Genomic DNA, 47,129 nt, shown 5'->3' with positions numbered 1-47,129 from the left:
AATAGGTTGTGAATTGCTTTCAAAATTGTACTTTTATCTATTGTTCGCAACTTAGTTAACGAAGAGGCAATCAAGAGAGATGTTGTGAATTGCTTTCAAAATTGTACTTTTATCTATTGTTCGCAACATTGTAAGCGTGTATCTGAAACTGATCTAAGTTGTGAATTGCTTTCAAAATTGTACTTTTATCTATTGTTCGCAACCTTTTATTGATGAAGCATCTCAATGCGTTGTTGTGAATTGCTTTCAAAATTGTACTTTTATCTATTGTTCGCAACTTGGCTTCAATGATAACATTGTGCAATCCTGTTGTGAATTGCTTTCAAAATTGTACTTTTATCTATTGTTCGCAACGATAAAAGATGGTGCACCAATTATCTACACGTTGTGAATTGCTTTCAAAATTGTACTTTTATCTATTGTTCGCAACAAACGACAGGTTTGATTCACAACCATTAACGTTGTGAATTGCTTTCAAAATTGTACTTTTATCTATTGTTCGCAACAAGTAGATAACACACCTTTTCTGATTATAAGTTGTGAATTGCTTTCAAAATTGTACTTTTATCTATTGTTCGCAACCTATTGGCTTATAATAGCCTGATAGGTTGCGAGTTAGATAAAGGTATAGAAATTTAAAAAAAAGGAGTTTTATTTATGAATTAATCCTAAACGAGTAAAATTTAAATTCTATTTTATTTAAAATAATTCCAATTGTTGAGAAGGTTTTTCAGGTTCGACCGGTTTTTTTCCATAAAAAAGTTCCATCATGCCAAATTGTTTATCCGTAATTTGCATGACACCAATTTTTCCGAGCTCCGGAAGATTGTTTTTGATTCTTTTTGTATGTACTTCTGCATTTTCACGGCTTGCACAAAACCGCATGTAAATTGAAAATTGAAACATACTAAAACCATCGTCCAATAATTTCTTACGAAATCCACTGGCCATTTTTCGCTCTTTTCGCGTTTCTGTGGGCAAATCAAAAAATACAAGTATCCACAAACTTCTGTACTGATTTAAGCGGGTATAGTGTTGATCATACATAAACCGGGTATAAGATTTTTCGAGAACTTCCCTCAAAACACTCATAAAGGGAATTAGTCGTTCTGCTCATGGCCACCATCAATGGGCTACTTTTCCCATCCAATTGCACATCGATACTGGCCACACTCAATAACTGCTTCTTTAAATCAACCGTCAATTCATCATAGTTATCTTCTGTCTCTACTATATGACTTACAATCAAATCCACATAAGGCCTATAGGGTTCCATAATGTCATCCGCCAAACAATAAGCATTGTACTTATTGCGATGAAAAATACCTAACGTGGGCAACATACCCGAACTTACCAAGGCTCGTGCAGTGATGCCACGCAAAATTGCATATCCATAATTCAATAAATTATTCGGTGCTTTTCCTTTTTGACTTCGGTTAAAATTTTCATCTCCAAAAAGTTTTGACCAATAATAAACTGCAGCTCTCGACTCATGATTTAAACTATCCCCAGAAGTAACCTCTTTTGACCATAGCTCCATCTTTCGGGCAGGAATTCCTTTTTCTTTCAGTAGACCTGCTTGATTCATTATTTTGGCACATATTGTTTGTTGCCATAAGTTTTTTTTGAGTGGGAGAGAAGCATTAATTTGATGTTTGAATCGTTCGGTTTGCTCACTGTGCCCACTCAAAGGCATTAATAATCCTACAGGCATATGCTGTTGATCACAATTAATTACTGCCACATTATTGTGGATCAGTTTTTCTAATAATCCAATGGTAATCGTTATTTGTTGGTTTTCTAAAACAATCACCCCGATATCTTCTATAGCCACCGTTTTGGATTCCAGTTCCTTTTGTGGATAGGAAACCAACAATTGCTCATTTTTAGTACTTAAATAAGCGGGGTTACCGAAGAAAAGGGTGCGTTTGATCATGATTTGGCTTTTGAAATATTTCCTAAACGGTCTGAAATAATCTTGAAACAAAACTCTTTAATAGATTTACCATTAAGACTTTGATAACAATCTTGGGACCCAAATTCTATTTTTTTTACAATGGTATCAGCAATAGTATGCTTTAGAAAATAAATTTCTTTACCACTAAATTTTTGAACCACATAAATATTCTTACTTCTTTCTGATATATTTTTCCAATACTCTATAAACAAAGGACTTGATTCATCCAAAATAACTTCTTCATCGTCATCTGGGAGATATACAAAATCTCCTTGTTTTAAAGAAAAAAGTAATTTTGCTTTATTTCTTTCTTCAAAATAATTTTTAAATAAAACTTCAGTATTAAAATTTTTCTTGTCTTCTGAACCATTGAAATTAGATTTTAAAAGTTTGGCTGCGTCGAAAAAAGTAATCAAGTCGTAATGACGTTCAGTTTTATTCTCTTTTAATTTTTTGTTAAATACTTCTTTCTCCATCACTGCAAATAGATAATTATCTCCCGTTTTAACATAAAGAGAATTATTAAATGATTTTTGTCTGTCTAACTTTTGCAATGAAATATCATCTTCATCATTAGTTTTCTTCTTTTTGGATTTTGACGGATCTTTATAATAAATTTTTATCGTTGAAATTGGTGGATGTGGTTTTGGATTTCCTTGTTCGTCTTTTCGTTCAGCAAGTTTTTTATTTAAATCTAATATTCCTTCGGCTGAAAACGCTTCTTCTTTTTTACCATAAAATTTTAGATGTTCCTCTATTATTTTCTTTAAAAATGGATTTACAATTTTTTCTATTGTTTTTTCTGTAGCAAATTGCTTTCCTGCAAGTTTATTAATTGGAATCCTATATATTTCCTTTCCATTCGAGAGACCATACAAAGTTCCTTCGTGTAATTGTCCTCTTAACTTTATTTGTCTATTTCCTTGAATATCATATTGCAACAAAAGTTTATCTTTAGGCTTATGTGAAACAATAATTTCTTTAAGTTTTTGCTCTGCTTCTTCGGGGAAACCATTCCATGGCATTTCTATAGCTCTGAATTTCTCCAGCTGATTAAATATTTCTCTTCTTTTTTCTTCTTCTGAATTCAGTACTTCGTCAAGCAATTCTGTTTTAGTACCACTAAAGCTAGGAAAGAATTTTTCTTTGTTTTTATCTAACCATTCTTTCAGAACTTGATTGAGATCATTTAGTCTTTTGATATGCGCAGCTTGCGTACAAGCTATAACAAGGGCGTCCATTGCGTGATGTCTATGATCTATTCTTTTACTCCAGCCTTTTATTATTAGTTTATTGTTTTTCTTTCTAATAAACTCGTTTTTGAATTTCTTAATAAAAGTTTCTTCATCTAAAATAGGTTCATTAAATTCAACACCAGCTTTTTCATATTCTTTAACCTTGTTTTCAATTTCTTTCTTATAATTATCATATTCTAATTGAGCAAGTTTAGGTACTATAACTTCATATCTTTCTTTAAGTAAAACTTTAAATTTATCTGTTAACCCCCAATGATTTCTAAGATAGTCTGTAACTCCTCCAGTTGTAGTTTTTACATTTTCGTTCCCAACAATTTTGTTCAATTCTTCACGGATACGGATGGAAATATATTGAGTGTCTTTTATCTGTCTTTGTATAGGATCTTCTGGTATGGAAGTTGCCAAAAGGTTTCTTCTTTTTTTTCCTGAAAAATATTTGTTTGCGTGATCTATAAACTGATCTTTTGTAAAAATTTGGTAATTTACTGAACCTACCTCGAAATATTCCATAGAAGTTCTGTTTCCCTTTTCATTATTGATGGATTTTTCACAAATCACTTTATTGGAAAGGGAATCATCAAAATATCTTGATTGTGGGATGATGTGATCAACATCATATCTTTCACGATTAAACAGTTCAGAAAGCGGAATTGGCTGTCCTGTATATGGTGATATATGACCTTGAGATTCCCAAAGTTTTAACTTTTCTATTTCAGATTTGGACGGATCATTATAGTTTTTAAGATATGCTTCCTGCAAGTTTTCTTGAGAGACCCACAATTTATATTTTTCAATATTTGCAATTGAAATCTCCTGTTTAAGTTCAATCAATTTATTTCTGATTTCCGCATTATGTTTCTGACTTCTTAAATTTGCAGAATAAATTTTACCACGTTCAACCGCATTATTTTTAAGCTCCCTCGCCAGCTCTACTCTTATTTCATCCGGCTTAAAACCATATTTTTTCCAAATATCTCTTACAATAATTAATGCCTCATTAATTATTTGTTCCGCTAAAGGATTTCTTAGTTCTCCTTGTTTTAATCTTGAAATCTGTGTATATTCTTTAATTAACTCATCTTTAGAATATTCTTTAGCAGTATGCTTATCATAAACCAATATGGTTGCAATAGCATTTACTATGCCTCCACCAGTTAAAACATCCTGATTTTTGTCTAAAAATTCCTGAGCAGACTTTTCAAATGGATCTTCAACATTTTCATTCAGAAGTTTAATGATTTTATCTTTTAATGTATCAGAAAAATTTTGATCAAAATACTTTCCCGCTCTTACCAATGGTAAAATATTTTCAATTGCTTTAAGGCTAAGGTTAGAATAATTTCTACTGAACTTTATTTTAGACATCTTAATCGCAATTGCATCCTTATTTTCCAAGTCTTGTGAATATTTTTCGATAAAAGCTAATATTCTAGAAGTTCTATCACTTGTCAAATCATATTCATTCCCCTTCCCATTATAAAGTATTTCCCAAAGTTCCACTTGCTTTTTAAAATCATCCAAAAGAAATACATTCCACAGTTCTCCTAAAGTTTTTTGCAGAATTGCTTTTGTATCATTTCCTTTTAACTTGTCTTTGACATTCATTCCGTTAAGAAAATCTACATTCTCTCTCAGATTAAATTCTTTTTTGAGTTTATTAAGTATTGGACTAAAAGAAACCTCTTTTTTGCTTTGCAGTTCTTCATATAACCACTCTTTTAGAGCTGTTGGAATTGGTCTGTCAATATACTTGTATCTGATTTCACCTTTTCGATTTACCCCATTTTCAATTTTTGTATTAATGACTAGTTTATTTATCTGCTCCCAAATTTTATATTCCTGAAAAACAGGATGACTTTTAGCTACTACTTTTTCAGTCGGTTCAAAACGACAGTTAGAAATTAAATCCGATTGATCTTTTAATTCTCTTTGATAAAATACAACCTGATTTTTAATAACATACTTTAGACCTTTTTCTAATCCTGTTTTTCGTAGCTTTTCCTGACTTTCTTTTTGTCCTGGAAATATGAATTCCACTATTTTTTGTAATCTATCCATTTCTAAATTGTTTAGAAATGGATAATATTTCGATTGTTCTTTCCAAACTGCTTCAAACTCCGATTCATAGCGAGAACGCAAAATCACATTGTTGCGGATTTTTGACCATTTATTTTCTTTTAGAATATCGAACAACAGTTCTGAGATAAAATATTCTCGACCGAGTTCCTTTGATTTATCAGCTAATTGTTTCTCGATATTTTCCATTTTCTTTCTCCAACTTGTTTTGTTGGGAAGTTTTATGGTAATAGTATCTCCTGACTTAGCACGACGAATATTAACCTGAAGCTCTAAAGAATCATCTTCTTTTAAACTGTCCAAAAAAGTTTCACCCTCAATGATTCCGTCTTCCGTTTCAATCGAAATTTTTCTTTTATTTAGTTTTTTCTTATTTATGATAACTTCTTCCAGCAATCCTAATGAGAGAACTTTGGAAAAAACCACCAAACTCTCATTTCTTTTTTCTTTTTCTTCGCTTTCATCATCATTATTATCTTCTTTTTCTGGTTCTGAATTACCTCCAGAATAACCTCTTAATTGATTGTATTTATAAATAATTTTACCTAGTTCTTTCAATTCAATTTTTTCAGTCAATGCTTTTACACGCAATTCTAGTAAATCAAAAGCCGTTAACTGATGTTGATTTTTAGAAATTGGAAGTATTGAAATTTTATCTAATTTATTTGGATTTGAAAAGTCATTTACCAGCTTAATTTGATCAGGTAGCATTCCAAGTTCTTGCAAAATATAAATCAGTTTATTTCTTCTCTGTTTATATCTTTTATTGAGTTTCCTCGTTCCTCTTGCTATTCTTCTGTTAGCATTTTTAGTTTGAGCTTGTCCTTGTTCAAACTTACTTAATTCTGCTCCCATCGGGATAACACGACTACCCATTCCAAGAATTTTACCTTGTTTGTTTTCAAAATCTTGTTCTATTAAAGCCCATCCAATGCTGTTTGTTCCTAAATCTAATCCTAATATTTTTTTCATAAAAATGGTTTATTTTGCAATGTATATAAAAGAAAAAAATGTGTTTTACGGAAATCCGTAATGTATATTTAAAAATTAATTTGTATTATTGTACTACAATTTTGAAGCAATTCACAATAAGGATTATTCCGTTGTGAAAACATTCAAAGCGGCCTCTCAAGGGTCGCTTTTTTTTATAGGCAAAAAGAGTACTTTTAGTAACTAAAATTTTGTGGTGTTCGATTTTTAATTACTAATGTTGTTTTTGGAATTACTAAAATATAAAAAAACTTTACATTATCTTTTTTTGACCATTGGAAATTTTAGAAATTGGAAGCTTTGAGAGTTTTTGTTTTAAAATAAGCATATCCTCACTCACTTTTCTATCCAAAACTTTTGCATAGTGTTGTGTGGTTCTCAAGTTTTTATGCCCAAGCATTTTACTTACACTTTCAATAGGGACTCCGTTTGTAAGGGTTACAGTTGTTGCAAAGGTATGTCGAGCAATATGAAAGGTTAGCTCTTTTTCGATTTCACATATTGCTGCTATTTCTTTCAAATAGGCATTCATTTTTTGATTGGATAGGATAGGGAGGAGGCGACCATTATTTAAGCATTGTGGATGATTCTCGTATTTCTCGATTATCATTTGAGTTACCGGAAGAATTGGAATCTTAGAGGCACTTTCCGTTTTTTGTCTGTGTGTGAAAATCCATTTTTCACCATCAATTCCATAGCTTATATGTGATTTTGTTAAGTTTTTGACATCTATGTATGCTAAACCGGTAAAGCAGCTAAATAGAAAAATATCTCTGACTAAAGACAGCCTTTCTGTTTTGAAATCTTTTTCGATTATGGATTGTAATTCGTTCTCAGTTAAAAAAACTCGTTCAACCTCTTTGACTTTGGATTTATAATTTGCGAAAGGATTTTTATCGAGCCAATCATTATTTAAACAGATTTTGATTATTTTATAAAAATTTTTGATGTACTTTACTGTAGTGTTATTTGAACAGTTCCTAACGCTTCTCAACCAAAACTCGTAATCGGTTATGAAGGCATGATCAATCTTCTTAATATCAATATCGGATATCTTGTATTTCCATTGCATAAATTCGATAGTATGCTTGAGTGAAGTAGTGTAGCGTTCTAATGTTCCTGGTGCGTATTCTTTACCAACCAATTCTTTTATTTTGTTGTTGTGATCTTGGAAGATGGGAACGAGCATTCTTGGACGCTCATCTTTTCCAGATAGTTTGCTTTTAAAACTTTCTGTTGTTATCAATATTTTTCTATGGATAAATTCCATCTCAATTTCCCTAATTTGACCTCTAAGTAAATCAAGATGTCTATTTATTGAACTTGCTTCAACTGAAGTTCCTTTCATTTTACCCGCTTCTGAAGACCATTTGGAGATTTCTACAAATCGATTGGTGCTTAATTCGATTCGTTTGCCATCAATTGTAATTCGTGTGTAGATTGGAACTAATCCGTTTGCATTGGCTTTTGCTCTCTTAGCGTAAAAGAGAATAGAAACTTTTGTTTTCATGGTGGTGACCTTTTTTAGTTGTTATTAAATTTAACTTCGTAAGGACTAATCTACAAGATGTACAACTTCTAAACGGGTTGTTGAACTAGCTGTAAAACCCTGTAAATACTAGTCTGAAACAAAATTCGGTTACCCTGATTAGAGTTTGTTTAGGGTAACCTATTTTATCCCTTTAGGTTCACGTATGAATGAATGATTTGATAAGAATTAAAAAGAAAAAACCCTTAAAATCATACGATTTTAAGGGTTTTAATTCAATTTGTATTTCTACTGGCGGAGAAAGAGGGATTCGAACCCCCGGACCTGTTACAGTCAACAGTTTTCAAGACTGCCGCAATCGACCACTCTGCCATTTCTCCAATAAACCGCAATCATTTTGCGATTGCGAGTGCAAATATAGCATGTTTTTTTGTTTATGCAAGCGTTTCTCTTTTAAAAAAGTATTGAAAAACAATCTTTTTTTATAACGGTTTCATATTCTTTTACTTAGTGTAAAATAGGTAATCAAAAAAAATTAAAAAGGAACGTATTCTGTAATTTCCAGTCCGTATCCAATCATACCTACTCTTTTTGTTTGTTCAGAATTTGAAAGTAAACGAATTTTTGAAATATCTAAATCATGTAAAATTTGAGCTCCAATTCCAAAATCTTTTGAATCCATTTTGATAGGAGGTGCTTTCATTTGGCCATCTTCCTGAAGTTCTTTGAGTTCACCTATACGTTTTAGTAATTCAATTGAAGGGATCTCTTGGTTGATAAAAAGTATTGCACCTTTACCTTCATCGGAAATACGAGCAAACATGGCTTCCAATCTTCTGTCGGAATTATTAGTCAAAGTTTCTAAAATATCATTGTTTACTTGCTTAGAATTGATTCGAGTTAAAACGGGATCACCTTGATTCCAACTTCCTTTTGTTAAAGCAATATGAACCTGTTTGTTGGTAGTTTGAAGGTAGGCTCTCAATCTGAATTTTCCAAAACGGGTAACCATTTCAAAATCTTCTTTTTTCTGTATCAAACTATCGTGTTGCATTCTATAGGCTACCAAATCTTCAATTGATACTAGTTTTAAATCAAATTTTTTGGCTACCTCAATTAATTCAGGAAGTCGCGACATAGTACCGTCTTCATTCATAATTTCACAAATAACACCAGCCGGATTAAATCCGGCTAATCGAGCAAAATCAATTGCGGCCTCGGTATGTCCTGTTCTTCTTAAAACGCCTCCTTGCTTGGCAATTAATGGAAAAATATGACCTGGACGTGCTAAATCATAAGGTTTGCAATCCGGATTTACAAGTGCTTGAATGGTTTTGGCTCTATCTCCAGCAGAAATTCCGGTTGTAACACCATGACCTTTGAGATCTACAGATACTGTAAATGCCGTTTCCATATGATCGGTATTATTGGTTACCATTGCATGTAACTCTAATTCTTTACATCTGCTTTCGGTTAAGGGTACACAAATGAGACCACGGCCATGCATTGCCATGAAATTTATCATCTCAGGAGTAACTTTATCGGCTGCAGCTAAAAAATCGCCTTCATTTTCTCGATCTTCGTCATCTACAACAATAATAACTTTCCCTTGACGTATATCTTCAATTGCCTCTTCTATAGTATTGAGCTGAATTTTCTCTGACATGATGTATTTATTTTCGGTATTGTGATATGAATGCTTTTACTTGATTTCGGTTGTAATAATATAGGAATATAAAAAAGGGAAATCCCACTAAAAAGGTTATCCAGATTGAAATATCTAGGGGTTTTCCGGATATTCGACTCATACTTTCCAAAGTTTGATGGATTTTGTATAAGAAAATATAGAAAACAATTAGATTAACAATACCAAAAACAATCAATATAGGCACCATTGTTCCGCTCAAAATCATTGCAAGCAAATAACATATAAAAGTGATTTGATTTTGGGATTTAAATTGACTGTAAAGTGAAGTTAGTTTTTCATATTCTTCATTTCTTAAATCTCCACTCTTGGCCAAATCTTGTTGTGTGATACCTCTAGTTTCTAATATTTTTAAAGCTTTTAATCGAAACGTTTCAGTATAGTCAAATTGTTTGGCATTTTTTACAGTTTGAACTAGGGATTCATCTGATAAACTGTTTAGTTTTTCCCAATCTTCATCCGGTGTAAGGGTAACTGAATTTAAATCGACTATTTGAGTTTTTCCTTTTTCTTCTTTTGTTGCAAACCATTTTTGAAAGGGAGCTGTAATCCAATCAAAGTTTAACATTAACCCGATATCGTTCGTAGCTCTGTAGGTTAGTAATAATGCAAAAGGTGTTAAAAGTAAGGATGACATCCACGCCCCTAAAAAAGGAGTGATGCCGTCTTCTTGAGCTACTTTTTTTCCAAAAACATTGATAAAATGATACACTATAAATATTACCATAGCAAAAACTATAGGCAATCCCAGTCCGCCTTTGCGAATGATGGCCCCAATAGGTGCTCCAATAAAAAACATCAAAATGCAAGCATAGGCAATCACAAATTTATCATACAATGCAAGCCAGTGATTGTTAATGTTTTTAGTTTTTGAGGCAAATTCAAATTGAGATCCTTCAATACTGTATTTAGTGTTGGCCACATTCGATTTGGCAATTTCAAGCAATTGAACTTTTTGATAATTTTCTAATATTGAGGTAACATCCGAAATTAAAGTATCTTTTACTTTTGGTTTGTTATGTACGTCTGAATTGATAACAGAAAAGCGTTGATGTAAATTTTCAGAAAACGAAATTATATCCTTCTTTTTATTGGTTTCTAGTGAATCAAGTGTGTATTTCAACTCATTCACATTGAGCATTGTATTGGTATTGGTAATTTGATCTTCCGGTAAATCCGATTTTTGCAAGGGAGCCAAATCAAAATTGATGATGTATTTTTCAAACGAACTCTTGGCAAAAGGAACTTTATTGCGTTCTTCAAAGTTCTTTGGAGTGACATCTTGGTAAAAATTCCCATCGTAAAGTACCAGTTGTAAAAAGTTGGAGTTCTCATTACTAATTAATTCTCCTCTCTTTGATTTTATCACCTCGGTTGTTCCAACACCTAAGTTTGAAATTTTATGTATGGTTACATCTTGAAGTAGATTTTTATTTTCACCATATTTCTTTTCCACTTTTATGGTATAACTGCCTACGGTGCTAAATTGTCCTTCTGCAATTGCCATAGAAGGTTTTTGTTGTATGATGGTTTTTCTTAAGTTTACAAATTTGAATTCGGCTTGAGGAATAACATTATTTGCAAAAAAGAAAGCGGTAAGACTCAATATTAGAATAAAAACGGTTAGCGATTTCATGGCTCGCTTTAGTGAAATTCCGGAAGATTTCATTGCTGCAAATTCATAATTTTCAGCAAAATTCCCAAAGGTCATAATAGATGCCAATAAGACCGATAAGGGCAATACTAGGGGTACAACTTTGGGTGAGTAGAAAAGTAAAAACTTTACGATCAAAAAGCTATCTAAATCTTTACCTGTTAAATCTGCTATAAACAACCAAATTCCTTGTAAAATAAAAATAAAAAAAAGGATAACAAATACCGTAGCAAATGTATTAAGAAAGGAAGTCAGTATATAGCGATCAAGAATTTTCACCTCAGAATTAGTCTATTCTATTGATGTAGTAATTTTTGTATTTACTCTGGTCAAAGATAAACTGATTTTTTGAAATGGGTTGATTGGTTTTGAAAGAATTAACAACGAGGGTAGTTTTTGTTCCTTTTTTTCCAATTTCTATTAAGTTGTATATGTGTTTCGTTTGAATGTCTATACCCAGCAATATTTCTTTTCGCTCGTCTTTAGAACTGATGGGAACCAGTTTGATGTACTGAATTTTTCTGCCTTTAACATCTTGAACAATATCCATATAATATTTATATCCGGAGTTAAAGAAAGTCAACATTTTAGATGGAGTGATGGCATTTTCATCTTTTTCATCTACTTTAGAAATGGTAATTTCTTCATCTTCGGGTACAATAGTATAGGTTTTTTTTCCGTCAAAAATTTTTGTAACCCCCATAAAGTTTAGGTAATAGAGGTTTCCTTTTAAAGTTACACTGCCTTTGCTTTCTTGGTTGATGTTTTCCTTTGTATTTTGGAGTGTGTATTTAAAATCGATAACAATATTATCATATGATTTTACTTTGGCAGTTACTTCATCCAAGAGTTCTTTTGCTTTTTTATCTTGAGAAAAACTTAAAGAAGAAACAAATAAAAAAATTACAATCCAGAGGTTTGGTTTCATTTTAGGCATTATTATTTTCATTATTAAAAAATTCGTTTAGCGAATTCAAATCAGGGATATTTACAGAACGGGCTTTACTACCTTCAAAAGGTCCTACAATACCGGCCGCTTCGAGTTGATCTATAAGTCTCCCGGCTCTGTTGTAACCTAGTTTTAATTTACGTTGGAGTAGGGAAGCAGACCCTTGTTGTGCTGTAACAATAATTTCTGCAGCTTCTCTAAACATTGAATCGCGTTCTGAAATATCTATATCAAGCACTGTGCCATTTTCTTCTCCAACATACTCCGGAAGTAAATAAGCATTGGGATAGGCTTTTTGGGAACCTATATATTCGGTAATTTTTTCTACTTCGGGCGTATCAACAAAAGCACATTGAACACGAACCAAGTCGTTCCCGTTTGTGTAAAGCATATCTCCACGACCAATTAACTGATCGGCACCTTGAGTGTCTAATATGGTTCTAGAGTCAATCTTTGAAGTAACCCGAAATGCAATACGTGCCGGAAAGTTGGCTTTAATTAAACCGGTTATTACATTAACTGATGGTCTTTGAGTTGCAATAATTAAGTGAATACCAATGGCACGGGCTAATTGAGCTAAACGGGCAATGGGCGTTTCTACCTCTTTTCCGGCAGTCATAATTAAATCGGCAAACTCATCTACTACCAAAACGATATAGGGTAAAAAACGATGTCCCTCATTAGGATTAAGTTTACGTAATTTAAATTTCTCATTGTACTCCTTAATATTTCGGACCATAGCATCTTTGAGCAATGAATATCTATTGTCCATTTCAATACAAAGTGAGTTTAAAGTATTGATTACTTTGGTGTTGTCAGTTATAATTGCATCAGATGTATCGGGCAATTTGGCCAGATAATGACGTTCAATTTTATTAAAAAGGGTAAGTTCAACCTTTTTAGGGTCAACCAAAACAAATTTAACTTCTGCCGGATGTTTTTTATATAAAAGTGAAGTGAGAACTGCATTTAAACCCACAGATTTTCCTTGTCCGGTAGCACCCGCCATTAAAAGGTGAGGCATTTTGGCTAAATCGACTACAAAAGTTTCATTAGAAATGGTTTTACCTAATGCAATTGGAAGTTCCATTTCTGCTTCTTGAAAACGTTGAGAAGACAAAACCGATTTCATAGGAACCATGGTAGGGTTTTTATTGGGTACTTCAATACCAATTGTACCTTTTCCGGGTATTGGAGCTATAATTCGAATTCCGAGTGCCGATAAAGATAATGCGATATCATCTTCCAAACTTTTAATTTTTGAAATTCGTATTCCGGCTTCCGGAACAATTTCATATAAAGTCACAGACGGACCAACGGTTGCTTTAATTTGAGCAATATCAATTTTATAATTTCGTAGCGTATCTACAATTCGATTTTTATTTTCCTCGAGTTCTTCTTGGTTTATTGTAATACCTGCAGAACCGTATTCTTTTAATAAATCAAGAGTGGGATATTTGTAATTGGAAAGTTCTAAAGTTGGATCAAATTCGCCAAAATCTGCAACCAATCTGGCAGCCAAATTTTCTTCAATTTGTTCTTCTTCCGGAGCTTTTTCTATGACAAATTGTTCATCATCTGTCTGAATTATTTCGGGTTCCTTAGTAATTGGAGAAGGTTGAGAAGGAATCTCTTTTTTGATTTGGGGTTCCAAATTTATTTCGGATGCATTTTCAATGGTAGGTTTTAAGGCTTCTTTATTTATTTCAAAAGAAAATGGTTTTTGGGGTTCATCTTCTTGAGTAAAATCTTTAGCACTTTCGGTTGAAGTTTTATCAAAAGCCTTTTCTGATTCCGCTTCTACAATATAATCATCACCTGAAACAACGGCTTTGGGCTTCAAAAACTCTTGAATAGAATCAATCGAAATATTTACTTTGAAAAGTAAGTAAATAATTAAACTAAAAATTAGAACAAGGATAATCCCGGGTCTTCCCATGAAATCTTCGATGTATAAATTCATTTCATACCCAACAACTCCGCCAAGTTCAGGGATGTAATTGTGAAAAAATCCGAAAAGAAGAGAAAAATTTAGCAAAGCAAAAAGATCCCAAAACCATATGTTTTTTAGTTTTTTGAATTGTAAATTCAAAATTAGATACCACCCGCTAACAAAGAAAAGTTTGACAAATAAAAACGAAGCAATCCCAAAACCTTTATAAAGAAATAAATGAGCCAAGTAAGCTCCTAATTTGCCCAACCAATTATTGACTCCTACGGTTCTATCAGAAAGAATGGATACAGCACTTTGGTCTTGTTTCCAATAAATAAAAAAGGAAACCATTGATAAGAACAAGGCAACAGAAAATAAAATAAAAACAATCCCCAGCAAAAATTTTTGTTGTTGGGTTGGTTTTCCAATTTTGGAATTTATTTTAGAATTATCTGTATTCTCTTTTTTGTTGCTTGTTGATTTGGTCATACCGACAAAATTAGTGCAATTTGATTTGACGATTAATTAAAACATTGCGAAATGTAAGGAACATAAATTATACATCCAATTACTATAGCCGTAACAGCTGCAAAAAACACGGCACCTGCAGCAATATCTTTTATAAAACCGATTCGTTCATGATAATCCGGATGAACAAAATCAGCTATTTTTTCTACAGCGGTATTTAATCCTTCAATAGAAAGAACTAAACCTATGCAAAAAATTTGAATTATCCATTCCACGGTTGTAATATCAAAATAAAATCCGGCCCAAATCACTAAAATTCCGATAAAAAATTGAATTTTAATGCTAGGCTCAGTAAAAATTAGTTTTTTAGCTCCATTTAAAGCAAATAAAACACTTTTTAATCTACCTTGCACAAAGCGAGACTCTTTTTTGAATTCCATCACGAAGTTACAAAACGCTTAAGGCGGCTTCGTAATTAGGCTCGGTTGCTATTTCTGGAACTTGTTCGGCATGTGTTATGATACCGTTTTCATCAAGGACAATAACCACTCGAGAGTGAAGTCCGGCTAATGGTCCATCTGTAATGGTTAAGCCATAATTATCGCCAAAACTTCCGGTTTTGAAATCAGACAAATTTTCAACATTTTCAATGCCTTCAGCTCCACAAAAACGTTTTTGAGCAAAAGGTAAATCTCTGGAAATGCACAATACTTTTGTGTTTTCTAATGTAGATGCTTTTTGATTAAAAGTCCGAACTGAAGTTGCACATACACCGGTGTCTATACTAGGAAAAATGTTTAATACTAATTTGCTTCCTGCATAATCCTGTAATGAAGCTACGGATAAATCGGTTTTTACCAATTGAAAATCAGGTGCTTTTGTACCTACTTTTGGTAATTCACCAGCAGTGTGAATAGGATTTCCTCCTAAAGTTATTGTTGCCATCTGTTGTTTTTTTTTAAGAATTCAAAAATAGGAATTATTTGCCAAAGTTTAACGCATTCTACAAACAAAAAAACGCTTCAAATTTGAAGCGTTTTAATTGGGTTTTGTTTGGAAATTATTGGTCTATAGAACCTAATACACGTTGCATAAAACCGTTTAGGGCTTCTTTTTTATCCATACCGTTTCGAATAGATTTGTGTACTTCTAAAGCCCCATACATATTGGAAATCAATTCGCCAATGACATCCAATTCTTCATCTTTTAAAGAAGAAACTTCTGTTAAAGCCTCCAAAACTTCGATGGTTTCAACCAAATAATCGGGGTCATTGTCTTCAATAAATTGAGTCAAATGTTTGATTACGGGTAATTTCATTAGTTTGCTGAGATTTCGGAAACCAATTCAGCCAAAACTTCTGCTTTATTGGTTTGAGTTTGATTTACTAATTTGCCATTAACAAAAGTGGCAAAGGTTGGTAAGTTGGAAACATTAGCCAGCTTTCTTGATTCCGGAGCATTTTCCGCATCTACCAAGATAAATGTAATACCGTCGTTTTCTGAAGCCAATTTTTTAAATTTAGGCTTCATAATTCTGCAATTTCCACACCAAGAAGCAGAATATTGAACTACCACTTTGTTGTTTTGATTCACTAAATCTTGCAGTGTGTCTTCGGTTAAATCGATTAACATATATTTTTTATTTTTTAAATTTTCAATGGCAGTTACAAATTCAAGAAGCTACAATTTGTATTGAATTTTCCCATTGCCATTGTAAATGATATTTGTTTAGTTTTGACTTAAATAAGCGGCTGTACTTAAGCGATCTGCTGTCATTGCGTCTTTACCTTCTTCCCAGTTAGCCGGACAAACTTCACCTTTGGTTTGAACATGTGTATAAGCATCAATCAAACGTAAATATTCGTTTACATTTCTACCCAAAGGCATGTCGTTTACACTTTCGTGGAAGATTTTTCCGGTTTCATCAATTAAATAGGTTGCTCTGTACGTTACGTTTGATCCCGAGATTAAATAGCTTTCAGTGTCTTCATTATATTCACCGGCTTCAATATCTAAAATTCCAAGTGCAGAAGACAAGTTTCGAGTAGTATCTGCAATTAATGGGTAGGTTACGCCCTCAATTCCGCCGTTGTTTTTGGCAGTATTTAACCACGCAAAATGCACTTCATTAGTATCGCAAGAAGCACCAATTACAATAGTGTTTCTTTTTTCAAACTCAGGTAAAGCGGTTTGAAACGCATGCAATTCAGTTGGACAAACAAACGTAAAGTCTTTGGGGTACCAAAACAAGATTACCTTTTTGTTGTTCTTTACAGCTTCGTCTAAAACGTTAATTCTCAAATTGTCTCCCATTTCAGAAATGGCATCTACAGTGATGTTTGGAAATTTCTTACCTACTAATGACATAATTGTTTATTTATTTAAATGTTAATTTCAGTTGCAAATTTACTACAATGCCGGAATTTTAGTCCTGATAATTGTCATTCATTTTCTTATCTAGGTATTGGTTTTACTGATGCTAAAGGCAATTGTTATCTAAAACAATTAAGTCTGTAATTTTAAATGGGTAAAATTTTAGTATCTCTAATTTTAAAACTAATTTGATGAAGAATTAACAATTGTTAAAATTAAATTAAAATAAAAAAAACTGCCTTTTAAAGCAGTTTTTGTGTTTTAGGATATGAAAATCTTATTTAGAAGTAAGTTGTTTGATTTTAATATTAAATGCGGCAAATGTCAATGTCATAAACGGACTGATAATATTGAAGAAAGCATAGGGTAAATACGTTAATGTTGGTACATCTAAAACATCTGCTTGATAAGCTCCACAAGTGTTCCATGGAACCAATACTGAAGTAACCGTTCCTGAATCTTCTAACGAACGACTCAAATTTTCAGGAGCTAATCCTTTGTCTTGATATGCTTTAGCAAACATTTTTCCGGGTACTACTATAGCCAAATATTGATCAGAAGCAGTTAAGTTCAATGCTAAACAACTAGCCACCGTACTCGCAAACAAGCCTAAAGTGGTGTGGAATAATTTTAATAGCGAATCCGTAATTCGGGTTAAAGCTCCAATGGCTTCCATAACGCCACCAAAAACCATGGCACAAAGAATTAGCCAAATGGTTCCCAACATGCCTTTCATTCCTTTGGAAGAAAACAAATCAGTTAACATTGCATTTGAGGTTTCAATAGAGGTTTGAACCGTAATAGCATTCATAACACCTTTATAACCTGAAAAAATTGAAAGTTGATTACTCCCGCCAATTTTAGCCACTAATTCCGGTTGAAAAATCAAAGCAAATAAGCCTCCCAAAAGTGTTCCTATTAATAAAGCAATCAAGGGTTCGGTTTTCTTTACAATGAGTAAAATTACAATTCCGGGAACTAAAAACAACCAAGGTGATATCGTAAATGTTTCTTTAATAGAAGTTAGCGTTGCAGAAGAATCACTCACACCGGAAGTGTTTTGTGCTAAACCTAAAAAAATAAATATGATTAACGTTAACACCATGGTTGGAACGGTTGTTAATGTCATATAGCGAATATGGGTAAACAAATCGGTTCCTGCCATAGCCGGGGCCAAATTTGTGGTGTCGGAAAGAGGAGAAAGTTTATCTCCAAAATAAGCTCCTGAAATAACAGCTCCGGCAACCATTCCCAAAGGCATTCCAATTGTACTTCCTATTCCAATCAAGGCAATACCTACGGTTGCAGAAGTTGTCCACGAACTTCCGGTTGCTATTGAAATAATAGCACAAATCACCAAGCAAGCCGGTAGAAAAATAGCCGGATGCAAAATTTGTAATCCGTAATAAATCATCGTTGGAATTACACCACTCAATAACCACGTTCCGGATAAGGCTCCAACCATCAAAAGAATTAAAATAGCTCCCGAAGTTGACTTTATATTTTTGGATATATCTTCCATCATGGCCGCATAGGTAACCTTATTTCTAAATCCTACTATTGCTGCTATGGCCGCACCTATAATCAAAGCAAATTGATTCGGACCCGAAGTAGCATCGTCCTCATAGGCATAAACGTTATATCCTAAAATTCCAATTAGGAGGAATATAGGTAGTAATGCTTCAAAAAGTGAAAGATTTTTATTTTCAATGAGTTGTTCGTCTTTAGGATCTAGGGGTTTAATGTCTTGACTTTCCATGAATACTATTTAATGTTGCAATATATAAAAAATCATGATAATGGAATACAAAAAAAATCCGATTCAACTGAATCGGATTAGGTTTTAAATCTCTTGAAGTACTTTTAGAATGCCCAGTTCAACCATACAGGCTTTCATCATTTGATAGGTGCGTTCTATATCGTTGTCTAAACCAATAGAAAAGCGAATTAAACCATCGGTTAAACCCATTTCTTTTTGCTCTTCTAATGGAATTTCGGAAGAGGTTGAAGTGCCGGGAGCACTAAATAAGGTTTTGTAAAATCCTAAACTAACAGCTAAATATCCCAAATTTCTATGCTGCATTAATTCCATTAGTTCGTTTGCTTTTTCTAAAGTTCCTACATCTAACGTCATCATACCGCCGTAACCGTATTCGGTATTTATCATTTTAGAATATATTTCATGACTGGGATGACTTTTCAAACCGGGATAGACTACTTTTAAACCTTCATTTTCAAATTTTTTGGCTAAATAAGCGGCATTATAGCTATGTTGTTTCATGCGAATATGAAGCGTTCTTAAGTTCTTTAAAATACTGGCCGAACGAAGACTATCCATTGTTGGTCCCAATAACATACTGGCACCGTTATTAACGTTTTTTAAATCATTAATAAATTCTTGAGAGGCACAAACTACTCCGCCCACAGTATCACTGCTTCCATTGATAAACTTTGTCAAACTGTGAATTACAACATCTGCTCCCAATTTTGCCGGTGCTACCGAAAGTGGCGAAAAAGTATTGTCAACAACTAATTGGATATTGTATTTTTTGGCCAACTTAGCCAGGCTTTCAATATCTGCAACTTCTAATAAAGGATTACTTACGGTTTCGCAATATAATACTTTGGTATTCTTTGTTATAGCTGCTTCTACAACATCTAGTTTTGTGATATCAACAAAGTGGGTTTTGATATTCCACTTGGGTAACATGTTTTTCATAAAAGCATACGTTCCGCCATAAATGGTTCTGCTTGAAACAATTTCATCTCCCGAAGAGCAAAGTTGTAACAAAACCGGAGTGATAGCACCCATACCAGATGCGGCAACGTTGGCACTCTCGGTTCCTTCCATGGCAGCTAGTGCTTGACCCAAGTATAAATTCATTGGCGACGAATGACGAGAGTATAAATAACACCCTTCGGCATTTCCTTCAAAGGTGTCAAACATGGTTTTTGCGGAGAGAAACGTATAAGTTGAACTGTCTGAAATGGAAGGGTTTACACCTCCAAATTCACCAAAATATTGTAAATCTTGTATTTGATCGGCCGGGTTGAATGATTTCGAATTCATTTTTAATGATTTAGTTGATTACAAATTTCGTAAAATTTAGTTTTTTTTACAATAATTACAAATTAAAATAGATTATAAATCTATTTAAAATTAAATATTTAGATTTTTATAAAGTAGAAACAAATTTTATTAACTTTGTTTAGAATATAAAACTATGAGTTTATGAATTTTGATGAGTTAGATAAAAAGTTATTGCTATTGCTTCAAACCGATTCGAAAATGACAACCAAAGAATTGTCGTTAAAATTACATTTATCGGTTACGGCGGTTTATGAACGAATTAAGAAGCTGGAACGTGAAAAAGTTGTAAAAAAATATGTTGCCCTTTTAGACCGTAATAAAGTAAACAAAGGTTTTGTGGTTTTTTGTCACATTAAACTCATTCAACATACAAAAGAATACTTAACTACGTTTGAAAATGAAGTGGTTCAATTGAGTGAAGTTTTAGAATGCTTTCATGTAAGTGGAGATTATGACTATATTCTTAAAATTTGTGTAGGTAGTATGGAAGAATACCGAGAATTTATGGTAACCAAATTGACTACTTTACAGCACATAGGAAGTACACATAGTTCATTTATGATTGGAGAAGTAAAAAATACAACCGTTTTTGAATTGAATTGATTCTGAATTTTTAACGATTTATTACCAATCATTGGGGCTAATAATAGTAGTTTTGTTATTAAAATAAACATACATGAAGATCGCTATAGTTTGTTATCCAACTTTTGGAGGAAGTGGGGTTGTAGCAACCGAATTAGGTTTGGAATTGGCCAAAAGAGGTCACGAAATACATTTTATTACGTACAAGCAACCGGTAAGATTGGCTTTGCTTAACCCTAATGTTTTTTATCACGAAGTAACTGTACCGGAATATCCCTTATTTCATTACCAACCCTACGAATTGGCCTTATCGAGTAAATTGGTAGACATGGTTAAAATGTACCATATAGAACTATTACATGTACATTATGCTATTCCGCATGCGTATGCCGGGTATATGGCAAAACAGATTTTGAAGGACGAAGGAATTCGCATTCCAATGGTTACCACATTGCACGGAACAGATATTACCTTGGTAGGAAATCATCCCAACTACAAATCGGCTGTAACGTTTAGTATAAACAAATCGGATATTGTGACTTCGGTTTCGCAAAATTTAAAGGATGAAACCAATAAGTTTTTTAAAATAACAAAAGAGATTGAGGTAATACCTAATTTCATCGAATTGGATAAAGTTGAAGTAGCCGAGGGAACTCCTTGTTATCGAACTTTGATGGCTAAAGATTCTGAAAAAATAATTACCCATATCAGTAATTTTAGAAAAGTTAAAAGAATTCCCGATGTAATTAAGATTTTTTATGCCATACAAAAGGAAATACCGGCAAAGTTGATGATGGTGGGCGAGGGACCAGAAAAGGAAAAAGCTGAGCTTTTATGTGAAAGTTTAGGTATATTGGATAAAGTAATCTTTTTTGGGAACAGTAACGAAATTGATAAAATTTTATGTTTTACCGATTTGTTTTTACTCCCCTCTGAAACCGAAAGTTTCGGTCTGGCAGCTTTAGAAGCCATGGCTTGTGGAGTTCCGGTTATTTCTAGTAATACAGGTGGATTACCTGAAGTAAATAGTGATGGTTTTTCCGGTTATTTAAGTCCGGTTGGAGCTATTGAGTCGATGTCATCCAATGCTATTTCTATTCTAAAAGATGAAGCAACTTTAAAACTTTTTAAGAAAAATGCTATGGAAGTGGCTAAACGATTTGATATAACGCAAATTCTTCCCATGTATGAAGCTGTATATGAAAAAGCAATTCAAAATCAACACAATACAATTTTGTAAATTATGAAAAAAATTTTGGGATTAACCGCAGTAGTACTCGTACTTTTTGGTTGTTCTGTTCAAAAAAATCAGGATAAGCCTGAGTTGTTCGAAATTTTAAAACAACAAGAACAAGGAGGGGCATCTTTTCGATTTTATGAAATTATAACCGAAGCCAAAGAATTTAAAATGCTTTTGAATGATAACGATTTGAAGAAAAAAATCAAATCTGAAGATATACAAACAAGTAATTTTATTTTAGTTAATCTGGGCGAGAAAACGTCTGGGGGCTATTCAATTTCGGTAGAATCTATTCAGGAAACGGATACAGATATTATTTTAACACTAAAAGAAAATTCACCTACCGGCATGGCCACAACTGTAATGACTTATCCCATGGCAGTAATACGAGTGAACTCTAAAAAGAACATCATAATCAATTAAAAAAAACGTCCCTTTTGGGACGTTTTTTGTTTTTGTTAAAATTGGTAACGAATACCTAACGCGATATCCGGTCCAAAATTATCTCTTCTGTAGTCGTCTCCTCCTAAGTAAAACTCAGGTCTAAAATCTAAAGACAACAACAAAGGAATATCAAAATTGTACTCAATACCAATATTTCCGGCTAATAATGCAAAAGAGCCATCCACATCTGCTTTTTTGTTATTCCAACTACCTATACCGGCACCTACACCCGCATACCAGTTAAAACCACCATCAATGTTCCACACCCAATGGTACAATCCAACTAATTTGAATGCATCCACGTTTTGGCTGTTTCTCCAACCTAAATCAAATTCCAATCTGTTGTTTCCGGATAAACCTCTTTGGTATGAAATTTCACCTCCAAAACCATCGTTATCCCCTAAACGTAAACCTAAAGCGTTTTTTGAGATTTCTTGTGCATTTGCACTGATTGCGAAGCCAAAAATAAGCATGGCAGATAAAAATAATTTTTTCATTGTTATTGATTTTAATGTTTATACAAATATAACGCTTTTAACTTACAAAACGTATGCCAAGGCTATTTAAACGCTATAAATCTTACAAAAATTTGTTCTAAGAAACTGATTTAGATGTGTTTATTTCTATTTTTTTTGATTTGAAAAGATTAAAGAAGCTACCAATTGTTCGCTTAATTTGGTTTCAAATTCAAAAAAGTCTTCATGAATCATATTGGAATCTTTGTCAAATCGGTAGAGTTTCCATCTTTTTTTATTGTATTCCAATGCTGTCAAATTCTCTACCCAATCTCCTGAATTTAAGTAAAAAGTGGTGCCTTTTTTGTTTACTTTCCGAATCATTTTTGGTTCATGAATATGGCCACATATAACATAATCGTACTGATTTTCTATAGCTAATTCTGATGCGGTGTGTTCAAAATCTGAAATGAATTTTACCGCTTTCTTAACATTGGCTTTTATTTTTTTTGAAAATGAGTAGGGTTCTTTTCCTATTTTTTGAAGTATTTGATTGACCAATCGGTTCATCAAAATGAGTAAATCATAACCCCATCCTCCCAATTTGGCAATCCATTTGGAATGTTGCACCGAGGCATCAAAAACATCACCATGAAATATCCAAGCCTTTTTACCGTCCAATTCCAAAATCAGTTTGTCTAATATGTGAAAGTTACCTACTGAAGTATCACTAAACTTTCGTAACATTTCATCGTGATTTCCGGTAATATAATATACCTCGGTTCCTTTGGAAGCCAAGTCTATAATTTTCTTTATTACTTTTAAATGTGATTTGGGAAAGTAAGACTTTCGAAATTGCCAAATATCAATAATATCACCATTCAAAATAAGAATTTTGGGCTTTATGGTACTGAGGTATTGATGTAATTCTTTGGCATGACAACCAAATGTGCCTAAATGAATATCGGATAGCGCAACGACTTCAACTTTTCTTTTCTTGAGCATATGAATTGAGGTTTTGCAAATTAACCCATTCATTTTCAAATGTGTTTTATTCAAAAGTTAACATTTGTTATTCTAGTATTATCTTAGTGTGAAATTGCCAACCTTTAATATTCTGGATAGACTTTCTATTATTAAACTAAAAACCCTATTTTTGTTCAAAATGTTTTCTTTATGGCAGGAAATAGCTTTGGAAATTTATTTAAGTTGACCACTTTTGGTGAGTCTCATGGAGAAGCTCTAGGTGGGATTATTGATGGATGTCCACCTGGAATTACTTTGGATTTGGAAGCTATTTACAATGAAATGCAACGTAGAAAACCCGGACAATCTGCCATTGTTACTCAGCGAAAAGAAGCCGATGAAGTGCAGTTTTTATCCGGCATTTTTGAGGGTAAAACCACCGGTACTCCCATAGGATTTATTATTCCCAATACCAATCAAAAATCAGATGATTATGCTCATATAAAAGATTCGTACCGACCCAGTCATGCGGATTATGTATATGAAAAAAAATACGGCATTCGAGATTACAGAGGCGGAGGAAGAAGTTCTGCTCGTGAAACGGCGAGTAGAGTAGTGGCTGGAGCTATTGCTAAACAGGTACTTCCAAATGTAAAAATTAATGCTTTTGTTTCTTCTGTAGGTGAGATTTTTATAGATAAACCCTATCAGGAGTTGGATTTTTCAAAAATTGAATCCAATCCTGTTCGCTGTCCGGATGCAAACATTGCCGCTCTAATGGAAGCACATATCAAGGATATCAAAAAACAAGGCGATACCGTTGGGGGTACAGTTACTTGTGTTATTCAAAATGTACCCATTGGATTGGGAGAACCCGTTTTTGATAAATTACATGCCGAGTTAGGTAAAGCTATGTTGTCTATAAATGCCGTAAAAGGTTTTGAATACGGTAGCGGATTTTGTGGTGCTAAAATGAAAGGAAGCGAACACAACGACTTGTACCATTCAGACGGAACCACAAAAACAAATCTTTCCGGTGGTATACAAGGCGGAATTTCAAACGGAATGGATATTTATTTTAGAGTTGCGTTCAAACCGGTTGCGACCCTTATTCAAAAACAAGAAACGTTGAATTCATTCGGCGAAATTATTGAGATGCAAGGCAAAGGCAGACATGATCCTTGTGTGGTTCCCAGAGCAGTTCCCATTGTAGAAGCTATGGCTGCATTGGTTTTAGCCGATTTTTATTTACAAAACAAAATCTATCAATAGAATATGAAATTACCTTTACATTGGAAAATAGTGATTGGAATGATAGCCGGTTTACTTTTCGGTTTTATCATGAAAAATCTGGAAATGAAAGGAATCGTTGTCGATTGGGTTAAACCTTTTGGAACTATTTTTATCAATTTATTAAAAATGATTGCGGTACCGTTGATTGTGGTATCTTTAATTGTAGGTTTGTCTGATTTAAAAGATATTTCGAAACTTTCAAAATTGGGTGGAAAAACGGTATTGTTCTATTTGATTTCAACCGTAACTGCTGTTTCAATTGGTTTGGTTTTGGCTAATATAATTAAGCCCGGTAGTTTTATAAATGAAGTTTCCAGAAAGAGTTTATTAGAAAATTTTGCCGGCGATGCTGCTCAAAAAATTGAATTGGCAGAAAAGGCCAAAACCAGTGGACCTTTACAACCTCTAATTGATATTGTTCCTGATAATTTTTTTAAAGCTCTTAGTGATAATGGGAGTATGTTGCAGGTTATTCTTTTTGTTATTCTAATTGGTATCGGGTTAATTTTAATTGAGGAACAGAAATCGAAACCGGTAGTTGATTTTTTTAAAGGATTGAATGATGTGATTATGAAAATCATTGATATCATTATGTCTGCTGCACCTCTAGGCGTTTTTGCATTAATGGCAGCATTAATGGTTGAAATTCCTGATTTTTCTACACTTGGAGCCTTACTTGTTTATGCATTAACCGTAGTTTTTGGTTTACTTTTAATGACTTTTGTATTTTATCCAACCTTGTTGTTAACACTTGCCAAAGTTCACCCCATTCGTTTTTTTAAAGCCATTGCTCCCGCACAATTGTTAGCTTTTTCTACCAGTTCGAGTGCAGCAACCTTACCGGTTACTATGGAATGTGTAACCGAACGCGTTGGGGTTGATGAAGAGGTCTCTAGCTTTGTTTTGCCTTTGGGAGCAACGGTAAATATGGATGGAACAAGTTTATATCAAGCTGTTGCAGCTATTTTTATTGCTCAAGCGATGTTGCCCGAACCTTTGGATTTACAAACCCAATTGATGATTATAGTTACGGCTACGTTAGCTTCAATTGGATCTGCAGCTGTACCCAGTGCCGGAATGGTTATGTTGGTTATCGTATTAGGACAAGCTGGAATACCGGAAGCAGGATTGGCTTTAATATTTGCCATAGACCGACCTCTGGATATGTGTAGAACCGTTGTGAATGTGACAAGTGATGCCACTGTGGCAACATTGGTAGCCAAATCGGTTGGGAAATTAAATGAACCGGAAAATTCGTAATTGAGTTTTTACTTATAAAAAAAAACGACTTTTAGTCGTTTTTCTTTTTTTTGTCTCCATTCATCATAAGCATGACAGCTGCAACCAATCCGATAATCACTAATGCAAATACGCCAATCATAATAAAGGCACCATTATCCCATGAGTACAATGCTAAAGCTAGTTTATTCATATTATCAAGTTTATTGGTTCAAAAATACCGTAATTCAATTTTATAACATATGATATTTATCAGGTTCATTAAAGATTGATATGTTTTCCGTTAGGATATTTCACTTCATAACTTAGTTGCCTTTTAACAGTTTGCTTAGTTGGGATTTGTAATTCCCAAACTACGATACCTTTTTTCTCGTCATACTTTGCATCACCAAAATTCGCTTTGTCGACTTTGATTTCTTTGTCTTGTGCAATTGGAATTCGATCGTAAAGTTTGATAGTTACTGTTGAAGTTTTATTATTCTTTAGAGTGATTTCATAATTTTTGGAAATAATTCGGTTGGAACCAAATAAGGATTTGTCTTTGAAATTGTTAAGCTGTTTGCGTTCTACCACCAAATTTGGATCAACTCCTAATGAAATAACCAACTCATCTGAGGTTTGAAAAGGATCTATAAACGTTTTTCCGGCATAACTTCCTTCTGCATAAATACTGGCCTCTCCTGCTAATAAATCGTATTTTTCCCAGTCTTTAATTTTGGCTGTTAAAAATACATTTTCACTTAACAATGGAGCTGAAAAATATTCGTATTGAGCTGGAATTTCAAAGGTGTCAATTTCAATAATAGCGACTTCATCTTGAGAGGGAACAGAATAGTTCTTTTTAATTTTAAAAACAACCGTGGTCAAGTTTTCTGATTTTTCATCACCGGTTCCCGTAAGGATTTCTTCTTCTAAAACTACAGAAGAAACCTCTGATTTAACTTTTCGGTTGGAATATCCCGTTACAACTACTTCACCTAGATTTTGATGGTCTTCTTGTAATTTTACATTCATAACCGTACTATAAATAGGTAATGTTGCTGTTTTCATGCCAATAAAGCTAATTTCCAATTCTTTTCCAGAGCCAATCGCGTTAAGTGTATATCTGCCATCAAAATCTGTGGTAACGCCATAAGATGTACCTTTAACTATCACGTTTGCTCCCGGTAAAGGTTGTCCGTTTTCGGTTACTACTCCGGTAATTTTTTTTACTGTTGGATTGTAGGTATAGTTAGAAGACTGAGCAGCAGAGGTATAGCTTCTTTGTTTTACAAAGTTTAAGAAATGTGGTTCTACTTCGGGTTTTTCATTTGTGAAGGAGGGATTTCCTGTGGAAAGTGTTAGTTTTACATCGTTCCAATCTTCACTGGTCTTTTGATAAACATGGGCTTTGTATAAAAAATTGAGTGATTCTTTAGTGTTTTGAGCTTTAATTTCATAGGTAGGAAACCAGCCGGCATTGCTTACATTGTATTTGATTATTAAATTTAATACTGTTGCAATAGGCGCATCTACCTTAATACTAATTTCTCCTTTCTCTTCAGTAATTCCTGAATTCAATTTTTGAAATTCCTGATTGAGCAAATTGATTTCAGAATTAATTTGATTGATTTTTTTGTTGTTGTCATATATCTCCATTTTCAAACTTGTGATGCGTTCTCGGTAATGTTTTGAAAAGGCATTTAGTTTTTCTAATGTTGCAGCATGTTGTTCGCTACTTAATTTTTTATTATTACTTAATAGCGATTCTTCTTCTTCTAAACCTTTATTTGCGTTTTGTAATTGAGCAACCTCACGTTGTTTTAGATTTAATTCATTTTGCAAAGCTTTAACTTTATCCGATACTGTTTTTTTGGGAAGATAAGTGATATCATAACCAATTGATAAAATGGATACGTCTTTTAGTCCGCTTATTTGAATACTATTTTGGTTGATAAAAGGGGAAACCTCAGTAATTCGAATTACAGAAGTTCCTTTAGATACTGTTGCAGTAGCTTCTGCGGAAACTAGTGCTCCGTTTAAATAGACAATGACTTCTTTTGGAGTAGCTTTAGTTTTAATATCATTAGCCCATAATACAGATGTAGATAAAAGAAAAATTACAATGGTTTTCATAAATTGAGAGTTTATACAAGTATAATCAATTTAGGAGTGCCATCAAAGAGAAAACTTATTCTAAGAATTTTGCTTTCATTTCTTCGGTAGGTATCATGCAGGCCTCTTTTTTTCCGTACCAACGGTATCGGTTTTGAGCAACATAATCATAAATAAAATTGCCCAATGAACCGGTGAATGACAAATAAGAAATTATTTTATGCCAACTTTTTAAATCTTTTGCAATTTGCATGGCTGCTTCGGCTTTAAGATAATAGGCTTCTCCCGGAACATACAAAATAATGCTATCAACTTTTGAAGTATCTATACCCAAATACCTTATAATTTGTTGCCCAATTTCCGATTGTATCGAAGCAAAACGAAATAGGTCCTTTTTGTCCTTTTTAATTATGAATTGAACTGAGCTATCGCATAGGTTACAAACCCCATCAAATAGTATGATTTTTTTGTCTTTTGGTATATTTTCCATTTCACAACAGGCTTTTATTTTTTTGCTTCTACTAGTTCTAAAGCATCCAGACTCACTTTTGAGGTAAAAATACCATAGTTTACCGTAGCTTTATTTTTTTCAATACTATCTATAGAACCAACGGCTTTGCCATCAGTCATTCGAACTCGGTCACCAATTTTGAGAACAACTTTAGGCTTTTCTGCTTCTGCTTTGAGAGCTTTAATTTTCTTTTCTTTTTTTACCGTACGAATTTCTTCAACTTTGGCAGAAACTTCTTTCTCTATTTGCTTTTGAATGATTTCTTTTGATTTTAATTCTTTGGCCGACGCTTTTTTACGTTTCGAATTTTCTATTTCAACAATTTTCAACAATTCGCCTATCAATACTTTCTTGTCTTTATTATTAAAATATTTAGAAGACAAATCATCCATTTTTTGACCTAAGTATATCAAACGTTGATTGGCATCATACAATTCTTGATAACGTTCTAATTTTTCTTGGATTTTAGCATTAATTGATTCCATTTTTTTGCTTTCCTCACGTGCTTTGCTTTCTTCTTCTTTTAGCGTAAGCGAAGTTTTTTCTAATTTGGAACGTTCTTTTTGAAGTGTTGCTATTGTTTTATCAAATCGAACTTTACCACCTTCAATTTTCTTTTTGGCTCGATTAATAAGTCCAAATGGAATTCCGTTTTTTTGAGCTACTTCAAAAGTAAATGAACTTCCGGCTTGCCCCAAGACCAATTTGTACATGGGCTCTAATGATTTTTCATCAAAAAGCATATTGGCATTAGAAGCAAAGGGTAATTCGTTGGCTAGAATCTTTAGGTTGGAGTAGTGGGTGGTAATTATTCCAAAGGCTTCACGGTGGTAAAACTCTTCCAAAAAGGTTTCGGCTAATGCTCCTCCTAATTCGGGGTCGGAGCCTGTACCAAATTCATCAATCAGAAACAAGGTTTTAGCATTGCACTTTTTGAGGAAATAGTTCATGTTTTTGAGACGGTAACTGTAGGTACTTAAATGATTTTCAATGGATTGGTTGTCACCAATATCTGTGAGAATTCGGTCAAAAAGAAAAGTTTCACTGCGTTCGTGAACCGGAATTAACAAGCCGCTTTGAAGCATCAATTGAAGCAATCCAACAGTTTTTAAAGAAATGGTTTTTCCTCCGGCATTAGGGCCAGAAATTACAATAATTCGGTTTTCTTGATGTAAAGAAATTGTTTGAGGAAAAGTAGTTTCACCTTTTGTTTTGTTATTTAAGTAGAGTATAGGGTGATAGGCATCTCTAAAAAAAAGTTCCTTTTTGTCGGTTATAGTAGGGAGAACGGCATTAATCTTTAAAGCATATTTTGCTTTGGCCGCCGTTACATCGATAGCACTTAAGAAATCTTGATAGGTTATCAATAACTCTTTGAATGGCCGAATTGCATTGGTCAACTGTTTTAAAATTCGTGTAATTTCTTCACGCTCTTCATATTCTAGATTACTTAACTCCCTTGAGTATCTCAAAGTAGCTTCGGGTTCAATGTAGGCAATACTTCCGGTTTTGGAACTTCCTAATATAGAACCTTTTACTTTTTTTCGATACATGGCCAATACAGCTAGAACGCGGCGGTTTTCTACTATACTTTCTTTGATTTCGTCTAAATATCCCAAACTGTTGTATTGACTAAGTGCCATACCAAAACTTTGGTTTACTTTGCCTCGAACTACACTCATCTCGCGTCTGATATTGATTAAGTCGGGTGAGGCATTATCCTTTATAACTCCATATTTATCAACTACTTCATCAATTTTTTGAGTGATGAATTTAGTGTATTCAACTTGGGAAGCTCTTTGGCTTAATTTGGGATAATAGTCATTGAATTTTTTTAAAAAAAGTAGAAGCACATTAACGGTTTCTGAAACTTGTGCAATTTTTCTAAAACTGCTTACTTCCAAAAAACTATCTTCGATTCCAATAAATTTAATTTCATTTGTGATTGAATCAAATCCGTGGTTGGGTAAAGCATTATTATTGGAGAAAGAGGAGAGGTATTCTGAAGTTTGCAACAAAGCATCCATAAGTTCTTCTTTGTTTTGAAAAGGCACAATTTCAAGGGCTTTTTGTTTACCCAATTCGGTATTGCATCTATCAGAAACCGTCTGTAAAATGGTTGCAAATTCTAAATCTTTTAGCGTTTTTTCAGTTATGGATATCATTTTGTATTTGTAGCAATTTAAAGCAAATTTAGCGATTATTTGCATTAGAATACTTGAATTCGTATTTGAAAAATTGATGCAACTATACTTATATTTGTTGAAATTAAAATTGAATGCTTGATTTTTTAAATGCCTCTTGGAAAGACCTATTGGCTTCCGAATTCAAAAACCCCTATTTTGAGCAACTCCAAACTTATGTTGAAGCGGAGTACAGTCATTTCAAATGTTATCCTCCAAAAAACGAAATTTTTACCGCATTTAATTCCTGCTCGTTTGAAGATTTGAAAGTGGTAATTTTAGGTCAAGATCCTTATCATGGACCCAATCAAGCCAATGGATTGTGTTTTTCAGTTCAAGAAGGTATAGCATTTCCTCCCTCTTTGGTTAATATTTTTAAAGAGTTAGAATCCGATTTAGGGATTCCAATTCCCATTTGGGGGAATTTGGAGCGTTGGGCTTCACAAGGAGTACTTTTATTAAATGCAACTCTAACCGTAAGACAAGGTGAAGCCGGAAGCCATCAAAATAAAGGATGGGAAACTTTTACAGATGCTGTGATACAGGTTATTTCATCGCAAAAAGAGGGCGTAGTTTTTTTACTTTGGGGCGGATATGCTCAAAAGAAAGGAAAACAAATTGATCGTACCAAACATTTAGTTTTAACAACGGGGCATCCGTCACCATTGAGTGCCAATAGGGGATTTTGGTTTGGAAACCAACATTTTAGTAAAACGAATGAGTACTTAATCCATCAGGGAAAAATACCGATAGAATGGTAGAAACTTTAATCTATGGTAAAATTTGCTCTTATCGTTTCAATTTGACCATCACCATCCCAATCTGAAACTGTAGTCAATTGCAATTCGGTTTCTGTGAGTCGGGTTATTTTAGCCACTGTGGTAATATTGTTTATGAAAACCGTGACAATATCATCCTCTAAGTTCCAAGTGCCTGTTACTGTTGTAGTTTCGGTAGGCTCACAGGCGGTAACATCATTTTGAGTATAAACAGCTTCGGGTCTAAATTCAATATTATCCTTTCCACAAGTCATATGACTATCATATGAGAAAGTAGTACCATTAATATTAAAATCTTTATTGTACCATTTTTTCATCAGTTTTTCAAGTGTTACAACTACTGCCTCTTCATTAGAATCTGAGCATGAATTTATAGTTATAGTAAATAATACTAAACATAAAATAAGCCATTTTTTCATACTATAAAAATTAAGATTTGTTACAAAATTACGTTTTTTAAAATTGCTTTTCAATCCCATGGTGTTAAAATTAATTTGAATGGGATAAACAAAGAGGTGTAAAACAATATATTTTACACCTCTTTGTTTTAGTTTAGAGAGCCAACCATATCTTCCGGTTTGACCCAAGAATCAAAATCTTCCGGTGTGACGTAACCTAATCTCACGGCTTCATCTTTTAATGTGGTTCCATTTTTATGTGCCGTTTGAGCAATTTCTGCGGCTTTGTAATACCCAATTTTAGTATTTAAAGCTGTAACCAGCATTAAAGAGTTATCCACCAATTCTTTAATTCGGGTATAATTTGGTTCTATTCCTTGAGCACAATGTTCATCAAATGAGACACATGCATCTCCTATTAAAACAGCTGATTGTAAGAAATTTGCAGCCATTACAGGTTTGAAAACATTTAATTCGTAGTGACCTTGTGTACCACCAATTGTAATGGCTACATCGTTACCCATAACTTGAGCACATACCATGGTAAGAGCTTCACATTGTGTAGGATTAACTTTTCCGGGCATTATAGAAGAGCCTGGCTCGTTTTCAGGGATTAGTATTTCTCCAATACCTGAACGTGGTCCGGAAGCCATCATACGAATGTCGTTTGCAATTTTATTTAATGATACAGCCAACATTTTCAGGGCTCCATGCGTTTCAACAATGGCATCATGTGCAGCTAAAGCTTCAAACTTATTTTCGGCAGTGATAAAAGGTAAACCTGTGAATTGAGCTATGTATGCAGCTACTTTAACATCATATCCGGGAGGTGTATTTAAACCAGTTCCTACTGCAGTTCCGCCAAGTGCCAATTCTGACAAATGGTCTAGCGAATTTTTTAAAGCTTTTAATCCGTGATCTAACTGTGAAACATAACCAGAAAATTCTTGTCCCAACGTTAAAGGAGTGGCATCCATTAGGTGGGTACGTCCAATCTTTACAACATTCATGTAGGCTTCAGACTTTGCTTTGAAGGTGTTGCGTAATTGGGTTACTCCGGGAATTGTCTTTTCAATTACGGCTTTGTAACATGCTATGTGCATTCCGGTAGGGAAGGTGTCGTTTGACGATTGCGATTTGTTTACATCATCATTAGCTTTAACAACGGGTTCGCCTTCACCAATATTAAAACCGGCTAAAACTTGGGCTCTGTTGGCAATAACTTCGTTTACATTCATATTACTTTGCGTTCCGGAACCGGTTTGCCAAATAACTAACGGGAACTGATCGTCCAGTTTTCCCGCTAATATCTCATCACAAACTTGAGCTATGGCATCTCTTTTTTCTACAGATAAAACTCCCAAGTCATGATTGGCATAGGCAGCTGCTTTTTTCAAAAAGGCAAAACCTTCAATGATTTCTTTTGGCATAGAAGCAGTAGGGCCAATTTTAAAGTTGTTTCTTGAACGCTCTGTTTGGGCTCCCCAATATTTATCTGCAGGTACTTTAACTTCACCCATAGTGTCTTTTTCAATACGGTAATTCATGGTTGTGTATATTTGATTTGTTTTAATTGAATACTGCTGGTTAAAATTCTAATTACCCTATGTAATACTCACTTTTTATAATTGTTAATCAACATCAGGTAACCGATTACAAATTTACTTATTAACAATTCTATTTTAAAATATTTTTTAGATTATGTTGATAAAATGATATAGTTGGATTATATTTGTAACTGAATTCGAAAAATTCCGGAAAACATGTTTGAATTTCAACAGTACCTAGGCTTTTTACTTTTTTTAACGGTGTTAACCATCGGTTTTTGGTTAATGATTTTTTTAGTTGGTTTTGTTCACTATTGGTTGGGCGGAGCTATCATGGAATTAATCAAAGAGAAAAGAGCAAAAAAGAAAGACGAGTAATATATTTTTAAAATATATTCATCAAAAAAAAGGGACGCATTTGCGTCCCTTTTTTTATGGTCTTCCCATAAAATCTCCATCATCCCCGCCTTCTCTTCTGGGCATTCTTTCTTTTTCGTTCTTCGCTTTGTTGAAACGGTATGTGAATGTTAGATTTATTTGACGTACTCTCCATTGCATTTCACTATATGAACTAACATTTCTAAGGTTGGTTTCCATAATTCTTTTACGGGAATTAAAAACGTCACTAACATTTAATGCCAATGTTCCCTTTTCTTTCAAAATATCTTTACTAAATGCTAGGTTGGCACTAATAACTCCTAAGCTTCTACCTTGTGCATTGGTTTGAGGGGCATTGTAAGTAGCATTGGTTTGCCAATCGATTTTATAGGGTAGGGTTATTTTGGAGTTGATTCGAGCAAACCAACTGGTAGCTACGTTATCCAAATTGATTGAAACCGGATCACCCTGAAAATTGGTATAATTGTAATTACCTTTTAATTCATTACGGAAAAAATTGAAGTTTCCGTTTAAACGCCACCATTTGTAGGGTGTATAGTTCAAAGTAAATTCAAAACCAAAACGGTATTCTGTTGCCAAGTTAATGGGTCCGCTTAAAATAATTGGAATTTGAGTCACTTCTCCTGGGTCTACAATAGCATTATTGTTTTCATCTATCCAATTTTCAAATATTTCACCTGATTCTCGACGAATAAATTGAAAAACATCATCTGTTTTGTTAATATAAGCTGAGGTATTAAAAGTAAGCTTATTCCATCTTTTTAAATAGCCTAAATCAATGGCATGAGTCATGGCCGGATCTAAATCGGGATTACCTTGGAAAATATTAATATTACTGGAAATATTGGCTGTTGGATTTAAGAAACGACCTCTAGGACGTTGAATTCTCCGACTGTAACTTAAAGTAACATTACTTTTGTCTGATATTTCATAGGCAAAGAAGGCACTCGGAAAGAAGTTGTTGTATCGTTTCGTGTTGTAGTTGTCACCCGAGATGAGATTCACACCAATATTTGAATCTTCCCAACGCAATCCAAATAAATAGGAGAACTTATTGATTTTAGAGCCAAATTGGGTATAAAAAGCATTTACATATTCTTTGTATTCAAATACATTGGAGAGGTTAGTATCTAATGTAAAATTTCCGGTTGAACCTATATCAGTAAAAACCTCAAAGTCGGTTAATACTTTTGTAAAATCTCCTCTGTATCCGGCTTCAAAACGTGAGTTTTCGGTTAATGGGAGAACGTAATCCAATTGTGCTAAATTTCGGGATTGTCTCTGAACATTTTCGGTAGTTTGATCATCAATATCAAAAATGAATGAATTGCTGTCGTCTTTGTTAAATGAAGTAGAGAAATCTACCGATAATTGGTGTCCGTCTTTTTTGAATTTTTTGATTAAATTGGTTGCATACTCCACATTTTCACCAGAGCTAAATTGATCATTAAAACGGAGGCGAGTACCTAAAAAGTTTCTGTTGGCATCAAAATCAAAGAACAAAACCTCATCCGGATTGGCTCCGCTGTCTCTGCGATAGGAAACGGTGTTGGTCCAAGTTGTGGTTTTATCCAGAAACCATTCGGCACCAAAACTACCGTTGAAACCTTCTCTTAATCGTTCGTTTTTTCTTCTTTCGTTAATAAAATTGGTGGTATTTCCATTATTATCAAAGTATTCAGAGTTGGTTAACGAATTTCCGGGACTGTTTCTATCGCTATATCCTAGCGTAGAAAAAACGTTAAAATTTTCGGATTTGTAATTGATATTTCCGGTCAATCCATAGTTTCTGGGGTCACCTACAGTACCGGTTATAACGCCGTTTAATCCTTGATTTTTTCCTTTTTTAAGGATAATATTGATAATTCCGCCACCTCCTTCAGCATCATAACGTGCAGAAGGATTGGTAATTACCTCTACTTTGTCTATAGCATCTGCCGGAATCAATCGCAACGCATCGTTAATATTGATAGCATTTGAGGGTCTTCCATCAATTAAAATACGAACACTTTCATTTCCGCGAAGGCTAACATTTCCTTCAACGTCTACAGAAACGGATGGAACATTATCAAGAACATCGCTTACCGTTCCGCCTTTTACCATCATGTCTTGGCCAACATTGTATACTCTTTTATCCAGTTTTATTTCAACTGTAGAGCGTTCGGCACGAAGTTCTACACCATCTAGTTGCGTAGCATCATCAACAAGTGCAATAGTACCTAGGTTGGTATTTTTTTGTAAGTTCTGATTTTTAAATTCAATCGTTTTAAACGAAATAAATTCAACGCGAACATCATAACTACCGGCATTAATTTCAATTGAAAATTCTCCTTTGCTATCTGTAATTCCTCCCGTTACCATTTCGGGTCTGCGAGTACTTTGAAAAACAATAGTAGCATATTCTAAGGGTTGTGAACTGGATTTATCAATTACTTTTCCGGTAATTGTAATTTTTGGGGGTGTTTGTCTTACTTGCGCAAAAACTGAATTGAAACTCAATAGGATGAGTAATAGAGCATAGCTAATTTTTTTCATTAGTTATAAAAGATTGGTTTTATTAAGCTTGGACAGCAAAATTAGGTTATGGTTTATCCGAAAAATCCCAAATTATTGTTAAATGATTCCGAATAAAAATTAAAATAAGGTTTTGATTAATACGGGAGGTCTACCTACTATAGCCTTGGAATCTGTGATAACTATAGGACGTTCTATTAGTATAGGATTTTCTAAAAGAATCTGAATGAGTTGCTTTTCAGAAAGGTTTTTATCCTTGTATTGAGTAATCCAAAGCGGTTCTTTGGTACGAATAATAGCTTGGGCAGAACATTTCAACTTCTTTAATATTTCTTCTAGTTTTGATTCAGATATGGGTTCTTTTAAATAATTGACAATCTCGTATTCTTTTCCCAATTCATCCAAAATGGCTTTTCCCTCTCTAGATTTTCCGCACCGTGGGTTGTGTAAAATTTCAATCATAGTTTGTTTTTTTGTTGCAAAAGAACACTTTTTCAACTTAAAATTAGTTAAAAAAATGGTAACAGTTTCTCAACTAAAAACTATATTTGAAGATAAAATTTTTCGATATGTATATTGAGCAACTCAACACCAAGAAATTTACTTTTTTGCCCTACATTCCCATTCCGTTACTTTTTATAGGTTTAATTGCATTTAATAGTTTTGCGACACAAAAAGAGGGAGTAGAAGAGGCCTATCAAGTTTTAATTGAACAGTTTGGCCAAAATTTAACCTTCGTTTTTGTTGTTGCACCACTTTCAATTGCTTGTTTGTTTCTCTTTTTTTGGGTGAAGTTTATCCATCAACAATCTATTCGAAGTTTAACAACTTCTCGTGAAAAAGTAGATTGGCACCGGATTTTATTTTCCTTCATTCTTTGGGGTTCTGTTTCAGCATTTTTTATAATGGTTTCCGTTTGGACCAGCCCTGAAAATTTTGTGTTTCAATTGAACCCCATCAAATTTGGAGTATTTGTTGTATTGGCTTTGCTATTATTACCGCTTCAAACCAGTTTTGAAGAATATTTATTTCGAGGTTACCTCATGCAGGGTATTGGAGTTTTGGTCAAAAACAGAGGGATACCTTTGGTTTTGACTTCTGTTTTTTTTGGTTTGATGCATCTGTCTAATCCTGAGGTAGGAAAAATGGGTTTAGTGATAATGGTTTATTATATAGGAACCGGTTTTTTTTTAGGAATGATTACATTATTGGATGAAGGTTTGGAGTTGGCCTTGGGTTTTCATGCCTCTAATAATATTGTTGGTGCTCTTTTGGTAACCGCTGATTGGACGGCATTGCAAACGCCTTCGGTTTACAAAGATATTTCAGAACCTTCGGCTCATTATGATGTTTTACTTCCTGTTCTCGTTTTATTTCCAATACTTTTGTTTATTTTTGGTAGAAAATACAAATGGTCGCATTGGAAACAAAAACTAATGGGTACCTTACCTCCAGCAAATTACTAATAAAATATTCAAATCTATTTATATGACCACTACAATTTCTTATCAAAATGTTCATAACCGATTTAAATTAAATGGTTTCCATCTCAATCGGGAAGACTTATGTAGAGTAGCCTACAGCTTTATTAAGGAAGGAGAAGATTTTGAAAAACCGGTAGGTGATTTTTTATTGGATTGGTTTGACGACAAACCGTATTTGGAAATAAATACATCCGGTTCCACCGGGATACCCAAATTAATACGAGTAAGCAAACAGGCCATGGTAGAATCGGCATTGGCAACGGGGAATTTCTTTGATTTGAAACCCGGTGACAAAGTTTTACATTGTTTACCGGTTCGTTATGTAGCCGGAAAAATGATGTTTATCAGGGGGTTTATTTTAGGTTTAGAAATAGATTTTGTAGCTCCAAGCTCACATCCGCTGGATCGGATAGAACACGATTACGATTTTACAGCTTTGGTTCCAATGCAAGCTCAATATTCTCTAGATCTTTTGCATAGAGTACGAAAAATAATTATTGGAGGAGCCAAGATTACCAAACCACTTGAAGAAAAATTGGTACAAATTAAGTCTGAAATTTACGAAACCTATGGAATGACAGAAACCATCACACATATAGCCGCCAAAAGAGTTGGTGAGTCTGCGTTTACAGTTTTTCCGCATGTAATGCTTTCACAAGACGAACATAATTGTTTGTTAATCAAAGCTCCATTCATTTCAGATGCGATTATAGAAACCAATGATATTGTTGAAATGGTTTCGGAAAATCAGTTTATTTGGTTGGGTCGATTTGATAATGTAATTAATAGTGGCGGAATTAAATTGATTCCGGAACAAATAGAAGAAAAACTAGCTAAAAAAATTCCCCGACGTTACTTTGTTACCGGACGACCCGATCCGGTTTTGGGTGAAAAATTGGTTTTGATTGTAGAAGGTGAAACGATGGAATTGGATAAAGATTTATTTGAATGTCTTGACAAATATGAAAAGCCCAAAGAAATACATTTTGTAAAGCACTTTGAAGAAACGCCAACCGGAAAAATAGTGCGAAAAGATACGTTAGGAAAGTTTATGAGTTAAAGTTTTTGGATTGTATATCCTAAACCAGACAGGTTTTTAAAACCTGTCTGGTTTGTTTTTTTTAAATTGAATTCTTTTAATACTGTTGGGTTGTAATAGAATAACTTCTTTACAGTAATCAACATTTTTATCAGTCAGGTTTCTTTTTTTTAATGAATTTTTTAGATATTGATAGGTTGCATAAGTACTACTTTTTCAAAGTAATCAACATTTTTGTTAAATCAACTTGAACATCCTCAACTGAAGAGGTATTTGGTAATTTTACCCAGTCATTGTTAACTAATATTCGTGTATTTGTTCCATTAGAAAAATAGTCTATGGGCATTTCAAAAGCGGAAACATTTGTATTCCATCGGGCTTCTACCTTCTTTTTTACAACACGTATTTCCAATTCCGGTAGGTTAGTGAAATTTAGATACTGATTGAAAATGGGAGCTAAATTTAATTTGGATTCCTTTGTGAAAAATTCTACGACATCTTTTGTTTCTATGATTTGATGACGAAACGTTTCCGCATATTTTCGGAGCATGGCCCACCATTTAGTATCATCATTAATTATATGTCGGATAGTATTGAGCATTAATGCTCCTTTATAATACATATCCGAATTTCCGGTTTTAAAATTTACCCCAAACTGTCCGATAATCGGTTTTCTGTTTCCAACCATTCGTTTTTGACCGTTGATGTACGTCATTGCTTTTTCATATCCAAATTGACATTCCACAAAAACCGATTCGGAATAAGTTGTAAAACTTTCGTGAATCCACATGTCGGCAATGTCTTTTGAAGTGATACTGTTCCCAAACCATTCATGTCCGGTTTCATGAATGGTGATGTAATCAAAAAGTAGTCCTACGCCGGTACCGGTCATATCATTTCCCATATAACCTTTGAGGTATTTATTTCCGTAGGCAACAGCACTTTGGTGTTCCATACCTAAATAGGGGGTTTCAACCAATTTAAAACCATCCTCGGTGAAAGGATACGTACCAAATTTCGATTGAAAACAATCCATCATTGGTTTTACTTCCTCAAAATGTTGGCGAGCTTTGGCTTCGTTTTCACGCAAAACATAATAATCCAAATCCAAACCGTTATGCTGGTCATGAATATGAACATAATCGGCTACGTTAATCACTATATTGTAATTGTTTATCGGACTCTTTACTTCCCAATCCCAACGTGTGTAACCGTTTTTCAAATCTTCTTTTCCCATAAAACGGCCATTGGAAACATTCATCAGTCCGTTGGGAACCGCTACTTTCACCGATGCTCCTCTATCCGGTTCATCCGTTTGATGGTCTTTTACCGGATACCATAAACTGGCTCCGGTTCCTTGAACGGCAACTCCAATAAAATCTTTTCCGTTACCATCTTTCTTCCATACAAATCCACCGTCCCAAGGGGCTCGTTTGGCTTCTTTTGGTACTCCGGAATAGTAAAAAAGTAAAGTAACTTCAGCTGTATTTTGTATTTCAGGGGTTATATCAATAAATACTGCATCAAATTCTCGATTGTAGTTTAATTTTTTTTGACCAAAAACAATACTATCTACTTGCATATTTTCAAACAAATCCAATTGGATTTTATTTGACTTAGTTATCCATTTAAATGTTATAGCATTGTGTCCTGTTATACTACGATTATCGGGATTAATTGTTATATTCAAATCATAACGCAGTACATCAAAAGCCGTTCGTTCTGAACGTAAGCTGCCTTGAAGTGAATCACGTTTTGTAAAATTTTGGGCTTGACCAATTAAGGTAACCAATAAAAACATTAGGTGTAGGCGATGAGTCATGGATAATTGATTTTACTACAATATTACTTTATTTTTTTTGAGGTCGCTCTATTTTATGATTTTGTTTGGGAATTTTTATCCCTCTTGTATGGTTTGTCTCTTCATGTTAATTCGACTCTTTTCAATCTAAAGGTATGACTTTTCAATTTGATTATAGATACAATCTATTGCAAATGTATTTATAATAGAATTTTATGTAATATTTTAGTGTTCTGAAAAAAGAAACGAGTATCTAGCTCTTTTGGTAATGAAATTGTTATTTTATTGCTAATACTGTTACTGTTTATTTGAGTTTACTTTTTTTTTCCTAAATTTAGAAAACATTCTAAAAGCGTTTAACAAACAAATAATAAATAACAAATTAATTACTTATGAACAATTCAACTGAAGGAAAATGCCCTCATCATCATCAAGCGATGGGAAATGAAGCTACACCATCTCCCACTGCATCCGGAAAATGTCCGGTAATGCATGGAGCCAACTCCAACGCCAACCAATCGGTTATGGAATGGTGGCCTAAGTCATTAAACTTAGATATTTTACATCAACATGACAAAAAGACCAATCCACTTGGGGAAGATTTTGACTATGCAGAAGAATTCAAAAAATTAGATTTAGAAGCTTTAAAACAAGATTTGAAAAACCTAATGACCGATAGCCAATCATGGTGGCCTGCCGATTGGGGGCACTATGGTGGTTTGATGATTCGTATGGCATGGCATGCTGCGGGTACCTATCGCGTGGCAGATGGTAGAGGAGGAGCCAATACCGGAAACCTTCGTTTTGCTCCTTTGAACAGCTGGCCGGATAACGGGAACTTAGACAAAGCTCGTCGTTTATTGTGGCCCATAAAGAAAAAATACGGAAACAAAATTTCTTGGGCCGATTTAATGATTTTAGCCGGTAATATGGCATACGAATCAATGGGATTCAAAACATTTGGATTTGCCGGAGGTAGAGAAGACATTTGGCATCCTGAAAAAGATATTTACTGGGGGTCTGAAAAAGAATGGTTGGCTCCAACCGGAAGTGAAGGAAGCCGCTATTCAGGTGAAAGAGACCTGGAAAATCCTTTAGCTGCGGTGATGATGGGATTAATCTATGTGAATCCGGAAGGAGTAGACGGAAAACCTGACCCATTAAAAACGGCTCACGATATGCGTGTTACTTTTGAACGTATGGCTATGAATGATGAAGAAACCGTGGCCTTAACCGCTGGGGGTCATACGGTTGGAAAAGCCCACGGAAACGGTGATGCCTCAGTTTTAGGCGAAAGTCCGGAAGGTGGGGATATTAAAGACCAAGGTTTTGGTTGGATGAATCCCAAAGGGAATGGAAATGGGGGCGACACGGTTACTTCCGGTTTAGAAGGAGCGTGGACCACTCATCCTACGGTTTTTGACGATGAATATTTCCATTTATTATTCAAATACGATTGGGAATTAAAGAAAAGTCCGGCCGGTGCATGGCAATACGAACCCATTAACATAGCTGAAGAAGACATGCCAATTGATGCTCATAATCCATCTGTTCGCAGAAACCCGATTATGACAGATGCGGATATGGCCTTAAAAATCGATCCGGAATACCGCAAAATATCAGAGCGTTTCCAACAAGACCCGGCGTATTTCCGCGATGTATTTGCCAGAGCATGGTTCAAATTAACACATAGAGATTTAGGACCAAAATCACGCTACCTTGGAGCCGATGTTCCGGCAGAAGATTTAATTTGGCAAGATCCGGTACCAACCGTTGATTATACCTTATCTGCTTCAGAAATTGAAGAATTAAAATCAAAATTACTAAACTCCGGTTTAACGAGAGCTGATTTAATCAATACGGCTTGGGACAGTGCCAGAACGTTCCGTGGATCTGACTTTAGAGGGGGTGCCAACGGTGCACGCATTCGTTTAGCTCCTCAAAAAGATTGGGTTGGAAATGAGCCCGGTCGTTTGCAAAAAGTAATCAACACTTTAACCCAAATTCAATCTGGATTGGCTAAAAAAGTAAGCTTGGCTGACTTGATTGTGCTGGGTGGTTCTGCTGCCATTGAACAAGCAGCCAAAGACGGTGGTTTCAACATCACGGTTCCTTTTACTCCCGGTCGTGGTGATGCGTCACAAGAAATGACCGACGTGAAATCATTTGCTGATCTTGAGCCATTGCACGATGCTTTCCGTAACTTCCTGAAAAAAGATTACATTGTTGCTCCGGAAGAAATGATGTTAGACAAAGCTCAATTGTTAGGTTTAACTGCACCGGAAATGACGGTTCTTTTAGGCGGAATGCGTGTGTTAGGCACCAACTATGCCGGAACCAAGTACGGGGTTTTCACCCACAACGAAGGCGTTCTATCCAATGATTTCTTTGTGAACTTAACCGACATGAGCTACAGTTGGAAACCGGTTGGTGAAAACCTATATAACATTGTGGACCGCAAAACCGGAGCTACCAAGTGGACCGCAACGCGTGTGGACTTAGTATTTGGTTCTAACTCGATATTAAGAGCGTATGCAGAAGTGTATGCCCAAGATGATAACAAAGAAAAATTCGCTCGCGACTTTGTAAATGCTTGGGTAAAAATCATGAATGCAGATCGTTTTGATGTGAAATAATTCCAAAAACCTGATTTACCCTAAAAAGCAACTCGGAAACGGGTTGCTTTTTTTGTATAGATTTTTCGCCAGTCGCTTTTCAGGCTTGTTTCAGGTTTCAAGTTGAATTTTAGTGCATCAACGGATTTTTGTGAAAAATCAAAAATCTTCGTGCTCTTTGTGATTAATTTGATATTAAAACGAACACTTTTGAAAAGTAAATCCAATAAAAACAAATTTTTTTGCAACAATTACAATTAATCTAATTCAAAATTATAATACCTTTTCAAAACAAACACTATTTTCCATTTCGGCGTATTGTGCGTAATTGGGAATAATTGTGTACCTATTTTTTTTATACAACCCAATTGCCTCGGGTTGATTGACACCGGTTTCTAAAATACATTTGGAATACCCCAATTCTTTAGCCCAACGTTCTAATTCTTGTAATACCATAGAAGCTATACCTTGACCTCTTTTATGTATAGGCACATACATGCGTTTGATTTCCATTGTGTTTGCATCATATTCTTTCAAAGCTCCACAACCTACTGCTATCTCTTTTTCAAAAACTACAATCACATGTTTAATGGTTGTAATTTTATTGAATTGATCATAAAAGGCATGTTCGTCACCATCTCTAATGGCCAATTCTTTATCGAGTTCAATGACTAATTGTTGAAAAGCTTTGTTTTCGGAGTTTGTTTTGATAATAGTAGACATCGTTTACAAATTTATTTTTTCTAGATCTTTATGAACAATCTCATCCCCATGCTTTTAGCTTAAATATTTTAAAAGCACTTTTAACTCACAAACAACTGAAACCCAAAACTCATTTTCGAATCACCGTAATTTTATAAATTTTATCGTTTTTCACTTCGTAAATCAGGACTAACTCTAAAATATCCGCAGAACCTTTTCTGCCTACTATGCTTTCGTGGTCAATAACTTTGTTGTCAAATACAATCCGGTTTACAATGGTAGAATGCAAATTTGGCGAGTTTTGAAATAGGGCGGTGTACAGTTTTCTCACTTCCTCAAGTCCGCTAGCGGTAATTTTAGGATCATCGAAACTGTAAATCACAATGTCTTCACTAAAACAACGCATAAAGCCTTCAATATCTCTGTTGTTATAATAATCTAAATTCTGTTGAACAATTTGTTCAGGACTACTGTTTTGTGCCATTGAGGGTAATGTTATGAGGGTTAGGAATAGTATTTTAAGATAGTTTTTTTTCATTATAAAAGTTTTTATAATTGATTTAAAGCCATTTTGATTCACTTTCGGTAGCATCTAAAATATCAATATTTAAAGCTAATTTAAAATGTTCGGCTACTTTAAATGCATCATCTTTATTATCTGTTTTATAAAAAGTTATATGCTTATTCCTGTGGTAAAATAGATTTAATACAATGATTTCATTTGTAAAAGTTGTGGTAGCGGTTACTACATTTACCCTCTGGCTTTCTTTTGTTTTAAATACAGAAACATATTCAAATTCCGGACAAGGTTTCCATTTGCCAAAATGTATTCCAAAAATTGATTTTAGGGTTCGATAGGTTTTATTTTCTAAATTGATTTGCGAACCGTCACGTAAAGCCAAGCCAAATCCCAACACGGAAAAGATAGCCCCAAAAAGAAGATTAGTGGTAAATAAAATAGTTAATCCAGCTAATAAAAGTACAATTCCAAAAATATACTTCATGACCGGAACTTCTTTTAAATAGGTGATGGTGCTCATAGAGGTTGCTTTATTGGTAGTGAGAACTCTAATTATCAAATATACACAAGTGATTTGAATTAATTCAGGTTCTTTAGATTGAGAATTTTGAAATTTGTGGCATGAAAATATTGTTTCGTAAACAGGATTTGTACTAAAACTAAACTTTAAACAAACCCAAGATGAGTATAATTATCAAACAGATTGTCAACAATCCAACTCTACCATTCCAATCTTGTTTGTAAATCAAATCATAAGAATATTTATTTCTCAGAAAAAGCCATCGAATGAATGAACCTAATCTTTTGATTAAGCCCCACAGAATCTCTTGAAATAAGGTTTCTAAAAATGCTTCAATGATTCCCATTTTATTTTTGATTCTGATTTTCCATATCAAACAAATTAAAATGTATAACTACTTTAAAATAATAGATAAAATTAAAATTGTACTTCAATAATGATTTATTTAGTTTAACTAGTTGATAGTAAATCTCCCAAATCTACACAACTTTTTCAATTGCTCACAAAAATTAAAAGCTGTTTTGGTGATTGAAAAATGATATTCGCAGAGCATGTGCTATCAAAGTAGACTTAAGAAATTTTATGTTTTTCAAATTCTTGTTGCAATATCCTTTTCAGTTTGTTGAATTCGCAGTTTAAAGCGACTGATGGAATTGCTATTGCTGTTCCAAAAGAAGAATAATTGATTTGAACTAATTTTCTTTTAAAGATGTTCTTTTGTCTTTTTATATATTCATCTGGATTCTTTACAACTATATTTATAAATGATTGATTAACTACAATTGTTTCTGATATTTCCACTATATCATTCCAAGGAATATGACCAGCACTAATTCCACTTGCATTATCATAGATTCCTTTATCATTTATAACTAAGCCCGGTTTTTTATCAAATATCTTTCTTGCATAATAAAGTAAAGAGATTCCAAAAAATACTACTCCTAAAATACCAGCTATCAAAACTATTGTTGATGATCTATATCTCCAATTAGTAAATTTGTCAGGATTTAGAATAAACAGTATTGAAAGAATACAGAAAATTAAACACCCAAAAAACAATAAAACTATCTTAGTTTTACTTAACTTGAATTCTATTTGTTGATTTTCACTCATAAAAATGGAATACTTATACATTTAATCAAATCTACACAACTTTTTCAACTTCTCGCAATTCAAAAGCCATATTGATGATTAAAAAAAACTATATTCATGGAGCAGTTTGCTATTAAAAAGATAAACATTAGGATAATATTTTTAATCTTCTTGTTTTTCTTTGAAGAGTTTAATTTGAATGTAATTACAAAGAGGTACGAATAATATAGCAATAAATAATAAATTCAAAACAATTATCCATCCTCTTAAAGGATTAATTAAATTATCACGAAATCCAATAATAGAAGAACACCAAAAATCAAAATAATTAATTCCTATTTTAGGGTCATTAATGATTTTATTTTTTAAGTCTATATAATTTTTAAATGAATTACAACTTTCTTTTAAATTCTTTTTCTTTTGTATTTCAAGAATAAAAGTGCCTGTATCTCTATTAAAAACTTTGATATATGTTCTTGGTTTTGGAATAATTCCACCACCTCCTATATTTCTAGGTGATAAAAAAATAAAATTTTTATGAATGATAATGGTATCATTATTAGGTAATTCAATATTAGCAATTTCTGAATTTATTAATGAATTAAACTCAGATTTTAATCTAATAAAAATAGAATCCTTTTCAGTTATATTTTTTTTACTTTCGTCTTGAATCAATTCTAAGAATTCTTTATTGTAAATAAAAGATTTATTATTATTTAAATAAATTTTATAAAAAATTACTGGTAATATGCATAACCATGTAACTAATGC

The 47,129-nt window shown here is 33.7% G+C and carries 41 protein-coding genes, 1 tRNA gene, 1 pseudogene and 1 CRISPR repeat array; of the genes and pseudogenes, 10 read left to right on the top strand and 33 right to left on the bottom strand.

The window, feature by feature from the left end; translation table 11 throughout:
- Positions 1 to 5 precede the first annotated feature (5 nt).
- Positions 6 to 582: direct repeats of the CRISPR family, unit length 46 nt; unit sequence GTTGTGAATTGCTTTCAAAATTGTACTTTTATCTATTGTTCGCAAC.
- 117 nt (positions 583 to 699) lie between these two features.
- From cas2 to V7M80_RS11360, 16 genes and pseudogenes are all read right to left on the bottom strand, one after another.
- The gene (cas2, locus tag V7M80_RS11435; protein ID WP_333696231.1) at positions 700 to 1,047 is read right to left on the bottom strand and encodes a CRISPR-associated endonuclease Cas2; all 348 of its coding nucleotides are present in this window, start codon (positions 1,045 to 1,047) and stop codon (positions 700 to 702) included.
- Entirely contained in the window at positions 1,040 to 1,936 is an 897-nt protein-coding gene (gene cas1 / locus V7M80_RS11430) for a type II CRISPR-associated endonuclease Cas1 (protein WP_333696230.1), read from the bottom strand. Before cas1 ends, cas2 begins: the two co-directional genes overlap by 8 nt.
- Positions 1,933 to 6,261, bottom strand: a complete 4,329-nt coding sequence (gene cas9, locus V7M80_RS11425) for a type II CRISPR RNA-guided endonuclease Cas9 (protein ID WP_333696228.1) — start codon at positions 6,259 to 6,261, stop codon at positions 1,933 to 1,935. Before cas9 ends, cas1 begins: the two co-directional genes overlap by 4 nt.
- A 271-nt stretch (positions 6,262 to 6,532) precedes the next feature.
- On the bottom strand, positions 6,533 to 7,789 hold the full coding sequence (locus V7M80_RS11420; protein ID WP_333696227.1) for a site-specific integrase: 1,257 nt from the start codon (positions 7,787 to 7,789) through the stop codon (positions 6,533 to 6,535).
- 271 nt (positions 7,790 to 8,060) lie between these two features.
- Positions 8,061 to 8,148, bottom strand: a tRNA-Ser gene (locus V7M80_RS11415).
- Between the two features lie 155 nt (positions 8,149 to 8,303).
- Positions 8,304 to 9,434: a 3,4-dihydroxy-2-butanone-4-phosphate synthase gene (gene ribB / locus V7M80_RS11410; RefSeq protein WP_333696226.1), complete on the bottom strand. Its 1,131-nt coding sequence runs from the start codon at positions 9,432 to 9,434 to the stop codon at positions 8,304 to 8,306.
- 538 nt (positions 9,435 to 9,972) lie between these two features.
- A pseudogene (locus V7M80_RS11405) lies at positions 9,973 to 11,406 on the bottom strand (LptF/LptG family permease); the annotation flags it as partial.
- 7 nt (positions 11,407 to 11,413) lie between these two features.
- Positions 11,414 to 12,055 (bottom strand): LolA family protein, encoded by a 642-nt coding sequence (locus V7M80_RS11400; protein ID WP_333696223.1) that lies wholly within the window; start codon positions 12,053 to 12,055, stop codon positions 11,414 to 11,416.
- Between the two features lies 1 nt (position 12,056).
- Entirely contained in the window at positions 12,057 to 14,498 is a 2,442-nt protein-coding gene (locus tag V7M80_RS11395) for a DNA translocase FtsK (RefSeq protein ID WP_333696222.1), read from the bottom strand.
- Positions 14,499 to 14,530: 32 nt separating this feature from the next.
- Entirely contained in the window at positions 14,531 to 14,917 is a 387-nt protein-coding gene (locus V7M80_RS11390; RefSeq protein WP_333696221.1) for a diacylglycerol kinase family protein, read from the bottom strand.
- Positions 14,918 to 14,924: 7 nt separating this feature from the next.
- Positions 14,925 to 15,422 carry a thiol peroxidase gene (gene tpx / locus V7M80_RS11385; protein ID WP_333696220.1) on the bottom strand — a complete coding sequence of 166 codons (498 nt, stop codon included), beginning with the start codon at positions 15,420 to 15,422 and terminating at the stop codon, positions 14,925 to 14,927.
- A 115-nt stretch (positions 15,423 to 15,537) separates the two neighbouring features.
- On the bottom strand, positions 15,538 to 15,795 hold the full coding sequence (locus tag V7M80_RS11380; protein ID WP_333696218.1) for a DUF6952 family protein: 258 nt from the start codon (positions 15,793 to 15,795) through the stop codon (positions 15,538 to 15,540).
- Entirely contained in the window at positions 15,795 to 16,109 is a 315-nt protein-coding gene (locus tag V7M80_RS11375) for a thioredoxin family protein (RefSeq protein ID WP_188361797.1), read from the bottom strand. Before V7M80_RS11375 ends, V7M80_RS11380 begins: the two co-directional genes overlap by 1 nt.
- 96 nt (positions 16,110 to 16,205) lie before the next feature.
- Entirely contained in the window at positions 16,206 to 16,844 is a 639-nt protein-coding gene (locus tag V7M80_RS11370; protein ID WP_333696213.1) for a peroxiredoxin, read from the bottom strand.
- Positions 16,845 to 17,127: 283 nt separating this feature from the next.
- Entirely contained in the window at positions 17,128 to 18,609 is a 1,482-nt protein-coding gene (gene nhaC / locus V7M80_RS11365) for a Na+/H+ antiporter NhaC (protein WP_333696211.1), read from the bottom strand.
- An 84-nt stretch (positions 18,610 to 18,693) separates the two neighbouring features.
- Positions 18,694 to 19,920 carry an aminotransferase class I/II-fold pyridoxal phosphate-dependent enzyme gene (locus V7M80_RS11360; protein ID WP_333696209.1) on the bottom strand — a complete coding sequence of 409 codons (1,227 nt, stop codon included), beginning with the start codon at positions 19,918 to 19,920 and terminating at the stop codon, positions 18,694 to 18,696.
- Positions 19,921 to 20,082: 162 nt separating this feature from the next.
- Here V7M80_RS11360 and V7M80_RS11355 point away from each other — a divergent pair, with 162 nt between their 5' ends.
- The 3 genes from V7M80_RS11355 (at position 20,083) to V7M80_RS11345 (ending at position 22,186) form a co-directional block, all read left to right on the top strand.
- A complete protein-coding gene (locus tag V7M80_RS11355; protein ID WP_333696207.1) occupies positions 20,083 to 20,544 on the top strand; it encodes an Lrp/AsnC family transcriptional regulator in 462 nt (153 codons plus the stop codon).
- 73 nt (positions 20,545 to 20,617) lie between these two features.
- On the top strand, positions 20,618 to 21,763 hold the full coding sequence (bshA, locus tag V7M80_RS11350; RefSeq protein ID WP_333696206.1) for an N-acetyl-alpha-D-glucosaminyl L-malate synthase BshA: 1,146 nt from the start codon (positions 20,618 to 20,620) through the stop codon (positions 21,761 to 21,763).
- Positions 21,764 to 21,766: 3 nt separating this feature from the next.
- Positions 21,767 to 22,186 carry a protease complex subunit PrcB family protein gene (locus V7M80_RS11345; protein ID WP_333696204.1) on the top strand — a complete coding sequence of 140 codons (420 nt, stop codon included), beginning with the start codon at positions 21,767 to 21,769 and terminating at the stop codon, positions 22,184 to 22,186.
- Positions 22,187 to 22,221: 35 nt separating this feature from the next.
- Here V7M80_RS11345 and V7M80_RS11340 read toward each other — a convergent pair whose 3' ends face one another.
- Positions 22,222 to 22,704, bottom strand: a complete 483-nt coding sequence (locus V7M80_RS11340) for a hypothetical protein (protein WP_333696202.1) — start codon at positions 22,702 to 22,704, stop codon at positions 22,222 to 22,224.
- A 126-nt stretch (positions 22,705 to 22,830) separates the two neighbouring features.
- Positions 22,831 to 23,667, bottom strand: a complete 837-nt coding sequence (locus tag V7M80_RS11335; RefSeq protein ID WP_333696200.1) for a UDP-2,3-diacylglucosamine diphosphatase — start codon at positions 23,665 to 23,667, stop codon at positions 22,831 to 22,833.
- Positions 23,668 to 23,838: 171 nt separating this feature from the next.
- On the opposite strand from V7M80_RS11335, the gene aroC reads away from it, so the two are divergent.
- Together aroC and V7M80_RS11325 are read left to right on the top strand one after the other, a co-directional pair.
- Positions 23,839 to 24,900: a chorismate synthase gene (gene aroC, locus V7M80_RS11330; RefSeq protein ID WP_333696197.1), complete on the top strand. Its 1,062-nt coding sequence runs from the start codon at positions 23,839 to 23,841 to the stop codon at positions 24,898 to 24,900.
- 3 nt (positions 24,901 to 24,903) lie between these two features.
- Positions 24,904 to 26,181, top strand: a complete 1,278-nt coding sequence (locus V7M80_RS11325; protein WP_333696195.1) for a dicarboxylate/amino acid:cation symporter — start codon at positions 24,904 to 24,906, stop codon at positions 26,179 to 26,181.
- A 31-nt stretch (positions 26,182 to 26,212) separates the two neighbouring features.
- Here V7M80_RS11325 and V7M80_RS11320 read toward each other — a convergent pair whose 3' ends face one another.
- The 4 genes from V7M80_RS11320 to V7M80_RS11305 form a co-directional block, all read right to left on the bottom strand.
- Complete coding sequence (locus V7M80_RS11320; RefSeq protein ID WP_333696194.1) at positions 26,213 to 26,353, bottom strand: hypothetical protein; 141 nt, start codon at positions 26,351 to 26,353, stop codon at positions 26,213 to 26,215.
- A gap of 68 nt (positions 26,354 to 26,421) precedes the next feature.
- Positions 26,422 to 28,275: a mucoidy inhibitor MuiA family protein gene (locus tag V7M80_RS11315; protein WP_333696192.1), complete on the bottom strand. Its 1,854-nt coding sequence runs from the start codon at positions 28,273 to 28,275 to the stop codon at positions 26,422 to 26,424.
- Between the two features lie 55 nt (positions 28,276 to 28,330).
- The gene (locus V7M80_RS11310) at positions 28,331 to 28,744 is read right to left on the bottom strand and encodes a thiol-disulfide oxidoreductase DCC family protein (RefSeq protein ID WP_333696190.1); all 414 of its coding nucleotides are present in this window, start codon (positions 28,742 to 28,744) and stop codon (positions 28,331 to 28,333) included.
- Between the two features lie 14 nt (positions 28,745 to 28,758).
- Positions 28,759 to 30,930: an endonuclease MutS2 gene (locus V7M80_RS11305; RefSeq protein WP_333696189.1), complete on the bottom strand. Its 2,172-nt coding sequence runs from the start codon at positions 30,928 to 30,930 to the stop codon at positions 28,759 to 28,761.
- A gap of 113 nt (positions 30,931 to 31,043) precedes the next feature.
- Here V7M80_RS11305 and ung point away from each other — a divergent pair, with 113 nt between their 5' ends.
- Positions 31,044 to 31,709: a uracil-DNA glycosylase gene (gene ung, locus V7M80_RS11300; protein WP_333696188.1), complete on the top strand. Its 666-nt coding sequence runs from the start codon at positions 31,044 to 31,046 to the stop codon at positions 31,707 to 31,709.
- A 5-nt stretch (positions 31,710 to 31,714) separates the two neighbouring features.
- Here ung and V7M80_RS11295 read toward each other — a convergent pair whose 3' ends face one another.
- Positions 31,715 to 32,146, bottom strand: coding sequence for a hypothetical protein (locus tag V7M80_RS11295; protein WP_333696186.1), 432 nt, complete (start codon positions 32,144 to 32,146; stop codon positions 31,715 to 31,717).
- Positions 32,147 to 32,274: 128 nt separating this feature from the next.
- Positions 32,275 to 33,672: a class II fumarate hydratase gene (gene fumC / locus V7M80_RS11290; protein WP_333696184.1), complete on the bottom strand. Its 1,398-nt coding sequence runs from the start codon at positions 33,670 to 33,672 to the stop codon at positions 32,275 to 32,277.
- 216 nt (positions 33,673 to 33,888) lie between these two features.
- On the opposite strand from fumC, the gene V7M80_RS11285 reads away from it, so the two are divergent.
- Positions 33,889 to 34,050, top strand: a complete 162-nt coding sequence (locus V7M80_RS11285) for a hypothetical protein (protein ID WP_333696183.1) — start codon at positions 33,889 to 33,891, stop codon at positions 34,048 to 34,050.
- A 54-nt stretch (positions 34,051 to 34,104) separates the two neighbouring features.
- On the opposite strand, the gene V7M80_RS11280 is transcribed toward V7M80_RS11285, so the two are convergent.
- Positions 34,105 to 36,606 (bottom strand): outer membrane beta-barrel family protein, encoded by a 2,502-nt coding sequence (locus V7M80_RS11280; protein ID WP_333696182.1) that lies wholly within the window; start codon positions 36,604 to 36,606, stop codon positions 34,105 to 34,107.
- Between the two features lie 99 nt (positions 36,607 to 36,705).
- Complete coding sequence (gene arsC, locus V7M80_RS11275; protein WP_333696181.1) at positions 36,706 to 37,047, bottom strand: arsenate reductase (glutaredoxin); 342 nt, start codon at positions 37,045 to 37,047, stop codon at positions 36,706 to 36,708.
- Positions 37,048 to 37,154: 107 nt separating this feature from the next.
- Between arsC and V7M80_RS11270 the strand changes: the two genes are divergently transcribed.
- Positions 37,155 to 38,051: a CPBP family intramembrane glutamic endopeptidase gene (locus V7M80_RS11270; protein ID WP_333696179.1), complete on the top strand. Its 897-nt coding sequence runs from the start codon at positions 37,155 to 37,157 to the stop codon at positions 38,049 to 38,051.
- A 22-nt stretch (positions 38,052 to 38,073) separates the two neighbouring features.
- Positions 38,074 to 39,129 (top strand): AMP-binding protein, encoded by a 1,056-nt coding sequence (locus V7M80_RS11265; RefSeq protein WP_333696177.1) that lies wholly within the window; start codon positions 38,074 to 38,076, stop codon positions 39,127 to 39,129.
- Positions 39,130 to 39,316: 187 nt separating this feature from the next.
- Here V7M80_RS11265 and V7M80_RS11260 read toward each other — a convergent pair whose 3' ends face one another.
- Positions 39,317 to 40,930, bottom strand: coding sequence for a M1 family metallopeptidase (locus V7M80_RS11260; RefSeq protein WP_333696176.1), 1,614 nt, complete (start codon positions 40,928 to 40,930; stop codon positions 39,317 to 39,319).
- A gap of 416 nt (positions 40,931 to 41,346) precedes the next feature.
- On the opposite strand from V7M80_RS11260, the gene katG reads away from it, so the two are divergent.
- The gene (gene katG / locus V7M80_RS11255) at positions 41,347 to 43,545 is read left to right on the top strand and encodes a catalase/peroxidase HPI (RefSeq protein WP_442902349.1); all 2,199 of its coding nucleotides are present in this window, start codon (positions 41,347 to 41,349) and stop codon (positions 43,543 to 43,545) included.
- Positions 43,546 to 43,797: 252 nt separating this feature from the next.
- On the opposite strand, the gene V7M80_RS11250 is transcribed toward katG, so the two are convergent.
- The 6 genes from V7M80_RS11250 to V7M80_RS11225 all read right to left on the bottom strand — a co-directional run.
- On the bottom strand, positions 43,798 to 44,247 hold the full coding sequence (locus tag V7M80_RS11250; protein ID WP_333696174.1) for a GNAT family N-acetyltransferase: 450 nt from the start codon (positions 44,245 to 44,247) through the stop codon (positions 43,798 to 43,800).
- A 109-nt stretch (positions 44,248 to 44,356) separates the two neighbouring features.
- Positions 44,357 to 44,764 carry a nuclear transport factor 2 family protein gene (locus V7M80_RS11245; protein ID WP_333696172.1) on the bottom strand — a complete coding sequence of 136 codons (408 nt, stop codon included), beginning with the start codon at positions 44,762 to 44,764 and terminating at the stop codon, positions 44,357 to 44,359.
- A gap of 22 nt (positions 44,765 to 44,786) precedes the next feature.
- Positions 44,787 to 45,266 (bottom strand): hypothetical protein, encoded by a 480-nt coding sequence (locus tag V7M80_RS11240; RefSeq protein WP_333696171.1) that lies wholly within the window; start codon positions 45,264 to 45,266, stop codon positions 44,787 to 44,789.
- Positions 45,267 to 45,405: 139 nt separating this feature from the next.
- Complete coding sequence (locus tag V7M80_RS11235; RefSeq protein ID WP_333696169.1) at positions 45,406 to 45,612, bottom strand: hypothetical protein; 207 nt, start codon at positions 45,610 to 45,612, stop codon at positions 45,406 to 45,408.
- A 224-nt stretch (positions 45,613 to 45,836) separates the two neighbouring features.
- On the bottom strand, positions 45,837 to 46,379 hold the full coding sequence (locus V7M80_RS11230; protein ID WP_333696168.1) for an STM3941 family protein: 543 nt from the start codon (positions 46,377 to 46,379) through the stop codon (positions 45,837 to 45,839).
- A gap of 141 nt (positions 46,380 to 46,520) precedes the next feature.
- On the bottom strand, positions 46,521 to 47,129 hold a 609-nt coding region (locus tag V7M80_RS11225; RefSeq protein WP_333696167.1), incomplete at its 5' end, for a hypothetical protein.

This window comes from Flavobacterium sp. (genome assembly GCF_036759525.1).
Lineage (GTDB): Bacteria > Bacteroidota > Bacteroidia > Flavobacteriales > Flavobacteriaceae > Flavobacterium.
The sequence above is the reverse complement of the archived record's forward strand: the minus strand, read 5'-3'. Positions and strand labels throughout refer to the sequence as shown.

Coding starts and splice junctions, on each gene's coding strand:
- cas2 (WP_333696231.1), bottom strand. CDS start 1,047: ATGTATGATCAACACTATACCCGCTTAAATCAGTACAGAAGTTTGTGG.
- cas1 (WP_333696230.1), bottom strand. CDS start 1,936: ATGATCAAACGCACCCTTTTCTTCGGTAACCCCGCTTATTTAAGTACT.
- cas9 (WP_333696228.1), bottom strand. CDS start 6,261: ATGAAAAAAATATTAGGATTAGATTTAGGAACAAACAGCATTGGATGG.
- V7M80_RS11420 (WP_333696227.1), bottom strand. CDS start 7,789: ATGAAAACAAAAGTTTCTATTCTCTTTTACGCTAAGAGAGCAAAAGCC.
- ribB (WP_333696226.1), bottom strand. CDS start 9,434: ATGTCAGAGAAAATTCAGCTCAATACTATAGAAGAGGCAATTGAAGAT.
- V7M80_RS11400 (WP_333696223.1), bottom strand. CDS start 12,055: ATGAAACCAAACCTCTGGATTGTAATTTTTTTATTTGTTTCTTCTTTA.
- V7M80_RS11395 (WP_333696222.1), bottom strand. CDS start 14,498: ATGACCAAATCAACAAGCAACAAAAAAGAGAATACAGATAATTCTAAA.
- V7M80_RS11390 (WP_333696221.1), bottom strand. CDS start 14,917: ATGGAATTCAAAAAAGAGTCTCGCTTTGTGCAAGGTAGATTAAAAAGT.
- tpx (WP_333696220.1), bottom strand. CDS start 15,422: ATGGCAACAATAACTTTAGGAGGAAATCCTATTCACACTGCTGGTGAA.
- V7M80_RS11380 (WP_333696218.1), bottom strand. CDS start 15,795: ATGAAATTACCCGTAATCAAACATTTGACTCAATTTATTGAAGACAAT.
- V7M80_RS11375 (WP_188361797.1), bottom strand. CDS start 16,109: ATGTTAATCGATTTAACCGAAGACACACTGCAAGATTTAGTGAATCAA.
- V7M80_RS11370 (WP_333696213.1), bottom strand. CDS start 16,844: ATGTCATTAGTAGGTAAGAAATTTCCAAACATCACTGTAGATGCCATT.
- nhaC (WP_333696211.1), bottom strand. CDS start 18,609: ATGGAAAGTCAAGACATTAAACCCCTAGATCCTAAAGACGAACAACTC.
- V7M80_RS11360 (WP_333696209.1), bottom strand. CDS start 19,920: ATGAATTCGAAATCATTCAACCCGGCCGATCAAATACAAGATTTACAA.
- V7M80_RS11355 (WP_333696207.1), top strand. CDS start 20,083: ATGAATTTTGATGAGTTAGATAAAAAGTTATTGCTATTGCTTCAAACC.
- bshA (WP_333696206.1), top strand. CDS start 20,618: ATGAAGATCGCTATAGTTTGTTATCCAACTTTTGGAGGAAGTGGGGTT.
- V7M80_RS11345 (WP_333696204.1), top strand. CDS start 21,767: ATGAAAAAAATTTTGGGATTAACCGCAGTAGTACTCGTACTTTTTGGT.
- V7M80_RS11340 (WP_333696202.1), bottom strand. CDS start 22,704: ATGAAAAAATTATTTTTATCTGCCATGCTTATTTTTGGCTTCGCAATC.
- V7M80_RS11335 (WP_333696200.1), bottom strand. CDS start 23,667: ATGCTCAAGAAAAGAAAAGTTGAAGTCGTTGCGCTATCCGATATTCAT.
- aroC (WP_333696197.1), top strand. CDS start 23,839: ATGGCAGGAAATAGCTTTGGAAATTTATTTAAGTTGACCACTTTTGGT.
- V7M80_RS11325 (WP_333696195.1), top strand. CDS start 24,904: ATGAAATTACCTTTACATTGGAAAATAGTGATTGGAATGATAGCCGGT.
- V7M80_RS11320 (WP_333696194.1), bottom strand. CDS start 26,353: ATGAATAAACTAGCTTTAGCATTGTACTCATGGGATAATGGTGCCTTT.
- V7M80_RS11315 (WP_333696192.1), bottom strand. CDS start 28,275: ATGAAAACCATTGTAATTTTTCTTTTATCTACATCTGTATTATGGGCT.
- V7M80_RS11310 (WP_333696190.1), bottom strand. CDS start 28,744: ATGGAAAATATACCAAAAGACAAAAAAATCATACTATTTGATGGGGTT.
- V7M80_RS11305 (WP_333696189.1), bottom strand. CDS start 30,930: ATGATATCCATAACTGAAAAAACGCTAAAAGATTTAGAATTTGCAACC.
- ung (WP_333696188.1), top strand. CDS start 31,044: ATGCTTGATTTTTTAAATGCCTCTTGGAAAGACCTATTGGCTTCCGAA.
- V7M80_RS11295 (WP_333696186.1), bottom strand. CDS start 32,146: ATGAAAAAATGGCTTATTTTATGTTTAGTATTATTTACTATAACTATA.
- fumC (WP_333696184.1), bottom strand. CDS start 33,672: ATGAATTACCGTATTGAAAAAGACACTATGGGTGAAGTTAAAGTACCT.
- V7M80_RS11285 (WP_333696183.1), top strand. CDS start 33,889: ATGTTTGAATTTCAACAGTACCTAGGCTTTTTACTTTTTTTAACGGTG.
- V7M80_RS11280 (WP_333696182.1), bottom strand. CDS start 36,606: ATGAAAAAAATTAGCTATGCTCTATTACTCATCCTATTGAGTTTCAAT.
- arsC (WP_333696181.1), bottom strand. CDS start 37,047: ATGATTGAAATTTTACACAACCCACGGTGCGGAAAATCTAGAGAGGGA.
- V7M80_RS11270 (WP_333696179.1), top strand. CDS start 37,155: ATGTATATTGAGCAACTCAACACCAAGAAATTTACTTTTTTGCCCTAC.
- V7M80_RS11265 (WP_333696177.1), top strand. CDS start 38,074: ATGACCACTACAATTTCTTATCAAAATGTTCATAACCGATTTAAATTA.
- V7M80_RS11260 (WP_333696176.1), bottom strand. CDS start 40,930: ATGACTCATCGCCTACACCTAATGTTTTTATTGGTTACCTTAATTGGT.
- katG (WP_442902349.1), top strand. CDS start 41,347: ATGGGAAATGAAGCTACACCATCTCCCACTGCATCCGGAAAATGTCCG.
- V7M80_RS11250 (WP_333696174.1), bottom strand. CDS start 44,247: ATGTCTACTATTATCAAAACAAACTCCGAAAACAAAGCTTTTCAACAA.
- V7M80_RS11245 (WP_333696172.1), bottom strand. CDS start 44,764: ATGAAAAAAAACTATCTTAAAATACTATTCCTAACCCTCATAACATTA.
- V7M80_RS11240 (WP_333696171.1), bottom strand. CDS start 45,266: ATGAGCACCATCACCTATTTAAAAGAAGTTCCGGTCATGAAGTATATT.
- V7M80_RS11235 (WP_333696169.1), bottom strand. CDS start 45,612: ATGGGAATCATTGAAGCATTTTTAGAAACCTTATTTCAAGAGATTCTG.
- V7M80_RS11230 (WP_333696168.1), bottom strand. CDS start 46,379: ATGAGTGAAAATCAACAAATAGAATTCAAGTTAAGTAAAACTAAGATA.